The 56,500-nt window shown below is 64.4% G+C and carries 52 protein-coding genes and 1 pseudogene; 26 read left to right on the top strand and 27 right to left on the bottom strand.

The window, feature by feature from the left end:
- From IL54_RS08875 to IL54_RS08855, 5 genes are all read left to right on the top strand, one after another.
- A partial coding sequence (locus tag IL54_RS08875; protein WP_037478190.1) for an NADH-quinone oxidoreductase subunit K occupies positions 1–206 on the top strand: 206 nt, incomplete at its 5' end.
- Positions 203–1,714: a monovalent cation/H+ antiporter subunit D gene (locus IL54_RS08870; RefSeq protein ID WP_037474911.1), complete on the top strand. Its 1,512-nt coding sequence runs from the start codon at positions 203–205 to the stop codon at positions 1,712–1,714. The genes IL54_RS08875 and IL54_RS08870, both read left to right, overlap by 4 nt.
- Positions 1,711–2,199, top strand: a complete 489-nt coding sequence (locus IL54_RS08865; protein ID WP_037474909.1) for a Na+/H+ antiporter subunit E — start codon at positions 1,711–1,713, stop codon at positions 2,197–2,199. The genes IL54_RS08870 and IL54_RS08865 overlap by 4 nt, the downstream gene beginning before the upstream one ends.
- Positions 2,196–2,465 (top strand): K+/H+ antiporter subunit F, encoded by a 270-nt coding sequence (locus IL54_RS08860; RefSeq protein ID WP_037474906.1) that lies wholly within the window; start codon positions 2,196–2,198, stop codon positions 2,463–2,465. Before IL54_RS08865 ends, IL54_RS08860 begins: the two co-directional genes overlap by 4 nt.
- Before the next feature lie 15 nt (positions 2,466–2,480).
- Entirely contained in the window at positions 2,481–2,909 is a 429-nt protein-coding gene (locus IL54_RS08855) for a Na+/H+ antiporter subunit G (RefSeq protein WP_037474900.1), read from the top strand.
- Here IL54_RS08855 and IL54_RS08850 read toward each other — a convergent pair.
- The 5 genes from IL54_RS08850 to ruvA form a co-directional block, all read right to left on the bottom strand.
- The gene (locus IL54_RS08850) at positions 2,897–4,639 is read right to left on the bottom strand and encodes an AMP-dependent synthetase/ligase (protein ID WP_052027614.1); all 1,743 of its coding nucleotides are present in this window, start codon (positions 4,637–4,639) and stop codon (positions 2,897–2,899) included. The genes IL54_RS08855 and IL54_RS08850 overlap by 13 nt on opposite strands.
- Positions 4,640–4,772: 133 nt before the next feature.
- Positions 4,773–5,795, bottom strand: coding sequence for a Holliday junction branch migration DNA helicase RuvB (gene ruvB, locus IL54_RS08845; RefSeq protein WP_037474893.1), 1,023 nt, complete (start codon positions 5,793–5,795; stop codon positions 4,773–4,775).
- Entirely contained in the window at positions 5,792–6,094 is a 303-nt protein-coding gene (locus IL54_RS08840; RefSeq protein ID WP_037474890.1) for a type II toxin-antitoxin system RelE/ParE family toxin, read from the bottom strand. The genes ruvB and IL54_RS08840 overlap by 4 nt, the downstream gene beginning before the upstream one ends.
- Positions 6,087–6,338, bottom strand: coding sequence for a ribbon-helix-helix domain-containing protein (locus IL54_RS08835; RefSeq protein WP_156106181.1), 252 nt, complete (start codon positions 6,336–6,338; stop codon positions 6,087–6,089). Before IL54_RS08835 ends, IL54_RS08840 begins: the two co-directional genes overlap by 8 nt.
- A gap of 37 nt (positions 6,339–6,375) precedes the next feature.
- Positions 6,376–6,984, bottom strand: a complete 609-nt coding sequence (gene ruvA, locus IL54_RS08830; RefSeq protein ID WP_037474886.1) for a Holliday junction branch migration protein RuvA — start codon at positions 6,982–6,984, stop codon at positions 6,376–6,378.
- A 139-nt stretch (positions 6,985–7,123) separates the two neighbouring features.
- Between ruvA and IL54_RS08825 the strand changes: the two genes are divergently transcribed.
- On the top strand, positions 7,124–7,699 hold the full coding sequence (locus IL54_RS08825; RefSeq protein WP_037478187.1) for a hypothetical protein: 576 nt from the start codon (positions 7,124–7,126) through the stop codon (positions 7,697–7,699).
- 42 nt (positions 7,700–7,741) lie between these two features.
- Positions 7,742–8,377 (top strand): DUF1345 domain-containing protein, encoded by a 636-nt coding sequence (locus tag IL54_RS08820; RefSeq protein ID WP_037474883.1) that lies wholly within the window; start codon positions 7,742–7,744, stop codon positions 8,375–8,377.
- Between the two features lie 4 nt (positions 8,378–8,381).
- Here IL54_RS08820 and IL54_RS08815 read toward each other — a convergent pair whose 3' ends face one another.
- The gene (locus IL54_RS08815; RefSeq protein WP_052027613.1) at positions 8,382–8,711 is read right to left on the bottom strand and encodes a hypothetical protein; all 330 of its coding nucleotides are present in this window, start codon (positions 8,709–8,711) and stop codon (positions 8,382–8,384) included.
- A 153-nt stretch (positions 8,712–8,864) separates the two neighbouring features.
- Between IL54_RS08815 and IL54_RS08810 the strand changes: the two genes are divergently transcribed.
- Positions 8,865–10,178, top strand: a complete 1,314-nt coding sequence (locus tag IL54_RS08810; protein ID WP_037474881.1) for a methyltransferase family protein — start codon at positions 8,865–8,867, stop codon at positions 10,176–10,178.
- Here the strand turns inward: IL54_RS08810 and IL54_RS08805 are convergent.
- Positions 10,175–11,548, bottom strand: coding sequence for a glutamate--cysteine ligase (locus tag IL54_RS08805; protein ID WP_037474880.1), 1,374 nt, complete (start codon positions 11,546–11,548; stop codon positions 10,175–10,177). The two genes, IL54_RS08810 and IL54_RS08805, sit on opposite strands and share 4 nt — an antisense overlap.
- Before the next feature lie 99 nt (positions 11,549–11,647).
- Positions 11,648–12,394 carry a 16S rRNA (uracil(1498)-N(3))-methyltransferase gene (locus IL54_RS08800; RefSeq protein WP_037474877.1) on the bottom strand — a complete coding sequence of 249 codons (747 nt, stop codon included), beginning with the start codon at positions 12,392–12,394 and terminating at the stop codon, positions 11,648–11,650.
- A 94-nt stretch (positions 12,395–12,488) separates the two neighbouring features.
- On the opposite strand from IL54_RS08800, the gene ubiA reads away from it, so the two are divergent.
- Both ubiA and IL54_RS08790 read left to right on the top strand, forming a co-directional pair.
- Entirely contained in the window at positions 12,489–13,391 is a 903-nt protein-coding gene (gene ubiA / locus IL54_RS08795) for a 4-hydroxybenzoate octaprenyltransferase (RefSeq protein WP_037474875.1), read from the top strand.
- A complete protein-coding gene (locus IL54_RS08790; RefSeq protein ID WP_037474873.1) occupies positions 13,388–14,857 on the top strand; it encodes a phospholipase D-like domain-containing protein in 1,470 nt (489 codons plus the stop codon). The genes ubiA and IL54_RS08790 overlap by 4 nt, the downstream gene beginning before the upstream one ends.
- A gap of 2 nt (positions 14,858–14,859) precedes the next feature.
- Here the strand turns inward: IL54_RS08790 and IL54_RS08785 are convergent, their stop codons facing one another.
- The 4 genes from IL54_RS08785 to IL54_RS08770 form a co-directional block, all read right to left on the bottom strand.
- Positions 14,860–18,303 carry a chromosome segregation SMC family protein gene (locus IL54_RS08785; RefSeq protein WP_037474871.1) on the bottom strand — a complete coding sequence of 1,148 codons (3,444 nt, stop codon included), beginning with the start codon at positions 18,301–18,303 and terminating at the stop codon, positions 14,860–14,862.
- A gap of 68 nt (positions 18,304–18,371) precedes the next feature.
- Positions 18,372–19,106: a thioredoxin domain-containing protein gene (locus tag IL54_RS08780; protein ID WP_037478184.1), complete on the bottom strand. Its 735-nt coding sequence runs from the start codon at positions 19,104–19,106 to the stop codon at positions 18,372–18,374.
- 45 nt (positions 19,107–19,151) lie between these two features.
- Entirely contained in the window at positions 19,152–19,823 is a 672-nt protein-coding gene (locus IL54_RS08775; protein WP_037474868.1) for a thioredoxin domain-containing protein, read from the bottom strand.
- A gap of 47 nt (positions 19,824–19,870) precedes the next feature.
- Positions 19,871–20,413, bottom strand: coding sequence for a DUF721 domain-containing protein (locus IL54_RS08770; protein WP_037478182.1), 543 nt, complete (start codon positions 20,411–20,413; stop codon positions 19,871–19,873).
- Between the two features lie 26 nt (positions 20,414–20,439).
- On the opposite strand from IL54_RS08770, the gene IL54_RS08765 reads away from it, so the two are divergent.
- From IL54_RS08765 to IL54_RS08750, 4 genes are read left to right on the top strand one after another with little or no spacing between them, the layout of a single operon-like run.
- A complete protein-coding gene (locus IL54_RS08765) occupies positions 20,440–21,513 on the top strand; it encodes an A/G-specific adenine glycosylase (protein ID WP_037474866.1) in 1,074 nt (357 codons plus the stop codon).
- Complete coding sequence (nudC, locus tag IL54_RS08760; protein ID WP_037474864.1) at positions 21,500–22,417, top strand: NAD(+) diphosphatase; 918 nt, start codon at positions 21,500–21,502, stop codon at positions 22,415–22,417. Before IL54_RS08765 ends, nudC begins: the two co-directional genes overlap by 14 nt.
- Positions 22,418–22,459: 42 nt before the next feature.
- Entirely contained in the window at positions 22,460–23,806 is a 1,347-nt protein-coding gene (locus IL54_RS08755; protein WP_037474863.1) for a TldD/PmbA family protein, read from the top strand.
- Positions 23,793–24,596, top strand: coding sequence for a 3'(2'),5'-bisphosphate nucleotidase CysQ (locus IL54_RS08750; RefSeq protein ID WP_037474862.1), 804 nt, complete (start codon positions 23,793–23,795; stop codon positions 24,594–24,596). Before IL54_RS08755 ends, IL54_RS08750 begins: the two co-directional genes overlap by 14 nt.
- Positions 24,597–24,606: 10 nt before the next feature.
- Here IL54_RS08750 and IL54_RS08745 read toward each other — a convergent pair whose 3' ends face one another.
- Both IL54_RS08745 and purD read right to left on the bottom strand, forming a co-directional pair.
- Positions 24,607–25,131 carry a hypothetical protein gene (locus IL54_RS08745; RefSeq protein ID WP_037474861.1) on the bottom strand — a complete coding sequence of 175 codons (525 nt, stop codon included), beginning with the start codon at positions 25,129–25,131 and terminating at the stop codon, positions 24,607–24,609.
- 61 nt (positions 25,132–25,192) lie between these two features.
- On the bottom strand, positions 25,193–26,470 hold the full coding sequence (gene purD / locus IL54_RS08740; RefSeq protein WP_037478180.1) for a phosphoribosylamine--glycine ligase: 1,278 nt from the start codon (positions 26,468–26,470) through the stop codon (positions 25,193–25,195).
- Positions 26,471–26,477: 7 nt separating this feature from the next.
- Here purD and xseA point away from each other — a divergent pair, with 7 nt between their 5' ends.
- Genes xseA through IL54_RS08725 form a run of 3 tightly spaced genes read left to right on the top strand, consistent with a single transcriptional unit; the run spans position 26,478 to position 29,043 of the window.
- The gene (gene xseA, locus IL54_RS08735) at positions 26,478–27,974 is read left to right on the top strand and encodes an exodeoxyribonuclease VII large subunit (protein ID WP_037478178.1); all 1,497 of its coding nucleotides are present in this window, start codon (positions 26,478–26,480) and stop codon (positions 27,972–27,974) included.
- 20 nt (positions 27,975–27,994) lie between these two features.
- Positions 27,995–28,207: a DUF2093 domain-containing protein gene (locus tag IL54_RS08730; protein WP_037474859.1), complete on the top strand. Its 213-nt coding sequence runs from the start codon at positions 27,995–27,997 to the stop codon at positions 28,205–28,207.
- Positions 28,204–29,043, top strand: a complete 840-nt coding sequence (locus IL54_RS08725) for a M23 family metallopeptidase (RefSeq protein WP_037474857.1) — start codon at positions 28,204–28,206, stop codon at positions 29,041–29,043. Before IL54_RS08730 ends, IL54_RS08725 begins: the two co-directional genes overlap by 4 nt.
- 19 nt (positions 29,044–29,062) lie before the next feature.
- Here the strand turns inward: IL54_RS08725 and IL54_RS08720 are convergent, their stop codons facing one another.
- Positions 29,063–29,611: a hypothetical protein gene (locus IL54_RS08720; protein WP_037474854.1), complete on the bottom strand. Its 549-nt coding sequence runs from the start codon at positions 29,609–29,611 to the stop codon at positions 29,063–29,065.
- Between the two features lie 393 nt (positions 29,612–30,004).
- Here IL54_RS08720 and IL54_RS08715 point away from each other — a divergent pair, with 393 nt between their 5' ends.
- On the top strand, positions 30,005–32,947 hold the full coding sequence (locus IL54_RS08715) for a TonB-dependent receptor domain-containing protein (RefSeq protein ID WP_037474851.1): 2,943 nt from the start codon (positions 30,005–30,007) through the stop codon (positions 32,945–32,947).
- Between the two features lie 100 nt (positions 32,948–33,047).
- Here the strand turns inward: IL54_RS08715 and IL54_RS08710 are convergent, their stop codons facing one another.
- Positions 33,048–34,049, bottom strand: a complete 1,002-nt coding sequence (locus IL54_RS08710; protein ID WP_237748825.1) for a hypothetical protein — start codon at positions 34,047–34,049, stop codon at positions 33,048–33,050.
- Between the two features lie 327 nt (positions 34,050–34,376).
- Between IL54_RS08710 and IL54_RS08705 the strand changes: the two genes are divergently transcribed.
- The gene (locus tag IL54_RS08705) at positions 34,377–34,595 is read left to right on the top strand and encodes a hypothetical protein (RefSeq protein WP_409593673.1); all 219 of its coding nucleotides are present in this window, start codon (positions 34,377–34,379) and stop codon (positions 34,593–34,595) included.
- 43 nt (positions 34,596–34,638) lie between these two features.
- Here IL54_RS08705 and clpB read toward each other — a convergent pair whose 3' ends face one another.
- Positions 34,639–37,218: an ATP-dependent chaperone ClpB gene (clpB, locus tag IL54_RS08700; RefSeq protein WP_037474842.1), complete on the bottom strand. Its 2,580-nt coding sequence runs from the start codon at positions 37,216–37,218 to the stop codon at positions 34,639–34,641.
- Between the two features lie 86 nt (positions 37,219–37,304).
- Positions 37,305–38,927, bottom strand: a complete 1,623-nt coding sequence (locus tag IL54_RS08695) for a M28 family metallopeptidase (RefSeq protein ID WP_037474840.1) — start codon at positions 38,925–38,927, stop codon at positions 37,305–37,307.
- Between the two features lie 153 nt (positions 38,928–39,080).
- Here IL54_RS08695 and IL54_RS08690 point away from each other — a divergent pair, with 153 nt between their 5' ends.
- From IL54_RS08690 to IL54_RS25890, 4 genes and pseudogenes are all read left to right on the top strand, one after another.
- Positions 39,081–41,948, top strand: coding sequence for a M16 family metallopeptidase (locus IL54_RS08690; protein ID WP_037474838.1), 2,868 nt, complete (start codon positions 39,081–39,083; stop codon positions 41,946–41,948).
- A 25-nt stretch (positions 41,949–41,973) separates the two neighbouring features.
- Complete coding sequence (locus IL54_RS08685) at positions 41,974–42,276, top strand: hypothetical protein (protein WP_037474835.1); 303 nt, start codon at positions 41,974–41,976, stop codon at positions 42,274–42,276.
- Between the two features lie 101 nt (positions 42,277–42,377).
- Complete coding sequence (locus tag IL54_RS08680; RefSeq protein WP_037474833.1) at positions 42,378–42,830, top strand: MarR family winged helix-turn-helix transcriptional regulator; 453 nt, start codon at positions 42,378–42,380, stop codon at positions 42,828–42,830.
- Positions 42,831–43,005: 175 nt separating this feature from the next.
- A pseudogene (locus IL54_RS25890) lies at positions 43,006–43,839 on the top strand (DDE-type integrase/transposase/recombinase); the annotation flags it as partial.
- Positions 43,840–44,028: 189 nt separating this feature from the next.
- On the opposite strand, the gene IL54_RS08665 reads toward IL54_RS25890, so the two are convergent.
- Positions 44,029–45,279 (bottom strand): dicarboxylate/amino acid:cation symporter, encoded by a 1,251-nt coding sequence (locus IL54_RS08665; RefSeq protein ID WP_052027768.1) that lies wholly within the window; start codon positions 45,277–45,279, stop codon positions 44,029–44,031.
- Positions 45,280–45,495: 216 nt separating this feature from the next.
- On the opposite strand from IL54_RS08665, the gene IL54_RS08660 reads away from it, so the two are divergent.
- Positions 45,496–46,380 carry a bestrophin family protein gene (locus IL54_RS08660; RefSeq protein WP_037474822.1) on the top strand — a complete coding sequence of 295 codons (885 nt, stop codon included), beginning with the start codon at positions 45,496–45,498 and terminating at the stop codon, positions 46,378–46,380.
- 53 nt (positions 46,381–46,433) lie between these two features.
- On the opposite strand, the gene IL54_RS08655 is transcribed toward IL54_RS08660, so the two are convergent.
- Both IL54_RS08655 and IL54_RS08650 read right to left on the bottom strand, forming a co-directional pair.
- Positions 46,434–48,011 carry a peptide chain release factor 3 gene (locus IL54_RS08655; protein WP_037474817.1) on the bottom strand — a complete coding sequence of 526 codons (1,578 nt, stop codon included), beginning with the start codon at positions 48,009–48,011 and terminating at the stop codon, positions 46,434–46,436.
- A 143-nt stretch (positions 48,012–48,154) separates the two neighbouring features.
- Positions 48,155–49,039 (bottom strand): aldose 1-epimerase family protein, encoded by an 885-nt coding sequence (locus IL54_RS08650; RefSeq protein WP_037478176.1) that lies wholly within the window; start codon positions 49,037–49,039, stop codon positions 48,155–48,157.
- Positions 49,040–49,160: 121 nt separating this feature from the next.
- On the opposite strand from IL54_RS08650, the gene IL54_RS08645 reads away from it, so the two are divergent.
- Entirely contained in the window at positions 49,161–49,700 is a 540-nt protein-coding gene (locus tag IL54_RS08645; RefSeq protein WP_037474814.1) for a hypothetical protein, read from the top strand.
- A gap of 91 nt (positions 49,701–49,791) precedes the next feature.
- Here the strand turns inward: IL54_RS08645 and pheT are convergent, their stop codons facing one another.
- The 6 genes from pheT to rpmI form a co-directional block, all read right to left on the bottom strand.
- Complete coding sequence (gene pheT / locus IL54_RS08640; RefSeq protein WP_037474812.1) at positions 49,792–52,209, bottom strand: phenylalanine--tRNA ligase subunit beta; 2,418 nt, start codon at positions 52,207–52,209, stop codon at positions 49,792–49,794.
- The gene (gene pheS / locus IL54_RS08635) at positions 52,206–53,297 is read right to left on the bottom strand and encodes a phenylalanine--tRNA ligase subunit alpha (RefSeq protein ID WP_037474810.1); all 1,092 of its coding nucleotides are present in this window, start codon (positions 53,295–53,297) and stop codon (positions 52,206–52,208) included. The genes pheT and pheS overlap by 4 nt, the downstream gene beginning before the upstream one ends.
- A gap of 51 nt (positions 53,298–53,348) precedes the next feature.
- On the bottom strand, positions 53,349–53,684 hold the full coding sequence (locus tag IL54_RS08630) for a GIY-YIG nuclease family protein (protein ID WP_037474808.1): 336 nt from the start codon (positions 53,682–53,684) through the stop codon (positions 53,349–53,351).
- A gap of 123 nt (positions 53,685–53,807) precedes the next feature.
- Positions 53,808–54,422, bottom strand: a complete 615-nt coding sequence (locus tag IL54_RS08625) for a LysE family translocator (protein WP_037474807.1) — start codon at positions 54,420–54,422, stop codon at positions 53,808–53,810.
- A gap of 215 nt (positions 54,423–54,637) precedes the next feature.
- Positions 54,638–55,000 carry a 50S ribosomal protein L20 gene (gene rplT / locus IL54_RS08620; RefSeq protein ID WP_037474806.1) on the bottom strand — a complete coding sequence of 121 codons (363 nt, stop codon included), beginning with the start codon at positions 54,998–55,000 and terminating at the stop codon, positions 54,638–54,640.
- A 13-nt stretch (positions 55,001–55,013) separates the two neighbouring features.
- Positions 55,014–55,217: a 50S ribosomal protein L35 gene (gene rpmI, locus IL54_RS08615; RefSeq protein WP_004208916.1), complete on the bottom strand. Its 204-nt coding sequence runs from the start codon at positions 55,215–55,217 to the stop codon at positions 55,014–55,016.
- 177 nt (positions 55,218–55,394) lie between these two features.
- Here rpmI and IL54_RS08610 point away from each other — a divergent pair.
- Positions 55,395–56,500, top strand: a 1,106-nt coding sequence (locus IL54_RS08610; protein ID WP_443211295.1) for an AsmA family protein, incomplete at its 3' end; no start/stop codon positions are given.

The raw sequence follows: 56,500 nt of genomic DNA, 5'->3' as shown, positions 1-56,500 counted from the left end.
GCCCGCCGCTCTATGAAAAGGGCGTGACCGACTATGCCGACCCCCTGCCGCAAGCTCTGGTGCTGACCGCCATCGTCATTTCCTTCGCCATGACCGCGCTCGCCGTCGTGCTGTCGCTGCGCAGCTTCCTGGAAACCGGCACGGATCAGGTCGACGGCATTGTCGAGGCCGATCCGCCCCAGCCCGATCGGGAGGCGGCGCCATGATCGACGCGCTGATCGCTGCGCCCTTGCTGCTCCCTGCCTTTGCCGGAACCGCGACTTTGCTGTTCCGCCGTCGGCGGCGCTGGATCGGTGCGGCCATCTCGGTCGGGTCGGCGGCTGGACTCGTTCTGCTGGCAATGATCCTTATGGGGCAGGCCATCGCAGGCGGACCGACCGCCTATGCGCTGGGTAACTGGCCCGCCCCCTTCGGCATCGTGCTGGTGCTGGATCGGCTGGCGGCACTGATGCTGCTGCTGACCGCCGTCCTCGGCTTGGCGGTGGCGGCTCACGCGACCTTGACCGGCCTCGATCGCAAGGGCTGGCACTTTCACCCGCTCTTCCAGTTCCAGCTGCTCGGCATCAATGGCGCATTCCTGACCGGCGATCTGTTCAACCTCTTCGTCTTCTTCGAAGTGCTGCTGATCGCCTCCTATGGCCTGATGCTGCACGGACAGGGCGCGCAGCGGCTGACGGCGGGCGTGCAATATGTGATCGTCAACCTTATCGGTTCCACCCTGTTCCTGATTGCCCTCGGCCTGCTCTACGGGATCACCGGTACGCTCAACATGGCCGATATGGCCGTGCGCGCTGCTGCCCTACCGCCGGGGGATATGGGGCTGTTGCGCGCGGGCGGGTTGCTGCTGGTCACGGTGTTCGCGCTCAAGGCGGCGCTTGCGCCGCTACACCTCTGGCTCCCGCGCACCTATGGATCGACAGCCCCCGCCGTCGCCGCGCTGTTCGCGATCATGACCAAGGTCGGGGCCTATGCCATCATCCGCACCGCACCGCTGATCTTCGGCGACTGGGTCGGGCAGTTGCTGCTGCCCGCAGCACTGATCGCGATGTTGCTCGGATTTGTCGGCTTGCTCGCCGCGCGCGGCTTGCGCGATATGGCGGCGTTCGGCCTGATTGGCTCGACCGCCACCTTGCTCGTCGCCGTTGCCCAGTTCGATCAGCGCGCCATGGCTGCCGCACTTTTCTATCTGCCCCATACCACTCTGGCCGCGGCGTTGCTGTTCTTGACGATCGATCTCATCATCCGCTGGCGTCCGGCCGAGGGTGACTCGATCGTGCCGACCTCGGCTTTCGCCGGGCAGGGCAGGCTGGCCTTGCTGTTCCTGGCGGCAGCCGTCGCCCTGGCAGGCCTGCCGCCGCTGTCGGGTTTCATCGGCAAATTGCTCATCCTTCAGGCATCGCTGACATCGCCCTATGTCATCGGCATCTGGGCGCTCGTGCTGGGGACCAGCCTGCTGGCGGTGGTCGGCATGGCACGGGCCGGAACCACCGTGTTCTGGAAACAAGGCAGCGGCCCACCCACGTCCAAGAACCGCACCGCCTTTCGCGCGATCGAAGCGCTGCCGGCCTTTTTCCTGCTGGTCATGCTGGGCGTGCTGACCGTGGCCGCTGGCCCGGCGACCGCCTATGCTGACGCCACCAGCCGCCAACTGTTCGACGTGCCCGCTTATGTCGGCGCCGTGCTGGGGCCAGATGCACCGGGAGCCGTCCGATGAAACGCCTGCTGCCCCATCCCGGCCTCACGCTCCTGCTGGTCACCATGTGGATGCTGGTGCTCAACAGCCTCAGCATGGGCGGTTTCCTGCTCGGCCTCTTCTTCGCAATCGTCGTGCCGCTCTTCACTGCGCCCTTCTGGCCGGACCGGCCGCAAATGCGCCTCGGCCTGCCTTTGCTCGGCTATGCTTTTCTGGTGCTATGGGACATCGTCGTTGCGAATTTTGAGGTTGCGCGGCTGATCCTGTTCCGGCGCAACCGCGATTTCCGCTCCTGCTGGCTTAGCATACCGCTCGAATTGCGCTCGGCCGAGGCCATCACCCTGCTCGCGGGCACGATCAGCCTGACGCCTGGCACCGTCTCCACCGATATTTCGACCGACGGCCGCCATCTGCTGGTCCATGCGTTGGATACCGGCGATCCGGCAGGGGAAATCACGCGCATCAAGGCGCGCTATGAACGCCGCCTGCTGGAGATTTTCCGATGATAGAGACCGCTCTGTCGATCGCGATGGGCTGCGTGGCGCTGGCGATGCTGCTCAACCTCTATCGCCTGCTGCGGGGGCCAACCGCGCCGGATCGCATCCTGGCGCTCGATACGATGGTCATCAATGCCATCGCGCTCATCATCCTGTTCGGCATATTGGAAGAAAGCGGCACATATTTCGAAGCGGCGCTGTTGCTGGCGATGGTCGGCTTCGTCGGCACGGTCGCCTATACCAAATTCCTGCTGCGCGGCGACATTGTGGAATAGGATGGACCAGCCGGAATGACCGCCTTGATCGACATCTTCATCGCCTTCCTCATCCTGCTCGGGGGTGCCTTCGCGCTGATCGGCAGTTGGGGACTGGCGCGCCTGCCATCGCTGATGACCCGTCTGCACGGCCCGACCAAGGCGACCACGCTGGGCGTTGGCGGCTGCCTGATGGCGTCGATGCTCTATTTCCCGACCCATGGCCTCAGCTGGTCGGCGCATGAACTGCTGATCACGCTCTTCCTGTTCATCACCGCGCCGATTTCGGCCAATATGATCGCCAAAGCCTATATCCATCGGCGGCACAGCGAAACCCGGATGACGGTCGAAACGGCCAAGATGCTACCCGAATCGCCTGCCGGTGCTGCGGAATGGGCGACATTCGGCGTCGCCGATGCCGACCGGCCGAACCAGCCTTCAGGCGAACCCGCTCAGCCCTTGTAAAGCGCGTCCAACCGGTCGGCATAGCGTTTGCGGATCACATGGCGGCGGATCTTGATTGACGGGGTCATTTCCTCATTCTCGATCGTGAACGGTTCGTCGGCCAGGATGAAGCGACGAACCCGCTCGGTCACCGACAGGTCGCTATTCACCCGGTCCACCGCCGCACGTAGCGCCGCCATATAGGCCGTATCGGCGCGCGCCTCCGCCAGCGCCAAACCCTTGGCCTGCGCCCATTCCAGCGTCCATTCGGCATCCGGCACGATCAGCCCGACCAGATAGGGCCGCCGGTCGCCATGGACCATCGCCTGCCCGATCTCGGCCTGCAGCGTCAGCATCCCCTCGACCTTCTGGGGCGCGACATTGTCGCCCTTGTCGTTGACGATCAGGTCTTTCTTGCGGTCGGTGATGCGGATGCGCCCCTTGGCATCGAATTCGCCGATGTCGCCGGTGTGGAGCCAACCATCCTTCAACACCTTTTCCGTTTCCGCCGGATTGCGCCAATAGCCGTGCATGACCAATTCGCCCCGGACCAGAATTTCGCCATCCTCGGCGATCCGCACTTCCACGCCATCAAGCGGCGGGCCAACCGTGTCCATGGCAATGCCCGCGCGCGGGCGATTGCAGCTCACCACCGGCCCTGCCTCAGTCTGGCCATAGCCCTGAAGCAACGTTAGGCCCATCGCGTCGAAGAACAGGCCGACATCGGGATTGAGCGGCGCACCGCCCGACACCAGCGCCTTCAACCGGCCGCCGAAACGGGCGCGGATCTTGGGGATCAGGGTCCGCGCGAGCAGCGCCTTCATCGGCCGGTCGAGCAGGGACTTGCGTCCATGCTGCTCTTTCGCCGCAATGCGCAACGCCTGGGCCATCAGATAATTGGGAAATTTGCCCTGCTTTTCGATCGACTTCATGATCCGCGCGCGCAGCACTTCGAACAGGCGGGGCACGACCACCATGATGGTCGGCCGCGTTTCCTCGATATTGCTGGCGAGCTTTTCCAGCCCTTCCGAATAATAGATCTGCCCGCCCAGCAGCATCGGCAGAAATTGCCCGCCACTATGTTCATAGGCATGGGACAGCGGCAGGAAGGACAGGAAGACCTCCTCCCCCCAACCGAAATCCTCCGCTACGACCGCGCCTGCCCCCTCGGCATTGAGCAGTATCGCGCCATGATGCTGCATCACGCCGCGCGGCGCGCCGCCGGTGCCGCTGGTATAGATGATGCAGGCCTGGTCCTGGCGCGTCGCGGTCTGGGCGGCGGCACAGGTGGCGACATCGACCGGGTGGGCCGCGATCAGCTCATCCCACATATGGCAGGCGATCTGCCCCTGCGTTCCGCGCAACGGCTCCATCCCGATGATGAAATCGGCCTGCGATCGGACGACGGCGGGCATCAGCACCTGCGCCAGCTTTGCGGTCGAGACGATGACCGCGCGCGCGCCGCTATCGGTCAATATATGTTGATGATCGCGCGTCGTATTGGTGGTGTAGGTCGGCACGGTGATGCATCCCGCCGCCATGATGGCGAGGTCCGCGATGCAAAATTCCGGGCGGTTTTCGCTAACCAACATCACCGGATCGCCCGGCTTCAGCCCCTGCGCCTTGAGCGCGGCGGACAGGGCTGCCACCTGCTGCGCCACCGCGTTCCAGCTTAGCGACTGCCAGGCGCCGTCCGTCTTGCGCCACAGGAAGGGCGCGTCGCCCTTTTCGCCTGCGCGGGCGAAGAACATGGTGACCAGATTGGGGAATTTTTCGATGGCCCTCAAGGCGCTGCTCCTACGGTTCCGGCGCGTCTGCTGCGCGCCTGCTCATCGTCAGGCTATAGCTCCGCCTTGCCGTAACGGCCATCGACTTTATGAGGTTTCATCCATCGAAAAGCCCGTTCTGCACATCCTGCGGCGGATTGAGGCCCAAGTGCTTCCACCCCGGGCCGTTGAGGCATCGGCCGCGCGCCGTGCGGGCGATGAGGCCAAGCTGGATGAGGTAAGGCTCGATCACTTCCTCGATCGTATCGCGCGCTTCGGACAGGCCTGCCGCCAGCGTTTCGACCCCCACCGGCCCACCGCGATAAATATCCGCGATCATCATCAGATAGCGCCGGTCCATCAGGTCGAGGCCCAGTTCATCGACCTCCAGCCGCCGCAGTGAAGCATCGGCAACCTTAGCGTCCACGGCCGCAACGCCCGCGACATTGGCGAAATCGCGCACCCGGCGCAGCAACCGCCCGGCAATGCGCGGCGTCCCCCGCGATCGCCGCGCAATCTCCATCGCCCCATCGGGCGTAATGGCAAGGTCGAGCAACCGCGCCGCGCGCCGCACCACCAGCTCCAGTTCGTCCACCGTGTAGAATTGCAGCCGCACCGGAATGCCGAACCGGTCGCGCAGCGGCGTCGTTAGCAAGCCCTGCCGCGTCGTGGCCCCCACCAGCGTAAAGGGCGGCAGGTCGATGCGCACCGATCGCGCCGACGGCCCCTCGCCGATCATCAGGTCGAGCGCGCGGTCCTCCATCGCCGGGTAGAGTACTTCCTCGACCGCCGGATTGAGCCGATGGATTTCATCGACGAACAGCACGTCGCCCTCATCCAGATTGGTGAGCAAAGCCGCCAGATCGCCTGACTTGGCGATGACCGGCCCGGACGTGGCGCGAAAGCCCACGCCCATTTCCTTGGCGACGATCTGCGCGAGCGTCGTCTTGCCAAGGCCGGGCGGGCCGAAAAACAGCACATGATCCAGCGCCTCGCCACGCGCCTTCGCCGCCTCGATAAACACGCGCAAATTCCCGCGCGCCGCTTCCTGCCCGATAAATTCGTCGAGCGACTTGGGACGCAGCGCCGCGTCGACATCCTCGACGCGACGGGCAGAGGTTAGGAGGCGGTCGTCGGTCATGGACGACGTCCCAAGGCCGACGGTGCGTCCATCGCGGAATGCAGTATACGCAGGATCAAAATGGTTTGCTCGCCGACATGATATAACACTCGATGGGGTCGATGCGAAAAAGCTCTTATGCCGTCGCCATAATCGGGTCTCGCCTCGCCCGCCGCCGGATGGGTGCGCAACAAGGCGAAGATGCGCTCGAAACCCTGCATGTGCACCCGAACAGCCTCCAGGCCGAAATATTCAAGACCATGATCCTGAATGGCGATCAGATCCTGTCGGGCGGCGACCGTCAGCCTGATCTTAGGCATCCGGCAAGCGCGCCATAATCTCTTTCAGGACATCTTCCGGTTCTGCATCGACAATGCCTGACACGAAGCCCTCTTCAAGGCGGGCGCGAACCCATTGTCGATCATATTCGGACGCCTCTTGATCGCGGCGAACCAAGTCGCGCAGATAATCGGCGGCATCGACATAGCGCCCCTGCGCCAGACGGGCGTCGACCCATTGTTCAAGGGCGGGCGGCATGGAGATGTTGAGGTCGGCCATGGTCACGTCATAAGCCTTTTATCCATGCAATCCAATGCACCCATCACTTCGCCGCCTTCCGCAGCGCCAGCCGCACCAGCGCGTCCAGGCTGGCGTCGTCACCCAGTTCCGCCTCGGCGGATGCGACGGCGGTGCTGGCTTCATAGGGTTTGAAGCCCAGATTCTGCAGCGCGGACAAGGCGTCGGCGGCGAAGCTGCCGGTCGGCAGCACGGCTACGCCGCCCGCGCCGATCGGACTGCCGACCGGGGCAGCGCCGATCTTGTCCTTCAATTCATTGACGATGCGCTGGGCGAGCTTGGGACCAACGCCATTGGCGCGGGCGATCATCGCCTTGTCCCCCATGGCGACGGCCCGGTGCAGTTCCAGCGGTTCGAGCGCCGACAATATCGCCAGCGCCACGCGCGATCCGACGCCCTGCACATGGGTCAGCAGCCGATACCAGTCGCGCTCCTCCGCGCGGGCGAATCCGACCAGGCGGATCGAATCCGCCGCCACCAGCATTTCTGTGTGGATCGTCACCGCTTCCCCCACCGGACCCAAAGCCGCCAGCGTGCGCGACGATGCGCCGACCAGATAGCCGACGCCGCCCACATCGATGATGGCATGGTCGATGCCCGTGCTGTCCAGCAACCCCTTGAGTTTCGCGATCATGCCCGCTGCCTTTTGGTCATGATCTGTTCTTTACAGCCTGTCGCGCCGCGCGCCAGTCAAAAGAATAGGCGCATGAGGCAGCTTTTCCGCGCGCCATGCGTAATGCTGCCCAAACCCATTCCATATCAAGGCGATTATGATGCAGATGACCGCGCCGATGCTCGGCCCCAAGGATTTCGAATATCCCGCGATCATGCTTTCGGGCGTGGTTGACCATGGCATGTATCTTCATTTCAAGAATTGCCTGTCCACCGCGCCGCAGCAGGGTCTGGTGGTGGTCGAAATCTCCACCTTGGGCGGCGACCCCGAAATCGCGCGTCTGATGGGTGAGGATATACGTTTCCATTCCGATCTTTACCCTGAACGGCGTCTGGTGTTTCTCGGCCGCACGGCGGTTTATTCGGCGGGCGCGACCTTCATGAGCTTCTTCGCAACCGAAAACCGCTATGTCACGCGGGGTACGCGCCTCATGATCCACGAGCGGCTGATCACCAAGACGATCCAGCTCGCGGGGCCACTGTCCACCTGCATCGCTACGCTCAAGGGAACGCTCAACGAAATCCAGTCGTCGATCGCGATTCAGAATGAAGGCTTTCACAATCTGATCTTGGGATCGGATATCACCATGGAAGAGCTGCTCGAAAAAGCGCCAGAAAACTGGTATCTTGAAGCCAATGAAGCGCGCGCACGGGGGCTGATCGCCGCGGTGCTGTGATCAGGTCTTGCGCGACCCGCTGATTGCGCGTTGGTATCCGGCATGAACCGCATTCGATCAGGATCGCCGATCTTTCCCTGGCGCTATGGCATGTTCCTGGCGTTTCTGGCGACGATCGCGCCTTTGGCTTTGGTTCTGCCTTGGCATCAGGCGGTGATGGCGGGATTCGATATGGCCGCAATCGCCTTCATGCTGTCGGTAACGTCGCTCATCCGGGCCGATGCCGCCGCGATGCGGCGCAAGGCGGCGGCGAATGATGCCAATCGCGAACTGATGCTGCTGATAACCGCCATCGTCAGCTTGGTCGTCCTGGTCGCTGTCGGCGTGGCCGTTGGGGAGCAGGGCGGGCATAAGGCGGCAACAGTTGTGCTGTTGCTAGTAACGCTGCTGGTGGCTTGGCTGTTTTCCAACCTCGTCTACGCCATGCATTATGCGCATATCTTCTATCGCGCCGGACCGCAGGGAGAGGATAGCGGTGGCCTCGACTTCCCGGATACGCACGAGCCGGGCTATTGGGACTTCCTCTATTTCGCCTTCACGCTCGGCATGACGTTCCAGACATCCGACGTATCTGTTACGAGCAGCATCATGCGCCGCACGGCGCTGTTTCAGAGCCTCGCCGCATTCCTGTTCAACCTTGGCATATTGGCGTTCACGATCAACGTATTGGGTGGGTAGTGCCTCAAGCGGCGTTGCCCCAGCCGGATCGCTGGCGCTGCCGTTGGCCACGCGCTGTCTTGGCCGGACCAACGGCTTTTCCGGCGTCATCCTCCATATGGGCCACCGACCGCCACCATTCCGCTACGGCCGGGCGTAGCGCGGACAGGCTGCCGGACCGCGGCATCGCGTACCAATTTTGGCCATGTCGATGAAAGGTCCAGTTGGAATCGCAATTGAGCGGGACGCGCTCGAAACGCGGAGAGGTTGTGGAGCCGGGTGAATCGCTGATTTCCCGCAATTGGGCAGGCACATTCTGGATGCTGCCATCGGGAAACCGCACCGCGATCGTCATCTCCTGCCTCCATCATTATCGGTTGATGAGGGCATAACGCATTGAGATAAAATGGGTTCACGACCTTGCTGCAGGTTAAGCAGTTTGTCTGCAACGGTCCAGCCACCAAAGCCTTCACCGCTTGCTTACCAAATTTTGCTAGGGCTTGCCGCCATGCGCGACTCTGACGACCCCTGCCCCAAATCCGCCGTCAGCCATGGCGTCGGCATCGCTGGTTTGGTGGGCCTTGGCCTCTGGACCCTGGTCGCGCGCCATTATGGCATGAACGGTCCCCATGCCGGACTGGTCGCCGTCGTGGCCTGCGGCGTGCCGATGGTGCTGTGGTCGCTGCTGATCGACAAAGTGCATCGCAATGCTTCGACCGGCATAGACTGGCACGCGCCCGCCCGTCCGGTCCGCAGCGTGCTGGACATCAGCATCGTCAAGATCGCCGGGCTATGGGCGATCTGGCTCGCCATCGCCATCTTCTATTGCGTCGCGCGCTGGTATTGGAGCGGCAATTACCGTTTCTCGATGGACCTGTTCACCAGCGCCGCGCCATGGCTGCTGGCACTTTCCATCCCCTATGTGATCTGGATCGACCGGCGGATGGTCGATCCAAAGGATGCCTCCTACAGCTTTGGCCAATGGGTGATCGGCGGCGCGGCGGGCGCGCCCGACATGGTACAGGTCGCGCATAACGCTCGCGCTTGGGCGGTCAAGGGCTTCTTCCTGGCCTTCATGGTGTCGATCGTACCGGGTAATTTTTCAAGCGTGGTCGAATGGCGGATCGCCGATGCGCTGGCCAATCCGATCGCGCTCGCTGGGTTCCTGATCGCGGTCATGTTCATGATCGACGTCTGTCTGGCGACGGTCGGTTATATCCTGACCTTCAAGCCGCTCGATTCGCATATCCGCACCGCCAATCCCTATCTTGCTGGCTGGCTGGCTGCCCTGATCTGCTACCCGCCTTTCGTCCTGATGGGCGGCGGCGGGCCGCTCGATTATCATGCGGGCGGCGCGGAATGGGATTATTGGACGCAAGGATCGACGACGCTGCAATGGCTGCTGGGCGGGTGGCTGGTGCTGCTGACCGCCATCTATGCCTGGGCGACGATGGCGTTCGGCCTGCGCTTTTCCAACCTTACCCATCGCGGCATACTGACCCATGGTCCTTATCGCTGGACCCGGCACCCGGCCTATCTGTCGAAAAACCTCTTCTGGTGGTTTTCAGCGCTACCTTTCCTCAGCGTTAGCGGATCGATCACCGACATCGTGCGCAATTGCGCGATGTTGGGCCTCACCAACGCCGTCTATTATTGGCGCGCCCGGACGGAGGAGCAGCATCTGTCCGCCGACCCCGACTATCGCGCCTATAGCGACTGGATGGAACGCAACGCCACGGTGCCCCGCTTCTTCGCCTGGGTCACCGGGCGCAAGCGGGAAGCGACTGCAGTGGCACCGACGGCGGAGCAGCCTGCGGCCTAGAAGCTTTCCTCGGCATAGACTTTACTGACATCGCCGCCCCATTCGCCATGATAGCGATCGAGCAGCCGTTCAGCATGCGTCGTGCCGGAAGACACGACCTCTTCCAGATCGGACAGATAGCCCGTCTCATTGTCGCCCGCGGCATTCAGCCGACCCCGTGCGGCAAGCCCCGACCGCGCAATATCCAGCGCTGGCTTGGCAATATCGCGCAGCGTGCGACCGCCACCGATCGGCGCGTCCAGGCCGAGCTTGGGCACGGAATCGCGCAAAATCTGTCGATCCTCCATACTCCAATCCTTGACCAGATCCCACGCCGCATCGAGCGCGCCCTGGTCATAGAGCAGGCCGACCCACAAGGCGGGCAGCGCACAGATGCGGCCCCACGGACCGCCATCGGAGCCGCGCATTTCCAGAAAGCTCTTCAGCCGCACTTCGGGGAAGGCGGTGGAGAGATGGTCCTCCCAATCCTTCTCGGTCGGCTTTTCACCGGGCAGGACGGACAATTTGCCGTCGAGGAAATCGCGGAAGCTGAGGCCCGACGCATCGATATATTTGCCGTCGCGAAAGACGAAATACATCGGCACGTCGAGCGCATAGTCGGCATAGCGTTCGTAACCAAAGCCATCCTCGAACACGAAGGGTAGCATGCCCGTGCGCTTGGGGTCGGTGTCCGACCAGATATGGCTGCGATAGGACAGGAAGCCATTGGGCTTGCCCTCGGTAAAGGGCGAATTGGCGAATAAAGCCGTGCCAAGCGGCTGCAGCGCCAGCGAGACGCGGAACTTCTTGGCCATGTCGGCCTCGCTGCCATAATCCAGGTTGGTCTGGATGGTGCAGGTGCGCAACATCATGTCGAGGCCCATCGACCCCACGCGGGGCATGTGCCGCAGCATGATCTCGTAACGGCCCTTGGGCATGATCGGCAATTCGGCGCGCGTCTTGTCGGGCCACATGCCAAGACCCAGGAAACCCAAGCCCAGCATGTCGCCGACATGCTTCACCTGTTCCAGATGCCGCCCGGTTTCGGCGCAGGTCTGGTGCAGATTGTCGAGCGGCGCGCCCGACAGTTCGAGTTGCCCGGCCGGTTCCAGGCTGATCGTGCCATCGTCCCCCGACAAAGCGATGATATTCTCGCCCTCGAACACCGGCTTCCAGCCATAACGGGTCAGGCCGATCAACAGCGTGTGGATGCCGCCCTTTTCCTCGTAGGATGGGGCGTGATGATCCTTGCGGCTATAGACGAATTTCTCATGCTCGGTGCCGATGCGCCAGCGGTCCTTGGGTTTTTCGCCCTTGGCAAAGGCCGCGATCAGCTGGTCGCGGCTTTCGATGACGGGATCTTGGCCCGCTGAGTCGGTTCTTGTGCTCATGCCCCGCCCTTACTGCTTCCCCTCTGCCCGTCAAACAGCAGCGGGCATCGGTCAAATAGGCTGTGTTGCTATCCGGTTCAATCCAATAGCGAAATGAAACTATTTCCAGTCGCCATTGATCGTCATCCAGGCCGCCGTAGCGGCGATGGCGGCGGTTTCCGCGCGCAGGATGCGGGGGCCAAGAGAGACGGGTACGGCTTGAGGATGCGCGCGGATCGCCTCCCGCTCGGCAGGGTCGAATCCGCCCTCCGGCCCGATCAGGAAAGCCGCCGCGCCGGGATGGGTGGCAAAGGCCTCGGTCATCGGTGCGCCGCCGGTTTCGTCAGCGAAAAACAGATGCCGCGCCTGCGGCCAATCGCGCAACAGCCCATCCAGCTTCACCATGGCGGAAAGTTCGGGTAGCGCGGTGCGCCCGCATTGCTCGGCGGCCTCGACCAGATGCGCGTGCAGCCGGTCGAGGTTGAGCTTGTCCACCACCGCGCGGCGAGTCAGCACGGGCTGCAACTTCGCCACCCCCAATTCGCACGCCTTTTCCGCGATCAGATCGATGCGTCCCTTCTTGATCGGCGCGCAACACAGCCAGAAATCGGCGACCGTCTCCGGCCCCTTGGTCTGCGCCACGCATTCCAGCACCAGATCACGCTTGCGGATGTCGCGCGCGCGCGCGGCCCACTCGCCCGACCGCCCATCGAACAGCAGCACGATGTCATCGGGCTTCACCCGCATGACGGCGATCAGATAATGGGCCGGATTGCCGTCGATCGACACGACCACGCCCTCGCCCAACTGGGTCTCGACATGCAGGCGCGGGGCGCTTTGCGGCGGCCAGGCGGGGGTAGCGGTCATTTCGGTCTTTCCGTATGGCGATGCGACCCCTAATGCCGTTCCTGTCGAAGCAAGTCGAGACGCGCCCCGCGATCAGCGGCGAAACGGAGATAGTGTGAGCAGTAGCATCGTCCCCGACACCCAAGCGCGCGGCCTGCTGTCGCGCCTGCCGGACACGCCGCGCGGCCTTGCGCTGCTGGCCCGGTTCGACCGGCCGATCGGCTGGTGGCTGCTTTTCTGGCCGGGGGCCTGGGCCGTGGCGCTGGCCGGGGGCGGCTTTGTCCGCTGGCCGCTCATCCTATGGTTTCTGCTGGGCAGCATCGCGATGCGCGGCGCGGGCTGCGTGTTCAACGATATCGTCGATCGCGATCTCGACGCGAAGGTCGCACGCACGGCTTCGCGCCCGCTTGCCAGCGGCGCGATTTCGCTCAGAACCGCTTGGCTCTGGCTGCTGGTCCTTTGCGCGGTCGGGCTTGTCGTACTGCTGCAATTGCGGCCCTATGCGCAGGTCGTGGCGCTTGCGTCGCTGGCGCTGGTCGCGGCCTATCCTTTCATGAAGCGGATCACCGGCTGGCCGCAAATCTGGCTGGGCCTCGTCTTTTCCTGGGCGGCCTTGGTCGGTTGGAGCGAAGTGGTGGGCACGCTCACTGTGGGAGGTCTGTTGCTCTACGCCGGAACCATTTTCTGGGTCGTGGGCTATGACACCATATACGCGCTGCAGGATCGGGAGGATGACGCGCTGATCGGTATCGGTTCGAGCGCCTTGTCCATGGGGCGGCATGTGCGCGCGGGCGTTTCGCTATGCTATGCGCTGGCGCTTGCCCTCTGGGCGACGGCCATCTGGCAGGTGCGGCCAGATGGCCTGGCGCTTGTCGCTCTTCTGCCGATGGCCGGGCATCTGCTGTGGCAGGTTGCGACCTTGCGCGAAGACGGCGTAGACCCGCTCACCAAGTTTCGCGCCAATCGTTTTGCGGGGTTGTTGATGTTCCTGGCTTGTCTGGTAGTAGGCAGCGCATGAGCGCGCATCCCATAGGTCCAGTGCCCGGCGACGATTGCTGGCGCATCGAGACAGCCACACGCGCCAGCGTCATCATCGACGCGGACACCTATTTCCGCCACGGCCGCGCGGCGATGCTCAAGGCACGCAAGCGGATCATGCTGATCGGCTGGGATTTCGATGCCGCGATCAGCCTGGTGCGCGACGATGAGGTCGGAGACGGCGCACCCGCCGTCATTGGCGATTTCATCAGCTGGCTCGTCAACCGCTCGCCCGACCTCGAAATCTTCCTGCTGCGCTGGGATATCGGCGCGATGAAGTCGATGGTCAGCCCCGTCAACCTCTTCACCACACTCAAATGGATGGCACATCCGCGCGTCACGGTGAAGCTGGACGGGCATCACCCCCCCGCGGCCTCCCACCATCAGAAGATCGTGGTGATCGACGATTGTTTCGCCTTTTGCGGCGGTATCGATATGACCGGCGATCGCTGGGACACGCGCCATCATCGCGACGACGAAGCCGGACGTCATCATCCCGACGGCTCGCCCTATGGGCCTTGGCATGATGCGACCACGGCACTGGCCGGACCTGTCGCCGCCGCGCTCGGTGCCCATGCGCGTATGCGTTGGAAGATGGCGGGTGGTGATGATCTGGAGCCGGTGGAAGGCGGCGAGGATTGCTGGCCCGATCGTCTCCCTGTGCAATTTGAAGGGGTGGATGTCGCCATTTCCCGATCCGCGCCGCAAATGGACGATCAGGATGGCGTCACGGAGATTGAAAATCTCTATTGCCACCAGATCGCGGCCGCAAAACGCTGCATCTATGCCGAAAGCCAATATTTCGCCTCCCGCCGCATCGCCGAGGCGATCGCCAAGCGGCTGGCCGAACCCGATGGCCCGGATATCGTCATCGTCAACCCGGAACAGGCCGATGGCTGGCTGGAACAGCAGGCGATGGATACGGCGCGCGCCCGTCTCTACGAAGCGCTCAAGGCGCGCGATACCCATGGCCGCTTCCGCATCTATCACGCCTTCACCACGCGGGGCGTGCCCATCTACATCCATGCCAAGATCTTGATCGTGGATGACCGGCTGATTCGGGTCGGCTCCTCCAACATGAACAACCGGTCGATGCGGCTCGACACCGAATGCGACGTGACGATCGACACGATCCTGCCCGCCAACGGGAGGCGGCAGGACCGTATATTGGCCATTCGCAACGATCTGATCGCCGAACATCTCGACATGCCGGTCGAGCGCGTCGCCGCCGTGATCGCGGAGCGCGGACTGGTGGCGGGTATCGAGGAAATGCGCCAGAAGCCGGGGCGGACGCTACGCCCCTATGTCACCCCGGATTTGAACGACGTCCAGACCTGGCTCGCCGATCATGAAGTGCTCGACCCCGAAGGCCCCGAAGAAATGTTCGAATCGATCAGCGAACGCGGCCTGTTCCGCCGGATGAAGGGCTGGTTCGGCAGGAGCTAGGTCTACTCCGCCGCCAGCAATGCCTCGGCGCTCTGGAGGTTGACTGAGACCAGGCGACTGACGCCCTGTTCGACCATGGTGACGCCGAACAGACGGTGCATCCGCGCCATGCTGACGGCATTATGGGTCACGATCAGATAACGGGTCTGGGTCTGCGCCACCATCGCATCGAGCAGGTCGCAAAAGCGCTCGACATTGGCATCATCCAGCGGCGCATCGACTTCGTCCAGCACACAGATTGGCGCGGGGTTGGTCAGGAACAGGCCGAAGATCAGCGCCACCGCCGTCAAAGCCTGTTCGCCGCCCGATAGCAAAGTCAGCGCGGCCAGCTTCTTGCCCGGCGGCTGCGCCATGATTTCCAACCCCGCCTCCAGCGGATCGTCGCTGTCGATCAGTTCCAGATGCGCCTGCCCGCCGTTGAACAGCGTGGTGAAAAGGCGACGGAAATGGCCGTCGACTGCCTCGAACGCGGCGAGCAGCCGTTGCCGTCCTTCGCGATTGAGGCTGCCGATCGATCCGCGCAGCCTGTGGATGGCCTGCGTCAGTTCCTCGCTCTCCGCGCGGCTGGCGGCCTGGCTGGCTTCCAGTTCGCCCAGTTCCTGTGCCGCAACCAGATTGACCGGACCAATCCGTTCGCGCTCGGCGACGAAGCGGTCATGCTCGGCCTGTTCGGTCTGGGCGATGCGGATGTCGGCGCTGGCAAAGCCCAGCTTCTCCGGCAGCAATGGCGGCGGACATTCGAACCGTTCGCCCGAAAGCCGATTGGTTTCGATGCGCTTTTCATCTGCGGCTTCCGCGCGGGCGACGGCCGTGGCGCGCGCCTCGCGCGCTGCGGCCAGCATTTCGCCCGTCTGCGCTGCACGATGTTCGGCGGTGCGCAGCGTCGCTTCCGCCTCATATTCCGCCCGCCTGGCGGTTTCGGCCGCCTCCGCCAGTGCGGCGCCCTGATCATCCAATGCGGCGATGGCCTGCGCCAAGGAGTCGGGCTGATCCTCGATCGTCGTGCGTTCGGTAGCGATCGCCTCGCCGCGCGCGACCATCGCCCCAATACGCTTGGCCGCTTCGCCCGCCCGTCCGCGCCAGCTCTTGATCTCCGCCTCGGCCGCCGCCTGCCGTTCGCGGTCGCTCGACAGCGCGCGGTCAGCCAAGGCCTTGTCGGCCTGCAACTGGCTGACGGCGGCGCGCGTCTTCTCACTCGCCTGCGTCAGCGCAGCAACCAGCGCCCGCGTGTCCGCCCCGTCGGGCATCGCCGTGCGCGCGGCCTGCGCCATATCCAGCTCGGCTCGCGCGGAGTCGCAATCACGCCGGGCTTCGATCAGCCGCTCCTCTACCCCTTCGCGCCGCCCGGACAAGCGCTCCAACGCGGTCGTCGCCTCGTCCGCCGCACGCAGAGCGGCGCGCTGCTGCTGCTCCGCCTGCGTCAGTCGGGTACGTCCCGCCGCCATTGCATCGCTCGCGGCCTGTTCGGATGCCCGCGCGGCCTGTTCTGCGTCCTGCGCCGCATCGACCTCGGTCGCGAGGGCCGGCCGGGCGGCGACGATCGCCTCCAGCCTGTTGAGCCGGATCAAGCGTTCGGCTGCCGCCGCGCCGCCTTCGATCGCGACATAGCCGTCCCACCGCCGCATCTGCCCATCGCGGGTGACGAGACGCTGGCCGACGCGCAGCATCTGCCCCGCATCCTGCTCCGCAAAACCAATCTGGGCCAGACGGCGCACGAGTTCGGGTGGCGCGCTGATATGATCGGCGAGCGACTCGCAGCCCTCAGGCAGCGCCGGGTCATCGGACTGCGCCTGCGCCCCCGCCCAGCGACGCTTGCCTTCCGGGGCAATAGGGCTTTCCAGATCATCGCCCAAGGCCGCCGCCAAGGCGCGTTCATAACCGGGCGCAGCCTTCACTTGGTCCAGCGCCCGCGCCCGCCCGCCCGAACCACTATCGACGGCACGACGCAACGCTACCGCTTCACTGTCCAGCGCCGCCAGTGCCGCGCGCGCGGATGACAGCGCCGCTTGCGCTAACGCCCGCGCCTCGCTTGCAGACTGACGCGCGGCTTCCGCTTCGCGGATCATCGCCTCGGCCGCATCCCGATCCAGGCTGGCCTGCTGTTGCCGCGCGACCGCCTCGGCGCGCTGCGCCTCCAACGGTGCCGCATCGGGCAGCGCCGCCGCTTCGGCGGCCAGGCGAGACGCCTCGCGCTCCGCCCGCTCCAACCGCGTGCGCGCGGCCACCAGCGCGGCTTCCGCCACCCGCAGTTCAGCCTGCTCGCCCGCCTGCTTCGCCATCGCCTTGGCCAGATCCAACTCGGCATCGCGTGCGCCACTCTCGGCAGCGGCGATCCGTGCCGCAAAATCGGGCCGCAATGTCTCGGTCTCGGCGATCCGCGCCTTCAGCCCGCTAATCTCCGCCGTCAGTCGCGCAATCGCCTCGGCCGCGTCATTGGCGAGCGTCCCTTCCCGCGCCCGATCCTCTTCCAGTCGTACGCTTTGTTGTACGAGATCCTGCAAGCGTCGCACGACAGCATCGCGCTGCGTCCGCAATGTCTGAAGCCTATGCCCCGCTTCGCTGGCATTTTCGCGCGCCTGCTGGGCGGCGGCGCGCTTGTCCGCCAATAGGGTGACGGCCTCCTGCGCTTGGGCCACGGCTGCGACTTGCGCCTGCTGCGCGATATGTACGTTATGATCGGCCTGTTTCGCGTCGGCGCGGGCGGCTTCCGCGCTGGCATTGGCCTCGCGCCAGCGTGCGAACAAAACGCGCGCCTCGGCCACCCGGATCTGGTCGGACAGGCGGATATAGCGTTCCGCTGCCCGCGCCTGCCGCCGCAGGTTGTTGGCGCGCGCATCCATGTCGATCAATATTTCGTCGAGCCGCGCCAGATTGGCTTCGGCAGCGCGCAACTTCTGCTCGGCGTCCTTGCGCCGTACATGCAGGCCCGCAATCCCGGCCGCTTCCTCCAGCATCGCACGCCGCTCCTGCGGCCGCGCGGCGATGACGGCGGCAATCCGACCCTGGCTGACCAGCGCCGGACTATGCGGTCCCGTGGCGGCATCGGCGAAGATCAGCGCGACGTCACGCGCGCGGACATCCTTGCCATTGGCGCGATAGGCGCTGCCTGCACCGCGCTCAATCCGGCGCGTGACTTCCAGTTCGCCATCCGCACCGACATCGACGGCGCTGAACAATTCGCCCTGTTCCTGCACCGTAAGCAGCGAGACTTGCGCGAAATCGCGCTGCGGCCGGGTCGCGGTGCCCGCGAAGATCACATCTTCCATGCCGCCGCCGCGCATCGACCGGGCGCTCGATTCGCCCATCACCCATCGGATGGCTTCCAGCAGGTTGGATTTGCCACAGCCATTGGGGCCGACGATGCCCGTCAGGCCTGGTTCGATCCGCAATTCGGTCGCATCGACGAAGCTTTTGAAGCCGGAGAGTTTGAGCCGCTTTATCTGCACGGGATCGGACCGGGGCGATGCCTTGCCCCGGTTCCTTCAAGCGCCGATGTCAGCCCCCCGGCCGACAATCAGAGTCCCGCTGCCTTGAGCTTGGGCTGGAGCGAGGCCCAGTTCGCAGCATTGTCGACCAGCACGCCGTTGATCAGGAAGCTGGGCGTCCCGGTGATCTGATACTGGCTGTTGGCCGTCTCGACGCCCTTGGCCAGCTTTTCCGCCGCGGCCGTGTCGGCCAGGCACTGCTTGGCCTGATCCGCCGAAATGCCGCGCTGCTGGGCGAATTCGACGAGGCCCAAAGCATTCGCCAACTGTCCGAAACGCTCTACGGGCGGCGCGCTCATAACCGCTTGATAGCGTTCATCGCCCATCGCCTGCGCCTTGTCGAACATGGCGGTCTGGTTGGCAAAGAACTGCTCCGACAGCGGATAATAGATATCCTTGCCGCCGCAACGCGCCAGCAGCGCCGTCGAAATGTCGATCGGGTCACGCACATAGGGGCGGAATTCGAAGCTCATCTTGCCCGTATCGACCAGCTTGTTGATTTCTTCCGACGCTTCGGCGGTGAAATCCTTGCAATGGCTGCACGTATAGGAACCGAACTCGACCAGCTTCACCTTCGCGGCGGGATTGCCCATCAGAAAATAGCCATCCGGCGTTTCGGCGACCGTCTGCGACCAGCTGGTACCGGCAGGCGGCGCAACGGCGGCGACCGATTCGCCGGTGGGCGTGGCGCCTTCCTCGCTCTTGCCGCACGCGGCGAGGGTCAGGCTGAGGGCGACAAGGGCAAGACCGGAAAAGGCTTTCACGACGGGCAAGGCTCCGATGATGGATGATTGGGGGACAAGTCTAGATCAGCGCGCGGCTGGCGGCAATGCGGCCTGAAGGATGGTCCAGGTCGATCCTTCGACCCGCGTGCCGTTGACGGTAAAACCGGGAGTGCCGGTGATCTTCACCTTTTTCCACGCATCGTCGGTCATCGCCATCACCTGCTTCATGCCCATGGGGCTGGCGATGCAGGCGTCGAGCTGTGCGGGCTTGTAGCCGCGCTTGCCCATCAGCGTATAAAGTCCAGTCTTCTGGCCGATGTCGCGCAGCGCGGCGATCTGGTCGGTCGGCTTGGTCGCGTCGCGATCATAGGTCTCGATCTGTGCCATCCATGCATCCTGATTGGCGAACAGCGCTTCATGATTGCCCATGAAGCGGGCCGGGCCGCCGCAGCGCGCCAGCAGCGCGGCGGTCAGGTCATATTTGTCGCGCACCGCATTGCGCACCTCGACGCTGACCTTGCCGCCCTTCACATAGCCGGTCTTGAGCGGCCCACTCGCTTGCCCCACGAATTGGGCGCAATGGTTGCAGGTATAGCTCACATATTCGACCAGCTTGGTGGTGGCGGACGGATTGCCCATCACATGCCCGCCGACCGGCGAGATGACGACGCGGTTCACCCAGTTGGTGGCAGGCGCGGCAACCAAGGCAGTGGGCAGGGCGATGAGGGCGAGGGGCAGGAAGCGGGCGATGGTCATGGGGACGGGTTCCTGGCAGATATCGGCTGAACGAAAGCGTAACGGCATCAGCCGATCTTGGGCGGGCCGCTGCTATTGGCAAGCCCCTGTGCCAGTGATTCCAGTACGGTGCGCAATTCGGGATCGCCAATGCCCCGCAACGAATCGCCCAACTCGACCGGGATCGGCCGCAAATTGCGCGGCGGCGGACGGCGTTCGGCGGTTGCTGGCAGAATCTCGCCTTGCCGCATCGCCACCTTGGCGACGGCGGCATAGCCAAAGAAGCGGTTCACCCGCTCGATCATGTCGGGCAGCATATGCTGCACCATCGGTCCATGGCCGCTCATCACCGTCAGCTGCAATGTCCCGCCCGCCTTCTTGCCGACCGGGAAACGAATCGATTCGGGCGCGGTGATCGCGGCATAATGGCTGCCGACAATCTCGGTCCAGCGGGTGACGATGCTGGACTGAACGAAGCCGAACTTGCGGAACGCCGCGCGGCCGATGTCGGGCATCAGGTCGGCAATCTGGCGGCTCGCACCGATCCGGGGCCGCTCCACGGGCAAGGCGGCGCGGCTTTTCACTTTCGGTACTGGGGGGCGTTCCGTCATCGCCCGCACCATGGCATAGGGCCGCCATGCGCGTCGAGGGTAGAGAGTCAAAAATCGCGAGCGACCTGCTTGCCCATTATGATGTCCACGCCCGTCGCCTGCCCTGGCGCGCGCCGCCGGGGAGCAATGCGACCGATCCCTATCGCGTCTGGTTGTCCGAAGTGATGCTGCAACAGACCACGGTGGCGGCAGTCGGCCCCTATTTCGCTAAGTTCACCGAACGCTGGCCGAGCGTGGAGGCGCTGGCGGCTACGCCGGACGCCGATCTGATGGCCGCCTGGGCCGGGCTTGGCTATTATGCCCGTGCCCGCAACCTGCTTGCCTGCGCGCGCGCAGTGGCGAGCGAGCATGGCGGCGCGTTTCCCGATACGGAAGAAGGCCTGCGCGCGCTGCCGGGCGTCGGCACCTATACCGCCGCTGCGGTTGCCGCCATCGCCTTTGGTCGCCGCGCCGTGGTGGTGGATGCCAATGTCGAGCGGGTCGTCGCCCGGCTGTTCGCAATCAGGACCCCGCTGCCTGCTGCCCGTCCGGCGATCCGCGAAGCGGCGGATAGTATCACGCCTGATGCCCGCGCCGGGGATTTTGCCCAGGCGATGATGGATCTGGGCGCGACCATCTGCACCTCGCGCAATCCCGCCTGCAGCATCTGCCCCTTGCGCGCCGATTGCGCTGCCGTCCTGACCGCCGATCCGGCCGCTTTTCCGGTCAAGGCCGCGAAAAAGGCCAAGCCGCATCGGCTGGGCCACGCCTTCTGGATCGAGCGGGCAGACGGCCATGTTTGGCTGGTGCGCCGCCCGGACAAGGGATTGCTGGGCGGGATGCGCGGCTTGCTCGGATCAGGGTGGGGCGACGCGCCCGATCCGACCCCGCCCTTCGCCGGGCCATGGCGAAGGCTGGAGCCGCCGGTCGCCCATGTATTCACCCATTTCTCGCTGGCATTGACGGTCCATGCGATCCAGGTGAATCAGGATCATGTACCGTCGGGTGCGGGCGAATGGTGGCCGATCAATCAACTGGCGGAGGCGGGATTGCCGACGCTGTTCGTGCGCGCGGCTGAAACGGCCATGAAGAAAGAGGATGTCAGCGATGCACGGCACTAATCCGGTCATAGAGAAACTGCCCGGCTTCGCTGGCGGCACGATCGATCGGGTGGATCATATCCGCTCCAATCCGGCCAAGCTGGCGGACGCCTTCGTTGATCCCGCAGCGCGGCTACTCGTGCTTGACGGGCTGGAGCCAGTCGAGGTGAATGGCCATCTGCTGCTGGAGCCGCTGGCCGCGGACGCCCATGTCGCGGATCATGTGCTACTTGGCATCGATCCCGCCGGACAACCGATCTTTGCGCGATTGGTCGCCGATCTCGGTCCCAACCTCATCCCTACCCCGCGCAGCCGTGCCATCGCCGGGCTGGTGCCAGCAGCGGAGGTCGCGCTCTACGGCACCGCGCGCAGCCTGGTTCACTGGCATGCACGCCACCGTTTCTGCTCCGTCTGCGGCGGGCCGACCCAGCCGGTGAAGGCAGGCTGGTCGCGGCGTTGCGATCTTTGCGCCGCCGAACATTTCCCGCGCACCGATCCGGTCGTCATCATGCTGGCGGAACATCAAGGCCGGGTGCTGGTCGGGCGGCAACATGCCTGGCCGCAGGGGCGCTATTCGGCGCTGGCGGGCTTTGTCGAACCCGGCGAGACGATCGAGGAAGCCGTGGCGCGCGAACTGTTCGAGGAAGCAGGCATCCGTGTCCGCGACGTGCGCTATGTCATGAGCCAGCCCTGGCCCTTTCCCTCTTCGCTGATGATCGCCTGCATCGCGCAGGCGGAGGACGACGCGCTGACGCTTGACCCGACCGAGATCGAGGATGCTTTCTGGTGCGATGCCGACGCCGTTCGCGCGGCGATAGCGGAGGAGCCCGGCGCGCCCTTCCTCGCGCCGCCGCAGATGGCGGTCGCCTGGCACCTGTTTGACCGCTGGCTGGCGGGCGTTGCTCCCATGGGCGCAAGCGCGTAAGGCCACAGGCTCCTCTTATCGTTTCGGGACACCCACGCCTCCATGCTCAGCCTAGAAGAAGCCCAGTCGCGCGCGCAGGATCTGGTCAGCGCCGCGCGCAAGGCAGGGGCGGATGCGGCCGACGCCATCTATGCCTGCAACGCCTCGACCAATGTGTCGGTGCGGCTCGGCCTGCTGGAGGATGTCGAACGGTCGGAGGGCGAAGAGATCGGCCTGCGTGTCTTCATTGGCAGCCGGTCGGCCAGCATCTCCGCCTCGGACATGAATCCGGCAACGCTCGCCACGCTGGTCGATCGCGCCGTCGCGATGGCCCGCGAAGCCCCGGAAGACCCTTATGCGGGTCTCGCACCCGAAGATCGCCTTATGAAGAAGCGCCCGCCTGCGCTCGACCTGACCGACGAGCGAGAGCCCGAACCCGCCGCGCTGCGCGAACGCGCGCTGCTGGCGGAGGAAGCAGCGCGATCGGTGCCCGGCATTACCAACAGCGAAGGCGGCGGCGCATCGAACGGCCGCAGCCAGGTGGCACTGGCGACCAGCCATGGTTTTGCCGGTGCCTATGCGGGCACCAATCACTCGACCTGGGCCAGCGTGCTGGCGGGCGCTGGGTCGGACATGCAGCGCGACCATGCCAGCCATAGCGTGCGCCATCTGGAGGATCTGGACAATGCCGAGGCAATCGGTGTGCGCGCAGGCCAGCGCGCGGTCGCCCGCCTCAATCCGGTGAAGGTCGAAAGCGGCGTCATGCCCGTGATCTTCGATCCGCGCATCGGCTCCAGCCTGCTTGGCCATCTGATCGGCGGCATGGTCGGCCCGGCGATCGCGCGCCGGTCGAGCTTCCTGCTCGAATCCTTGGGCGAAGCGCTGTTCGACGCGGGCGTCACTATCATCGACAATCCGCAGGTGCCACGCGGGCTGCGCTCGCGCCCCTTTGATGGCGAAGGGTTGCCGGTTGCACCGCGTGCGCTGATCGACCGGGGCGTGCTGACCGGCTGGCTGATGGACAGTGCTTCGGCCCGGCAACTGGGCCTGGAACCCACCGGCCATGCGAGCCGGGGCGGCAGCGGCGCGCCGGGCGTCAGCATCACCAACGTCCATATGGAGGCGGGCACGGTGTCGCCGGGCGATCTGATGGCGGACGTAAAACGCGGCCTCTATGTCACCGAACTGATCGGCATGGGCGTCAATGGCGTCACCGGCGATTATAGCCGGGGCGCGGCGGGCTTCCTGATCGAAAATGGTGCGGTCGCCCATGCGGTGTCGGAAATCACTATTGCCAGCAATTTGAAGGCGATGTTCCGCGCGCTCATCCCCGCCAACGACCTGCATTTTCGCTATGCCATGAACGTGCCGACGCTGCGCGTGGATGGAATGACCGTTGCCGGGGGCTGAGATAGATCTGCGCGCGATCGTGTCAGCGGTCGCCGATGCGGCCGATCATGCGCTGACCCTCTGGGCGGGCGGCGATACCCGCGTGCGCCAGTGGGAAAAAGTGCCCGGCCATCCGGTGTGTGAGGCCGATCTGGAAGTCGATGCGCTGTTGCGCGAGCGGCTGGGCCAGATCGACCCGGAAGCGGGCTGGCTGTCGGAAGAGACGGCGGACACGGTGCATCGCCTAGGCGTGCCGCGCGTCTGGGTGGTCGATCCGATCGACGGCACCCGCGATTATCTGCGCGGACGGCCTGGCTGGGCGGTGTCGGTGGCGCTGATCGAGGATGGCGCGGTTCGGCTTGGCATATTGGCCGCGCCTGCCCGCAATGAATTGTGGATCGCGCAGGCGGATGGCTCGGCGACACGCAATGGGCAGACGCTGCGCGCAGGCGACCGCACGACGCTGCCCGGTGCCCGCGTCCCCGCCGATCAATTGCCGCGCATCGACCGGGATCTGGTGACGGTCGAAAAACCCAACAGCATCGCGCTGCGCATGGCGATGGTGGCCGCCGACGAGGCCGATCTGGTCGCCACGGTGCGCTGGGGCAATGAGTGGGATGTCGCCGCCGCCGCGCTGATCTGCCAGCGGGCCGGGGCGACGGTCACCGACGCCTTGGGTGCGCCGATGCGCTTCAACCGCCCCAAACCGACCGCTTTCGGCCTGCTTTGCGCTGCGCCCGGCATTCATGCTGCCGCCACGGATCGGCTGGCGCCCCGCGCCCGCGAAATATTGGGCGGTGCGCCGGGCTGACGGTCAGGCTTTACAGCTTGCCATATTGGGCTTCGAACCCGGCAATATCGCCCGCTGCCAGATATTTCGCCTGATCGACCCACTGATCGCGGATCGGACGGCCCTTGAAATTGCCCAGCCTTGCGTCGATCGCGGCGATGTCCGTGTCGGTCCAGGCAGCGATCTGCGCAAAGCGGGTGATGCCAAGGTCGTGCAGCAACGCCTTGAGCTTGGGGCCGACCCCTTTCATGCGCAACAGGTCATCCTCGCCTGCTTCCGGTGTCCCGGCAGCCACGGGCGCAGGCGCTTCCGCTTCGACCACCGCCACAGGCTCTACCGCAATCGGCTCTACCGCCACGGGTTCGACGGCCACCGGCTCAATCACCACGGGCGGGACGACCGGCACGGCTGCAACTGGGATTGTTTCCGCTTCAACCGCAGTAGGCGGCGCAATCTCCTTCGTCTTACCCTTGCCCGACAACAGGAAGACAAGACCAATGATCACCAGCAGCCCGACCAGCAGCCACAGCCCATAGTCCATGAAGAATTCCTGCATCACGCGCCTCCCTGAATATCGTGCGGCTATGTAGGGACGCTTTGTCCCGAACGGCAAGCCTTCACCCCTGTTCGCGTGCGACCTCGCGCCAGCCGATATCGCGACGACAAAAGCCCGTCGGGAAATCGATCGCATCAACCGCGGCATAGGCGGCCGCCTGCGCTGCGCCGACACTCTCGCCCGTCGCGGTCACATTGAGAACGCGTCCGCCATTGGCGACCAGCGCGCCACCCTGTTGCGCCGTCCCTGCATGGAACACCATCGCCCCCTGCGCCTGCGCCGCATCAATCCCCTGTATCGCGCCGCCCTTTTCCGGCGTGCCCGGATAGCCATTGGCCGCCATCACGACGGTCAGCGCCGTGCGGTCCGCCAGTTGCACCGGCCCCTGCTCGGCCAACGTCCCCTGCGCCACGCTCAGCAACAAATCGACCAAATCGCCATCGAAGCGCATCATCAACACCTGGCATTCGGGGTCGCCGAAACGGGCATTATATTCGATCAGCTTTGGCCCCTGATCGGTCAGCATCAGCCCGGCATAGAGGACGCCCGAATAGGGCATCCCCTCCGCAGCCATCGTCGCCACCGTCGGTTTGATGATCGTCTCAATCACCTGCCGCTCCAGTTCGGGCGTGAGCACGCGCGCCGGGCTATAGGCGCCCATGCCCCCGGTATTGGGGCCGGTGTCGCCATCGCCGACGCGCTTATGATCCTGCGCCGATCCGAAGGGCAGGATGGCACTGCCATCGGTTAGCGCGAAGAAACTGGCTTCCTCGCCGGTCATATATTCTTCCAGCACCACTTCCTCACCGGCCGCGCCGAACACGCCGGAGAACATGGTGTCGAGCGCATCGAGCGCCTCTTGCCGCGTCTCCGCGATGATGACGCCCTTGCCTGCCGCCAGCCCATCGGCCTTGATCACCACCGGCAGCGTGAAATCGTCGAGCGCGGCGATGGCGCCGTCCTTGCTGGTGACGCGCTGATAGGCGGCGGTCGGGATATGGGCGCGCTGGCACAGATCCTTGGTGAACCCCTTGGACCCCTCCAATTGTGCAGCCTTCTTGTCGGGGCCGAACACCGGAACGCCCATGGTGCGCAGATTATCGGCCAGCCCGTCCACCAGCGGCGCTTCGGGACCGATCACCACCAGCCCGATCGAATGGCGGGTGCAGAAATCCAGCACGGCGCGATGATCCGTCGCGTCGAGGTCGACCAACGTCGCTTGCTCGGCTATGCCGGGGTTGCCCGGCGCGGCGTAGAGCGTATCGAGCCGGGGCGATTGCGCCAGCTTCCACGCCAGCGCATGTTCGCGGCCACCGCCGCCAAGCAAAAGGATATTCATGTCGCCCATGTCCCCGGATTTCGATGCCTATGACAGTATGGGCCGCCTGTTAGCGGAGGAACGCGCAGGGGACAACGCGCCGCCGCTCTCGGTCAGTGAATTGTCGGGCATGCTCAAGCGCACGGTCGAGGACCGCTTTGGCCATGTCCGCCTGCGTGGCGAGATTTCCGGTTTCAAGCGCGCGGCGTCAGGGCATCTCTATCTGGCGCTCAAGGACGATAATGCCGTGCTGGATGGCGTGATGTGGAAGGGCGGGGCGCAACGCCTCGCCTTTTCTCCGCAGGACGGGGTCGAGGTGATCGCCACTGGCAAGCTCACCACTTATCCCGGCCGTTCCAAATATCAGATCGTGATCGAGCGGATGGAATTGGCGGGCGAAGGCGCGCTGATGGCGCTGCTCGAAAAGCTCAAGGCGAAACTTGCTGCCGAAGGCCTGTTCGCAGTCGAGCGCAAACAGCCTCTGCCCTTCCTGCCCCGCACCATCGGCGTCGTGACGTCGCCCACCGGCGCGGTGATCCGCGACATTCTCCATCGCCTTGCCGATCGCTGCCCCACCAACGTCCTGGTCTGGCCGGTATTGGTGCAGGGCAATGGTGCCGCCGAGCAGATCGCGCGCGCCGTGCGCGGCTTTTCCGCCATGGACGGCAACGGCCCAGTGCCCCGGCCCGACCTCGTCATCGTCGCGCGCGGCGGCGGGTCGATCGAGGATTTGTGGAGTTTCAACGAGGAAATCGTCGTCCGCGCCGTCGCCGATTGCACCATCCCGATCATCTCGGCGGTCGGGCATGAGACTGACACGACCCTGTGCGATCATGCCGCCGATCGCCGCGCGCCCACCCCCACCGCAGCGGCGGAGATGGCGGTGCCAGTGCGCGCCGACCTGCTCGCCACCCTCGCTGAAATGGGCCTGCGGGCCGGACGCGCGGTCCGTCGCAATGCGGCGCAGGCGAAAGAGCGCCTCGACATGCAGGCGCGGCTCATGCCCACCCCCGACATGCTGCTCGCGCCGCAGCGTCAGCGGCTCGATCAATTGTCCGAGGCCCTGGCCAGTGGCCTGCGCCATCGCATTGCCGACGCCCGCGCGCAATTGGGGCAGGCGGGCGGCGCGTTGCGACCGGCGCTGCTCCAGCAGCAACTCGCCCGTGCAAGCGAGCGGCTCGACCGGTTGCGGCCGCGTCCCGATTATCTGGCGCGGGTTTTGACCGATCGCGCGACCGCCTTCGACCGGGTGTCGCGTCATTTCACCTCGCTCGATCCCGACCGGCCGCTGGCGCGCGGCTATGCCCGCGTGATGGCGGGGGGGCGGCTCGTCCAATCCGTCGCCGCCGCGCAGGCTGCAGGCGCGGTGACGCTGCATTTCAAGGACGGGACGGTCGATGCGACGGTCGGGCAGGGCGCAGCCTTGCTTGAGAAGCCAGACCCTGCCGCTATATCGTCCACATCCCGCCAGTCCCGCAAACCGCGCAGCGCCGACGCACCGCCGCAACAGGATCTTTTCTCCTGACCGTCTGAAAGGCCCGACCGATGCTCATGTCCAACCGCGACCGGATCGCCCGGCTTCATTATATGCCCTACAGCTTCCGCGTGTTGCAGGCGGGCGACCATGTGCTGTGCGCGGTCACGGGGCGGAAGATCGCGCTGGAAGATCTGCGCTATTGGAGCATCGCCAGGCAGGAACCTTATGCCAGCGCGGAAGCCTCGGTGCAGGCGGAACGCGCGGCGAAGCGCATTCCATGAATCGTCTCGCCTTCCTGCTGTTGCCTGCCGTCTTGGGAACAACGATAGCGGCGGCACCGCCCCTATCCGACGACCTCCGCCTTACCGGCACGATGACGCAGGGCGGCGTAGTGGCTGGCACCGCGCCTGCCGATATAGTCTCGCTTCGGCTGGGTGAGGAGGTCGTGTCAGTCGATGCCGATGGCCGCTTCCTGATCGCCTTCGACCGGGACGCCGCGCCCACCACCCGACTGACGGCGCAACGCGCCGACGGGCGAACGATCGAAAAAAGCCTGACCATCGCGCCCCGCGCCTGGCGGATCGAGCGCATCAACGCACCGATGCGCCCCACCAAAAGCACGGAAGCCTTCCTGGCGCTGCGTCGGCCCGAACTGGCGCAGATCGCTGCCGCCCGTAGGCTCAAAACCGATGCCAAGGGCTGGCGGCAACGCTTCATCTGGCCAACCATGGGGCGCATTTCCGGCCTGTTCGGATCACAGCGTGTCTATCAGGGGCAGCCGGGCGCCTATCATGGCGGCGTCGATGTCGCGGGCGCGACCGGCACGCCGGTTGTCGCCCCCGCCGATGGGGTGGTGATCCTGGCGGCAGCGACCAAGCCCTTTACGCTGGAAGGACATTTGCTGATGATCGACCATGGCCATGGCCTCAACAGCGCCTTCCTGCATCTGTCGCGAATCGATGTAAAGCCGGGCGACACTGTGACCCAGGGGCAACGCATCGGCGCGATCGGGGCGACCGGCCGCGCGACCGGCCCGCATCTTCATTGGGGCATGAAGTGGAACGACGCGCGCATCGACCCGCTGCTGGTCGCGGGGCCGATGCCGCACGGACGGTGAATAGGGGCGATGAAGCGGTTTAGCTGACCCGCCTCATCCGCACCGCGCGGCCGCCTTCGACCTTGCCCATGAAACTGCCCATGGCGGCGCGCTTGAGTTCGATCTTCTGCCCGACCTTGGGGTCGCGCGCGCTGATCGCTTCGGTGGTGGCCCACACAGCGCCATCTTCCAGCCCGATCTGCCACTTGCCATAGCCCAGGCTGCGGACCGACGTGATCACCGCCTCGATCTGATCGACGCCGTCCACCTTCGCGTCGCCACTGTCATCCTCTTCGCCGCCGCCCAGAAATGGCAGCTTGGGGAAGGAAAAACCGAATAGCGTCTTGCGCGTCTTGTTAAGTTCGCTCTTGTCCAACACCACCACTTCGTCGCGCTGCGCAGCGGCGTCGATCGCGCCGACCTGACGGTCGAAGCAGGCTAGTCGCTCTGCATCCTGCGCGATGGACCGGCATTGCAGCAGGTCCGTGAAAATCTCCGGCCGGGGCTGCTGACGCTGCGGCGCGGCGCTCGCGCTGGCCGTAGTGAGGCACAAAAACACGCCTATCAGTCCGGTGTTCAAGCGCTTCATGCCGTCTCTCCTCTTCAATCGACCCGTCCACGCCCTAGCATGCATCGGCTGAAAACAAGGTCAATATATCGCAGGATCGCCACGGCCAGTCGCGTCTGCGCCATTTTCAGTCGAGCTGGATCGACGCGCAGACATCAATGGATCGCAAGAGGGCGCATTCGCGAAATTATGTTACTAATCAGCCGTAAAACAGCTCTAGCACGCGCTTGTTGCATTTATGATACAGCCCCATTCAAAAGCGGTGAATGCCCTTTTCCCGCGCTTTACAGCGCCCTGCTCCCCGCGCAGTTTCGCGGCCATGCATATGGGGGGATCGCTGTCGGGCACCTTATCCCTCCGTAGGTACATAGAGTGGCAGGTCATCTGCCAACCTCCAGAGCAAGGGACTGGACCGTGAAGACATTTTCAAAGAGGGCACTTCTGCGTGCCAGCGCCGCACCGGCGATCCTGGGCGCGTCGCTGATCGCAACCGCCGCATTCGCACAGGAAGCGCCACAGGCCGCTGGTGCAGAAGCGGGCGACACCATCATCGTTACTGGTTCGTTGATCCGCAATCCGAACCTGGAGCGCTCCAGCCCGGTCACGACGACCAGCGCTGACACCATCGAACTGAAGCAGAACAACACCGCCGAAGAAATTCTGCGTGAAATTCCGGGTATTGTTCCCAGCATCGGTTCGGCCGTCAACAACGGCAATGGCGGCGCTTCGTTCGTCGATTTGCGCGGCATGGGTTCCAACCGTAACATCGTCCTGCTCGACGGTACGCGCCTGGTTCCTGCCGAACTGAACGGCCGCTTCGATCTCAACAACATTCCGCTCGCTCTGGTGGAGCGCGTTGACGTTCTGACCGGTGGCGCATCGACCACCTATGGCGCCGACGCCATTTCGGGTGTTGTCAACTTCGTCACCAAGTCCGATTTTTCGGGTCTGGAAGCGAATTTCTCGAACCAGATCACGGAAGAAGGCGACGGCCACACGCTGCGCGCAGACGTGACGCTGGGCGCCAATTTCGATGATGGTCGCGGTAATGCGGTCTTCTCGATCGGCTATCAGCAGACCGACCCGATCTATCAGGGTGGTCGTCCCTTCTCGGTCAACAATGTTGATTCCTACAGCGGCGCGATCGGTGGTTCGGGCACTTCGACCCCGGTTCGCATCAGCGTTCCCGGCGGCGGCACGCAGCAGATCAATGCTACCACCGGCGAACTGGTTCCGACCTACTCGTTGTTCAACTTTAACCCCTACAACATCTTCCAGACGCCATTCGAACGTTTCAACATGTTCGGATCGGCGCATTATGAAGTCAGCGACGCGGTTGAAGTCTATACCCGTGGTATCTTCTCGAAGAACACGGTCAAGACCATCATCGCGCCGTCGGGTGCTTTCGGCATCCCCATTACGGTGCCTTACAGCAACCCCTATCTGCCAACGGCCGCTCGCAATGAACTGTGCGCTGCCAACGGCTTGACCATCGGCCAATGTACAGCGGCAGCCGGTGCGACCGATCCCAACGATCCCAACTACCGCACCTTCACCTCCAACTTCGCCCGCCGCGCCGTGGAAAATGGTCCCCGCGTTTCGGAGTTCACCACCACATTCTTCGATTATAAGCTCGGTGCGCGTGGCGGTATCACCGACACGATCGACTGGGATGTGTTCGGCGCCTATGGCGAGAGCGAGAATGTCCAGACCCAGCAGGGCTATTGGCTGAACTCGCGCGTGCGTCAGGCTTTGAATGCCACCAGCACGACCGAGTGCCTCAATGCGGCCAATGGTTGCGTTCCGCTCAACATCTTCGGTCCTGAAGGGTCGATCACTGATGAGATGAACGACTTCCTGACTGCCGAAAGCCAGATCATCACCAAATTCTCGCTGGCGCAGGCACGTGCCACGATCAGCGGTGACATTGGCGTGACCTCGCCTTGGGCAGCCAACCCGGTTGCCTTCGCAATCGGCGGTGAATATCGTAAATATCAGGCGTCGCAGGTTTCCGACCTGTTGTCGCAGTCGGGTGATCTGGGCGGTGCCGGCGGCGCTGCACCGAACATCGACGGTGGTTATGATGTCTATGAAGCGGTCGGCGAAGTCATCCTTCCGCTGATCTCCGACAAGCCCTTCTTCCAGGATCTCACGATCGAAGGCGGCGTGCGCTATTCCAAATATAGCATCGATGCTGCAGGCAGCCCCGGTTATGAAACCTGGACCTATAACGCAGGCGGTAGCTGGACTCCGGCAGATGGCTTCAAGGTTCGCGGCAAATATGCCCGCGCCGTGCGTGCGCCTAACATCGCCGAGCTGTTCTCGCCGGTCACCACCGGCCTGACCAATCTTGCGGTTGATCCTTGCGCGGGTTCGGCTCCCGTTACCGACGCTGCCTTGCGCGCCGTCTGTATCGCTCAGGGTGCTCCTGCATCGACGATCGGCTTCATCGAGCAGCCAAGCGCTGGTCAGGCCCGTTCGACCGGTGGTGGTAACCTCGCCCTCGGTCCGGAAAAGTCGGACAGCTACACCATCGGCGCTGTCATCCAGCCGGCGTTTCTGTCGGGCTTCTCCGCAACGATCGATTATTACAACATCAAGGTTAAGGGTGCAGTTTCGTCCCCGACGCCTGGTGATGCGATCGCTGCCTGCTTCGACAATTTGGATGCCACCAGCGAAGCATGCACGATCATCGGTCGCGACCCGCTCACCGGCGGACTTGACGGCGATACGGCCACTGGCTTGTTCCAGGGACTGTCGAACCTCGGCACGATTTCGACGGATGGTATCGATCTGACGATGAACTATGCGAAGGATGTTGGCTTTGCGAAGCTGGCTCTGTCGTTCGTCGGTAACTGGACCAACAGTTCGAAGTTCCAGGCATCGCCAACCTCGGTCAATCGCGATTGCGTGGGCTACTACAGCGTGAACTGCCCCTCCATTCAGCCGGAGTTCCAGTTCTCGCAGCGTTCGACGCTGTCGTTCGACAATTTCGACATCTCGCTGCTGTGGCGCTTCATCAACGCTGTGGAATATGAACCCGCAGCACTGGCCGACGATCTGGCTGCTGCCATCGGCTTTGAATGCGCCGATCCAGAAGGGACTGATCCCGACGGCTGCATGGTCGAACCAGAGTTCCGCAAGATTCCTTCGGAACATTATTTCGACTTGTCGGGCCGTTTCCACATCACCGACAATCTGACGGTGACGCTGACGGCACAGAACCTGCTGAACAACAAGCCCAAGGTTGTCGGTTCGACCATCGGTTCGACCGCCTACAACAGCGGCAACGTCTATCCGTCGACCTACGACGCGCTGGGTCGTCGCTACGCTGCTGCGGTGAAGTTCCGCTTCTGATCCGTTCGGACATGCTTTGAGAAAAAGGGCCGGTGGAAACACCGGCCCTTTTTTCATGTTGTGCTGCTTCTGACGCCAGGTCGCCGTTATGGCCCAGTATCTAGCCCAGCAATGGCAGCGGCAATGTCAGCGGGATGTCGGCGTTGTTTGCAAGCAACACAGCCCATTGGCTGACTTTTTCGACTTCCTCGCGATGCATGTCCAACCCCAGCCGCGCTTCCTGCGCGCGCTGACCGGGCGCGAAATCACGTCCCATTTTGGCGTCGCGCGCAAAGACCGGTCCTTCAACGATGGACTTGATCCGTTCCGCCGTGATGTTCAGGCCGAACAATCTGGCCAAAGCCGCCAGGCTGTCCGACGGACGCGCCACCAATGTCTCGCTGTCCAGCGTCGCCACGCGCTGGCCCAAATGCTGGGTCACCATCTGGAACTGCTGCTGCTGCGCGAGCCATCCGGCTGCTGCGACCTGGATGTCCGTCAGCCCCAGATAGTCGGCAGGCGCGATGCCCAGCCCCCCCAGCATCCCTTCACGCGCCAGCTTGCCGAAGAGGTCGCGCACCCACAGCCGTCCCCACATCCCCTTGCGCGCGATCGAACCAAGATAAGCGTCGAGCGGCGCGTGGAGCAGCAAGGCACGGGCCTCCGGGCGCAGGCTCATGATCGCGGGCATCAGGGGATTGACGATATTGGAAGGCTTGATGATGACGGCTTCGCCGGGACCAAATGGGCGGGCGAGCAGACGCAACGCATCATCCAATATGCGCGCGACGTCCGGCCCCTTCGCGCCGCGGTATCGCCAGCCCACCAAGTCGTTGAGCAGGACGGGTTCCTTCACGCCCATGGCTGTACCGGGCATGTCGCAGGCGGCGGCTAGCAACGTTGAGCAGCAATAGGCCGAATGAAAGATGAAGTGGATGGGTGCTGGCGGCGCGGCGCGTTCCATGGCGTCAGCTCGGCGCAACACCATAGGCGCTTGTGTCGGCACGAGATATTCGTCGGTCAGGAACGGAACGGCAGCATGGCGCGCCCGCGCAACCGGCAGCATGTGAAAGGCGTCATGCCCCGGATCATAACGGTGCGCGAGCCACTCCGCGCTGGTCATGACGTCATCTATAGAGGGGAGGGCAGCAGTCATGACCCGGATTGTAGGCATGACCGCCTATGCGGCACAAGCTGCGCCACAGGATCGGCCAAATCTTCGCGGTTGGATCCATAGATCGCGCATCATCATCCCATTTCGCACTTGCGCCACCGCTGCTCTTGCCGCAATTCTATGTCTCAGCCGACGCCAGCAGGATAATCCATCCCCGCTTTGGCGACTAAGCGGTCGGCCAAGGCGTAGCCCGCAGAAGAGACGGGGCGGATGGCCGATCTTTTGGGAGAATTGACCATGCATGTTTTGAAGACCGTAATTGCATCGACCCTGTTCATGATCGCCCTGCCTGCCGTTGCACAGGAAAAGCCGAAATTGGACCGGAATCACCCCGACGCTGTGCGCTGCAAGCGCTTTGCCGTCACCGGGTCGCTGGTTCAGAAGGAGCGGGTCTGCAAGACCAATGCGGAATGGCGCGCGAGTGCAGAACAGCAGAACCGCGACGCCGATGACATGATCACCCGCAGCCGGGCAGGCATGAACCCAAACGGCTGACCCGAATCGGGAAGGGCGTTGCCGATCGCAACGCCCTCGTCCTTTAGCTGACCCCCAGCACCAGCGCGCCATCACCATCTTCGACCCGCACCGTCGATCCGTCGGGCACTTGGCCGCGCAGGATCATGTCGGCCAGGGGGTCTTGGAGATAGCGTTGCACCGCCCGCTTCAAGGGGCGCGCGCCATAGACCGGATCATAGCCGACGCGGCCGAGCCAGGCGCGGGCGCCGTCGGTCAGGTCGAGGATGATCTTGCGGTCCTTGAGCAGCTTGCCGACCCGTGCGACCTGAATGTCGACGATCGGGGCCATATGCGCGGCCCCTAAGCGGTGGAACAGGATGACCTCATCCAGCCGGTTGAGGAATTCAGGCCGGAAATGGCCGCGCACGACCTCCATCACCTGATCCTCGACCTTTTCGACCGCTTCATCATCGGCGAGGCCCGCAATATATTGGCTGCCCAGATTCGATGTCAGCACGATGATCGTGTTGGTGAAATCGACCGTGCGGCCCTGCCCATCGGTCAGGCGGCCATCGTCCAGCACCTGGAGCAGGATGTTGAACACGTCGCCATGGGCTTTCTCGACCTCATCGAACAGAACGACCTGATAGGGGCGACGGCGCACGGCTTCGGTCAAAACGCCGCCTTCCTCATAGCCGACATAGCCCGGAGGCGCGCCGATCAGCCGGGCGACGCTGTGCTTCTCCATGAACTCGCTCATGTCGATGCGGACCATGGCGTTGTCGTCATCGAACAGGAAACCGGCCAGCGCCTTGGTCAGTTCGGTCTTGCCGACGCCCGTCGGCCCCAAGAACAGGAAGCTGCCAAGCGGCCGGTTGGGGTCTTGCAGACCCGCGCGGGCGCGGCGCACGGCGGTCGATACGGCGCGGACGGCATGAGCCTGGCCAATGACGCGCTTGCCCAGCGTGTCTTCCATGGCGAGCAATTTCTCGCGCTCGCCGGTCAGCATCCGTTCGACCGGGATGCCGGTCCAGCGGGCGACGACGCCAGCGATGTCTTCGGCGGTCACTTCCTCGCGCAGCATCGCGCCTTCCGACGCGGTAGCCGCTTCGGCCAGCCGCTTTTCCAGCGCCGGGATGGTGCCGTAGGACAGCTCGCTCATCTTCGCGAGGTCGCCCGCGCGTTGCGCCTGTTCCAGTTCGAGCCGGGCGGCGTCGAGCTGTTCCTTGATCTTGGCCTCGCCTGCGATCTTGTCCTTTTCCGCCTGCCAGCGGCTGGTCAGTTCGCTCGATTGCTGCTCCAGATTGGCAAGGTCGGCCTCCAGCGCGGACAGCCGGTCCTTGGATGGCTGGTCGCTTTCCTTCTTGAGCGCTTCCCGCTCGATCTTGAGCTGGATGATGCGGCGATCAAGATTTTCGATTTCTTCGGGCTTGGACTCCACCTCCATGCGCAGGCGCGAGGCGGCCTCGTCCATCAGGTCGATCGCCTTGTCGGGCAGGAAGCGGTCGGTGATGTAGCGGTTGGAGAGCGTCGCCGCCGACACGATCGCGCCGTCGGTGATCCGCACGCCATGGTGCAGTTCATATTTTTCCTTGAGGCCGCGCAGGATCGAGATGGTGTCCTCGACCGTCGGTTCGCCGACGAATACGGGCTGGAACCGCCGCTGGAGCGCAGGGTCTTTCTCGACATATTTGCGATATTCATCGAGCGTGGTCGCGCCGATGCAGTGCAACTCACCGCGCGCGAGGGCGGGCTTCAAGAGATTGCCCGCGTCCATCGCGCCTTCGGATTTTCCCGCGCCGATCAACTGGTGCATTTCGTCGATGAAGAGGACGACATGGCCCTCGGCGGCCTTCACTTCGTCCAGCACGCCCTTTAGCCGTTCCTCGAACTCGCCGCGATATTTGGCGCCCGCGATCAACGCGCCCATGTCGAGCGCCATCAGCGTGCGGTCCTTGAGCGTGTCGGGCACGTCGCCATTGGCGATGCGCAGCGCCAGCCCTTCGGCGATGGCGGTCTTGCCGACACCCGGTTCGCCGATCAGGACGGGGTTGTTCTTGGTCCGGCGGGCGAGAATCTGGACAGTGCGGCGGATTTCTTCGTCGCGGCCGATAACGGGATCGAGCTTGCCGTCACGCGCGGCTTGCGTCAGGTCGCGGGCGAATTTCTTGAGCGCGTCATAGCGATCCTCCGCGCCCGCCGTGTCGGCGGTGCGGCCCTGGCGCAGGCTGTTGATCGCGGCGTTGAGCGCTTCGGGCTTCACGCCGGCAGCCGCCAACGCCTTGCCCGCCGCCGTGGTGGTGGCCAGCGTGAGCGCGAGGAGCAGCCGCTCGACCGTGACGAAGCTGTCGCCCGCCTTGGCTGCGACTTGTTCGGCCGAGTCCAGCACGCGCACTATGTCATTGTCGAGGCCCGGCGTCTGTTGCGCGCCGCTGCCCGACACGGCGGGGATTTTCGCCAGCGCCGCGTCGGTTTCGCGCAGCGCCGTGGGCGCGTCGCCGCCAGCGGCCTTGATGAGGCCCGATGCCATGCCCTGCTCATCCTCCAGCAGCGCCTTCAACAGATGGTCCGGGCTGATCCGCTGATGGTTCATGCGGATCGCGACAGTCTGCGCCGATTGCAGGAAACCTTTGGCGCGGTCGGTGAATTTTTCGAGGTTCATAACATGCCCTTCGTGGTGCTGCCCCTCATGTGGTGTTGCCCAAAAACCACACAAGGGGCGATACGCAATTTCCGCAGGCGCGTGACTTATTTGGGCATCGGGGCCTTGGGCTGCTCAGCGGCAAAGGCGTCGCCGAAGAAATCCTGCGCATACCAGCATGGTGCTTCCGGCGCGTCGGCGATCTGGCGGGCGATGGCATAGTTGACGCGGGCGAATTTCGCGGCGGCATCCCAGTTGAAGGGCAGGTCGATCTGGTCGGATGGCTGGTGATATTGGGTCTTGAGGAAATGTTCGAACGCGGCTTTGCCTGGCCCGGCGAAACCGGTCATCAGGAACACGGCGGGCACGCCTTCCTGCACGAAGCGATAATGGTCGGAACGGGTGAAGAGGCCTTCGGCAGGCAGCGGATCGGGCGAGAGGGCGACGCCGACCGATTGGGCGGCGCGGTCGACGATCGGGCCGAGCGTCGAATGTTCCGCGCCAAAGGCCACGACATCCTGAAAATCATAGGTCAGGATCGGCATGTCGAGATTGACGACGCCGACCAGCTTGCCGCCTGCGGGCAGGACCGGATGTTTGGCGAGATATTGCGAGCCGAGCAGGCCGTCCTCTTCCGCGGTGACGGCAGCGAACAGGATCGAGCGTTTGGGCCGTGCGCCGCCTTGCGCAAAGGCCTTCGCCACCGCCAGCATGGTGGCGGTGCCCGACGCATTGTCCATCGCGCCATTATAGATTTTGTCGTCGCCCTTCGCGCTCTGCTTGACGCCATTATGGTCGAGATGGGCCATCAGCAGCACATATTCATGGGCGAGCGCCGGATCGGAGCCGGGCAGTACTGCCAGCACATTGGCCGAAGGGGCCGTGCTGACGGAACTGGCGCGCTCCAGCGTGACGAGCGGCTTGAGGGCAAAGCCCTTGGGGCGCCCGCCCTTCTTGGCCGCTTGCTTCATGATGGCGGCGAGATTGCCGCGCGATCCGGCGAAGAGCGCGTCTGCGGCCGGGCCGTGGACCGTGGCCGTGGCGCGGATGGCGGGGGTGCGGACATAAGGCTGGCCCTGGCCATCGATCCAGCTGACGACCGGATCGTTGCTGCGCTCGCGCAGCTTGTCCCAGGGCATGCGGGCGAGCAGGCTGGGGCTGGGCAGAGTGATGAGGCCGATGGCCCCGGCCTTCTGCGCCGCCAGCGCCTTTTCAGCGGCAAGATGCGCGCCGACTTCGCTGGGCATGCCGACGGGCGAGCCGGACAGGGCGACCGCGAATTTGCCCTTGAGGTCCAGCCCGGCATAATCGTCGATCTTTTCGCGATCCGATTGCAGGCCATAGCCGACGAACACGGCCCCGGCAGCGATGCTCTGCCTGGCTTCGCGACCAAAGCCGCCGATCGCGACATCGGTGCCATTGGCGAAACGCTGGCCGCCGATGGAGAGCGCGGCGGGCGCGCTCTTGTCGAGATCAGCCAATGCCAGCGTGACCGGCTGATACCAGCTATCCTTGACCGCCTGAGTCAGGCCGAGCGCCGCAAATCGGGCGGCGACGTAGCGGGCGGCGATGTCATAGCCGCGCGTGCCCGCGTCGCGTCCTTCGAGCAGGTCGTCGGCGAGGAATGCCACGTCGGCGCGGATCGCATCGGGGGAGAAGGTCGGTTCCTGCGCGATGGCGGGCGCGGCGAGGGCGATCAGGGAGACGAGGACGGGGAGGCGAAGGCGCATGGGTTACTCTTTTAACGTCGATGATGGAGCGGAACCTATCGTCGCGGTTCGCGCTGTCCAGCCGTATGCGTATTGCGCTGCTAAAACGCCCCGCTATTCTAGCGCCATCCTGCGGGCGGTTTCACCCCGCTGCTTTTGTCAGAAGGCTCCTTCATGATCCTGTCTTCCCTGCCGCGCCGCCTGCCCCTGCTGATCGGCCTGTCCATGCTGGCGATGACGCCCGTGACGGAGGCGCTGGCGCAGGGTGCGGCCGCCGTCGCCGCGCCTGCGCCGCTTTCCAGCCTAGTGTCGGCGGTCGATATTCCCTATGAAGAGTTCACGCTGAAGAACGGGCTGCGCGTCATCGTCCATACCGACCGCAAGGCGCCGGTGGTGGCGGTGTCGGTCTGGTATCATGTCGGGTCGCGCTTCGAGCCTGCGGGCAAGACCGGCTTTGCGCATTTGTTCGAGCATCTGATGTTCTATGGCTCGGAAAATGCCGATGGGCCGTTCTTCGGGCGTTTGGAGGATATCGGCGCGACCGATTGGAACGGGACGACCTGGTTCGATCGCACCAATTATTTCGAGACGGTGCCAACCGGCGCGCTCGACCGGGCGCTGTTCCTGGAATCGGACCGGATGGGGCATTTGCTGGGCGCGGTGACGCAGGCGAAGCTGGATACCCAGCGTGGCGTCGTCCAGAATGAAAAGCGGATGGGCGAGAACCAGCCCTATGGCCTGGTCGAATATGCGCAGCTCGCCGCTTTGCTGCCCGAAGGCCATCCCTATCGCCACTCCACCATCGGGTCGATGGCGGATCTGAATGCCGCGAGCCTCGCTGATGTGCAGATGTGGTTCAAGACGCATTATGGCCCGAACAATGCGGTGCTGGTGCTGGCGGGCGATATCGACATGGCGACCGCGAAGAAGAAGGTGGAACGCTGGTTCGGCAATATCCCGGCTGGCCCGCCGCCCCAGGATGTGGACGCGACCGTGCCGACGCTCGACAAGGATGTCGAGAAGTTGATGAAGGATAATGTCGCGGCGACGCGGCTCTATCGCAACTGGGTGGTGCCGGGTGTCAATAGCGCGGACCTGCCTGCGCTTGACCTCGCGCTATCGGTTTTTGGCGGGCTGGGATCGTCGCGGCTCTATACGACGCTGGTGCGCGACGAGAAGGTGGCGGTGGGCGTCAAGGCCAATGTCCAGCCGTTCGAGAAGCTGAGCATCGCCGAGATCACGGTGGACGTGAAGCCGGGTGAAGATGCGGTGGCGGTGGGCAAGCGGCTCGACCAACTGCTGGCCGATTATCTGGCCAAGGGGCCAAGCGCCGACGAGGTGCAGCGCGCCGCGACCCAGCGGGTGGCGGGGACGATTTCGGGCCTGGAGCAAGTCGGCGGCTTTTCCGGCAAGGCGGTGACGCTGGCCGAGGGGGCGGTCTATTCGGATGACCCGGCGACCTACAAGAAGGATCTGGCCGCGTATGCCGCTGCGACCCCGGCACAGGTGACGGAAGCCGCGCGCAAATGGCTGGGACGGCCCGTGTTCCGCCTGACGGTGGCACCGGGCGAGCGGACGGCGGCGGATAATGCGCTGGCGGGCAATGCGACGATGCAACCCGCTTATTTCCGCGATCCCGATGCGCCTGCGCCCACGGCCGCAACGCCGCCCAAGCCGACCAAGATTGCCGAGCCGCCAATCGAGCCGGTCGCTGACCTCGACTTTCCGCCGTTCGAACATGCCAAGCTCAGCAACGGCATTCCGGTCGTCTTCGCGCGCCGCGCCACGGTGCCGACGGTGCGGGTGTCGGTGGCGTTCGATGCGGGCAATGCCGCCGATGACCGGACGAAGCTGGGCACGGCGGCGCTGACCACGGCGTTGCTGGACGAAGGGACCAAGACCCGCAGTTCGCTCACCATCGCGCAGGAACAGGAGCGGCTGGGCGCGGCGGTGAGCGCGGGCAACAGCATGGATCGCACCACGGTCGGCCTGTTCGCGCTCAAGCCCAATCTGGATGCCTCGCTTGGCTTGCTGGCCGATGTGGTGCGCAATCCGGCCTTTGCCCCGGCGGAGGTCGAGCGGCTGCGTGGTCAGATGCTGACCCGGATCGCGGCGGAGAAGACCGAGCCGATGGCGATTGCCCAGCGGATGCTGCCGCCTCTGCTCTATGGCACGGCGCATCCCTATGGCATTCCCTTCACCGGGTCGGGCACCGAGAGCGGGGTCAAGGCGGTGACGCGGGCCGATCTGGTCGCCTTCCATGACGGCTGGCTGCGGCCCGACAATGCCAAGATTTTCGTGACCGGCGACACGACCCTGGCTGAATTGCTGCCCCTGCTGGAAAAGCGCTTTGGCGACTGGAAGGCCCCGGTGGCGGCGAAGGGGACCAAGCTGTTCCGCATGGACCGGATGGCGCGCCCGGCGCGGATCATCCTGATCGACAAGCCGCAAAGCCCGCAGTCGATGATCCTGGCCGGGGTGCTGACCGCCAAGAAGGGCACCGACAATCCGGTGACGCTCCAGTCCGCCAACGAGGTGCTGGGCGGCAGCACGACGTCGCGGCTGACCATGGACCTGCGCGAGACCAAGGGTTGGGCCTATGGCGCGGGGACGGCACTGCCCGGCGTCAAGGACACGATCCCGCTGCTGGTCTATGCGCCGGTGCAGAGCGACAAGACGGGCGAGTCGATCATCGCGGCGCGGCAGGACATCAAGGATTTCCTGACGACCAAGGGCACGACCCAGGCGGAGCGCGACCAGACGATCAACGGACAAATCCTGTCCTTGCCGGGCAGTTTCGAAACCTCGTCCGACCTGCTGGGGGCGATGATGCGCAACGACCTGATCGGCCGGGCGGATGATTTCTACGAGACGCTGCCCAAAATCTACCGGGCGATGACGGCGGCCGATTTCGACAAGGCAGCGCGCGAGGCGATCAACGCCGACGGGCTGATCTGGGTCGTGGTGGGCGACGCGAAACTGGTGCGGCCACAGCTTGACGCGGTGGGCTTGCCGGTCGAAACCGGCACATTGGCTGATTGAGAAAAAGCCTAAAGGAGTGAATGAGATGGCAACTGTCGATGGCGCTTATGATTGCGTGGCCAAGACGCCGATGGGCGACCAGAATGGCGTCTTCACCGTCATCAGCAATGGTGATCGGTTCAATGGCACCTTTGCCGGAATGATGGGATCGCTGGACGTGGTCGATGGCAAGGTCGCGGGCGACGTGCTGACCTGGAAGATGGAGATGACCATGCCGATGCCGATGACGCTGGAATGCGAAGCGACGGTCAGCGGTGACGCGATTACGGGCACGATGCAGCTGGGCGCGTTCGGGGCTTCGGCCTTTACGGGGACGCGGCGGGCCTGACCGGTTGGGGGTTCGGGCGAGGCCCGGACCCCTAAAGCGGACAGCGATGCGGACATAGGTTGCGACTTGTGCCAAATTGATTAGTTAGCTATCTAATCATTATGGCGGACGCGGAACAGGAATTGGCTTTGCTGCATCTGCTGGCTCCGGTCGCGCGCGGCTGGCGGCAGATGGGGGATGCGGCGCTGGCGCAGTTCGGCGTGTCGAGCAGCGCGGGATGGTGCCTGATGCATCTCGATCAGCTTGAGGAGCCGCCGCGACAGGCGGAGCTGGCATTGTTGCTGGATATCAGCCCGCCCTCGCTGGTGCGGACCCTGGACCAGTTGCAGATCGCCGGGTGGATCGAGCGGATCGCCGACCCTGATGACAAACGATCCAATCGGCTGGCGCTGACAGAGGCGGGCAAGGCGCTGGCGGAGAAGATCGCGGCGCGGCTGGCGGAGGTGCGCGAGGGATTGCTGGGTGGGTTGCCCGATGGTGCGGTCGAGGTGGGGGTCGAGTTGCTGGGCTTGCTGAGTTTGCGGATGGCGGAGCAGCGGGCTGGGGTGGAGTAAGTTGCGCGACGTGATGGCGCAGCTTTTGGCGGCACGGATAGAGTTCCCCGGCGGAGGCCGGGGTCCAGTCCAGGGCGTGGAACTGGACCCCGGCCTCCGTGTTTTATCCCGTCTGTTTGTATAGAGTTGTTTGGAGTGGCTGCTGGATTGCGCCATCTTGCCAAGCGAGGATATCATGCAGATCCACTTGCACGCTAATGCCCGAACCACGCCCAAGACGCGGGCTTTGATCCAGTCGAGCGCGCTGTCGGTGGCGCAATTGGCCCGCCAGCTCGGTGTCAGCGAAACCACCGTGCGGCGCTGGAAAGCCAGAGATCGCGTCACCGACGGATCGCACACCCGGCATAGGCTGGGACAAAGCACCTCGCCGACCGACGAAGCGCTCATTCGCGAACTGCGGCAGGATATCGGCCTGAGCCTCGACGACATCGTCCAGGTCATGCAGCGGTGCGTCAATCCCACCCTCTCGCGCAGCGCCATCCACCGCTGCATGAAGCGTATCGGCGTGGCCCAAAGACCCCAGCCCGCAGCCCAGCCTAGCCCCAGCCGCCGCTTCCCCGATGACACACCCTGCGGCTTCATCCATATCGACCTCAAGCATCTCACCCGCCTGCAAGCCCAGCGCGCTTATGTGTTCGTCGCCATCGACCGCGCCACCCGCTTCGTCCATATCGAGATTGTCCGGCAACGCGATGCCCATAGCATCGCCGCCTGCCTCGAACGATTCCTCGCAGTCTTCCCCCATCAGGTCCACACCATCCTCACCGACAATGGGTCCGAGTTCACGGATCGCTTCGCCGTCGATATGAAGGACAAGCCCCAGGGCAAACCTTCAGGACGACATCCCTTCGATCGCATCTGCCAGGACCGCGCCATCGAGCATCGCCTCACAAAGCCCTTCCACCCCCAGACCAACGGCATGGTCGAACGTTTCAACCGGCGTCTTGCCGAAGCCCTGCGACACCATCCCAGCGCCGGTACCAATCGCGGCAAAAACCACTTCCTGTCTCACGACCAAAGAAATGCCTTCCTCCATCAAACCGTCCAGAACTATAACCGTACAAGGCTGCGATGCCTCAAATACCAGTCCCCAAACGACGCCCTCGCTAATCAGACGGAACTCAACACGAAGGCCGGGGTCCAGTCCCACGGTCATAATTGGGCTCCGGCCTTCGCTAGGGAACCGCCTCCCGCAAGGCTACGAGGCAACGGGGGGCGTTTCCTCCTCACCTGCCGCGATCACCGTCGCCGCGACCAGATCGCCGGTGACGTTGAGCGCGGTGCGGCACATGTCGAGCAATCGGTCGACGCCCAGCACCAGCCCGATGCCTTCGGGCGGTATGCCGACCATCCCCAGGATCATCGCCACGACCGGCAGCGATCCGGCCGGCACGCCCGCCGTGCCGACGCCGCCCAATATGCACATCATCATCACCATGACCTGCTGCGGGATGCTTAGTTCAATGCTGAAAAACTGGGCGAGGAAGATCACGGTGATCCCCTCGAACATCGCCGTGCCATTCTGGTTGGCGGTCGCGCCGATGGTGAGGACGAAGCGGGCGATCCGGCGCGGCAGGCGCAGATTATCCTCCGCCACGCGCAGCGCCGTCGGCAAGGTCGCATTGGAGGAGGCAGTGGCAAAGGCCATGACCGTCGCCTCCTGCACGTCAGCGAAGAAGCGCAGCGGTGACCGTTTGGCGATGAAGGCGATCAGCAGCGAATAGACGCCAAACATCTGGATCGCGAGCGCGAGCAGCACCACACCGACATAGGCCGACAACCGGATCAGCAAATCCCAGCCAAATTGCGACGCCAGATTGAACATGAAACAGGCGATGGCGATCGGCGCGAGGCGGATGACCAGCCCCATCAGCCGCATCGTCACCGCCAGCACGCCCTCCATCGCGGTCAGCAGCATCTGCGTCTGTGGCGTCCGCACCAGCACCAGGCCGATGCCGAAGAAGAGCGAAAAGACCATCACCGCCAATATGTCATTGCCCGCCATGGCCGCGATGATGTTGTCGGGCACGATCGCGATGAAGGCATTGATCCCCTGCGGTGCGTCGCTGCCCCGGCTCAATATAGCCTGCGCTCCCGGTTCCGCATCACTCAGCATCGCGCGCGCAGTGACAGGATCGATGCCCGCGCCTGGCCGCAACAGGTCGACCACCAACAGACTGACCGCCACCGCGATGGCCGACACAATGAGCGTATAGACGAGCGTGCGAAGCCCGACGCGCCGCAACGCCCGAATCTCGCCCATTTCCGCAATCCCGACGATTAGTGCCGATACCAGCAATGGGATAACCAGCATGAACAACAGCCGCAGGAAAATCTGGCCGATCGGCCCGGTGACATAGGTGGTGACGCCCATGACCCAAGGGGCATCGGGTGCGGCCATATAGACAGCGAGGCCCGATAGCAGGCCGATGCCGAACCCCGCGAGCATCTGCCATTGCAGCGATAGCGCTGCGCTTTTCCGGCCGGTTTCGGTGCCTGTCGTGGGTGTCGTGCCGGTCAATGGTTCATCCTTTTGGGCTACCGTTCCGGGTCAACCACTCGGTCGGGGTGCCGGTTGCACGACTTTCCAGTCATTGCGCTATGGTATCGAGGGAGCTTTTACGCGCCTCTCGCGTTGGCGCGGTCCATTCTCCCGGAGACCCCCATGATTGTCGATCCCGTTCCTTCCATGCGGCGCATGGCCTCCGAAGTCTGGAAACCGCTGACGATATTGTTCGTCTGGGACTGCGTCGTCACTCTCACTTATTATGTACTGCCCTTCAATGCACCCTCGCTGCCGCTCACCATCTTCGGCTCGGCGCTGGCCCTGTTCCTCGGCTTTCGCTCGAACTCGGCCTATCAACGCTGGTGGGAAGGGCGGATGCTGTGGGGCGCGATGATCAACGCCTCGCGCAGCCTTGCGCGCGCGACCCGCAATTTCCTGCCTGACCCCGATGGCCGCGACATGAAGCGGGAGATCGTCAAGCGCCAGATCGCCTATGTGAACGCGCTGCGCTGCCAGTTGCGGCGGCAACCTCTCGATGAGGATGTTACGCGCTTTCTGGAGGAAAAGGACAAGGGGCTCGCGCTCGCGCGGACCAATGCCGCCAACGGCCTGCTCGACAGCACCGGCCGCCGTATCGACATGGCCCGGCGCGCAGGCTGGATCGACACGATCCAGCAGACACAGATGGAAGCGGTGCTGGTCGACATCGCCAATGCCCAGGGCGGGATGGAGCGGCTCAAGAACACACCGTTGCCCGTGCAATATCGCTACCTACCGACGATATTCACGCATCTTTTCTGTATCTTCCTGCCGATCGGCCTGGTCGAAACGCTGGGCCTCGCCACCCCGCTCGGCTCGACCGTGGCGGGCCTCATGTTCCTCGCGGTCCTGCGCATCGGCGACGATCTGGTCGATCCCTTCGCCAACACCGTCCACGACGTATCGATGAGCGCCATGTGCCGCACGATCGAGATCGACCTGCTTCAATCCATCGGCACCCCCGCCCCGGAACCGCTCAAACCGGTCCGCGGCTGTCTATGGTGATGGCGGTCGGCAATGGTGCCACCTTGCAGTCACGCGGGTAGCCGCAAGCCGCCCTACCGCTCGCGTGTGGCGCTGAACGTGACTTTGGGGTGGCGTTCCTGTTGGTAGCCGATGTCCCAGGCGCTTCTGGCCATGAAGACGAGATTATCGTCGCGGTCCTTGGCCATATTGGCATTGTTGTAGGAGACCATCTCCTTGATCGCCGCGTCGTCGCCGCCGATCCAGCGGGCGGTGTCGAAGGGTGAGGCTTCCAGCACGGCCGCAACCTTATATTCGGCATCGAGGCGCGAGATCAGCACTTCGAGCTGCAACTGGCCGACCACGCCGACGATCCATTGGCTGCCGATTTCGGGGTAGAAGACCTGGATCACCCCCTCTTCGGACAGGTCGTCCAGCGCCTTGCGCAACTGCTTGGTCTTGGTCGGGTCTTTCAACTGCACACGGCGCAGGATTTCTGGCGCGAAATTGGGCAGGCCGGTGAAGCGCAGGCCGGGCTTCTCCGACAGCGTATCGCCGACGCGCAGCGCGCCATGATTGGGAATGCCGATAATGTCGCCGGGGAAAGCCTCATCCGCCAGCTCGCGATCCTGCGCGAAGAAAAGGATCGGCGAATGGACGGCGAGCGGTTTGCCGGAGCCTGACGGCGTCAGCTTCATGCCGCGTTTGAACTTGCCTGAGACGAGGCGCATGAAGGCGATGCGGTCGCGATGCTGCGGGTCCATATTGGCCTGCACCTTGAAGATGAAGCCGGTGACTTCGCTGGCGTCGGGTTCGACCGCGGCGGGTTCGGCCGGTTGCGCGCGCGGCGGCGGCGCATGGGCGGCGAGCGCGTCGATCAATTCGGTGACGCCGAACAATTTGAGCGCCGAGCCGAAATAAACGGGGGTCAGGTCGCCCTGCCGATAGCGGTCGAGGTCGAAGCTGGCATAGCCCCCCTGCGACAGCTCCGCTTCCTCGCGCAGCCGTTCGAGCGCGCGGGGGGAGAGGAAGTCGCCGAGTTTGGGATCATCGAGGCCGGTAAACTGATGGCGGGTGCCGTCAAATTCCTTGGACGGGCCGGTCGGCTGCATCAGCCGGTTGGTGGCGAAGTCGTAAATGCCTTCAAATTCGCCGCCCATGCCGACCGGCCAGCTCATCGGGCAGACGTCGAGCTGCAGCTGGTCGGCGACCTCATCGAGCAGGCCGAAGGTTTCGCGGCCTTCGCGATCGACCTTGTTGACGAAGGTGATGATGGGCAGGTTGCGCAGGCGGCAAACCTCGAACAATTTGCGCGTCTGCGGCTCGATGCCCTTGGCCGCGTCGATCACCATAACGGCGCTGTCGACGGCGGTCAGGGTGCGATAAGTGTCTTCGGAGAAATCCTCATGCCCCGGCGTGTCGAGCAGGTTGAAGGTGATGGTTTCGCCATCGCGCGTTCGCTCGAACGTCATGACCGAGGAGGTGACGGAAATGCCGCGCTGCTGTTCGATCTTCATCCAGTCCGACCGGGCGCGGCGGTTCTGCCCGCGCGCCTTGACCTCGCCCGCCAGATGGATCGCGCCGCCTTCCAGCAGCAGCTTTTCGGTCAGCGTGGTCTTACCGGCGTCAGGGTGGGAAATGATCGCGAAGGTGCGGCGGGATGGGATGGTCATGATGATTTTCTGGGTCGGGAGTAACTAAACCCGTTCACCCTGAGCGAAGTAGAAGGGCCATGCCGAGCGGAGGCGAGGCACTTCACTGCGTTCAGTGGAAGGCTTCGACTTCGCTCAGCCCGAACGGAAACTGAGTTGCGCCGTTACACGTCCACAAGGCTGACGTCCATGCGGAAGCTGCGGGCGTTGCCGGGGGGGAGGGCCATGATGCCCTGCTTGGCCCAGACGTCGCCGTCGAACCCGACCAGATCCGCCATCCCGGCCCAGGGTTCGACGCACAGATAATGCGCGCCGGGCTTTTGCCACAGACCAAGCCAGGGGGTATCGGGGAAGTCGATCCGCAGCCGGGGCTGGCCGGGCACGCCCCAGAGGAGCGATCGGCTGGCGAGGTCATCCCAGATCAGCGCGTCGCCCGCGAATAGCGCGTGGGTGGGGGCGAGGCTGTCGCCCTCTACCGGCGAGGGCGCGTGTTCGTGGGCGATGAGGCCGGGTTCGTCGCCGACTTTGCGGATGGGGGCGGGTTCGGGATGTTCAAAGACGATGCGATGCTCCTCGACGCTGCCGCCATAGGGGAGCGGCCAAGCGAAGGCGGGGTGATAGCCAAAGGAGAAGGGCATGACCGTCTCGCCCCGATTGGCGACGGTGGCGGTCATGTGCAGCGTGGCGTCGGTCAGCGCGAAACCCATGTCGAAGCGGAAATCGAAGGGATAGATGGCGCGGCTGGCATCGTCCGCCTCCAGCCGGAACAGCGCGCTGTCGTCGCCCTGCTCCACGACCGCGAAGGCGCTGCGGCGGGCGAAGCCATGTTGCGGCATGGGATAGTCCTGGCCGTCCAGCCGATAGACATCGCCGCGCGACCGGCCGACGAAGGGGAAGAGCAGGGGCGCGTGGCCCGTCCACCAGCGCGGATCGGCATCGGTCATCAGGTCGCGGCCATCGGCGTCCCGAAGCGACCAGAGTTCGGCTCCCAAGGGGTTGATGGCGGCGGACAAGGCGGGCGAGGTGATGGCGATAAGGGCGTCGGACAAAGGCGGCTCCTGGGCTGTCCCGCCCCCCATAGCGGTGCGGCATGGGCCTGTCTGCCCCGGCAATCGTTTCGTCTGGGAACTGAAACCCCTGGTCGCTGGTTTTGCGATCGGGAGAAATATCATGAAATCATTTATCGCTGCTGCCACCCTGTCCCTGCTGTTGTCGGGGACCGCGCTGGCGCAGGACAAGGACAAGCCAAGGGACGATACGCTGGACCGGGCGGGCGAGATTGCCAGTCAGCCGGTGCGCGACATCGGGCTTGAGAAGGACGAAATTCCGCCGGTGCTGCTCAAGGCGGTCGAGAATCCCTATGCGTCGCCGCCGTCGCGCACCTGCACCGGGTTGAACCGGGGGCTGGGCGAGTTGAACGCGGTGCTGGGCGATGATTTCGTCGCGGGCAAGGATGCGAACGAAAATCGCACCGGCAAGATCGCGTCGGCGGTCGGCAAGACGGTGGTCAATTCGCTGATCCCGTTCCGCGGGCTGGTGCGCGAGATCAGCGGCGCGGCCCCGGCCGAGCGGCGCTTGCAGGCGGCGGTGACGGCGGGAATCGCGCGGCGCGGCTATCTGCGCGGGCTGGCTTCGGCCAAGGGCTGCAAGATCGCCCCGATCGCGCCGCCGGTGGTGGCGAAGCCCAAGAAGGACGACGATAAGAAGTAAGCCGTTTCGAGCCTGTTCCCCGACGAAGGTCGGGGTCCAGTTCAGAGCGTGGAACTGGACCCCGGCCTCCGCCGGGGAACAGGCTGGCTATTTACCCCCGCAGGACGCCGCCCAGCTTCTGGGCAGCTTTCACGATCGCGGCGCTGATCGCGTCGAGATCATCCTGGGTGAAGCTCTTGTCGCCGGGCTGCAGCGTGACTTCGATGGCGAGGCTCTTATGGCCCTCCTCGACGCCCGGTCCGGTGAAGACGTCGAACAGGCGGGCATCGACGATCGCCTTCTTGTCCGCGCCCTTGACTGCGCGGACCAGCGCGTCGGCTTCCTGCTGCTCCGGCACGACGAAGGCGAAGTCGCGCTTCACCGCCTGGAGCGCGGGCGGCGCGTAGGGCGCGCGCATGAAGCCCGATTTGCGCTTGCCCGGGATGGCATCCAGGAAGATTTCGCCAGCCACCACCGTGCCGGTCAGGCCGAACTGCTTGGCGAGGGCGGGGTGCAGCACGCCATATTCGGCGAGGATCACCTTGGGGCCAAGGCGCAGTGTGCCCGACTGGCCGGGATGATAAGCGCCGGAAGCCTCCCCGAAATTCTGCAGATTGGCGACCGGCGCGCCCGCCGCCGCGAGCAGGGCGACGACTTCGCCCTTGGCATCGAAGGCAGAGAAAGGCTGCGCCTTGCCGGTCTGCCAGCCGCGCGGGGACTGATCGCCGGCCAGCACGAAGCCCACGGTCGCGCGCTCGCCCTGTTTGAAATAGCGGCGGCCAAGCTCGAACAAGCGCACCGAAGAGGCACCACGATCCATGTTGCGGCGGGTCGCCGAGAGCAGGCCGGGCAGCAGTGAGGGGCGCATGACCTTGAGGTCTTCGGAGATCGGGTTGGCCAGCACCCAGTCGCCGCCGCCGACCGATGCGGCTTCCTTTTCGGAGAGGAAGGACCAGTTGATCGCTTCGGACAGGCCGCGCGCAGCCGCCGTGCGGCGCACGCGCCGTTCGACCAGTTGTTCGGGCGTGGCGGTGGGGCGGGCGACGCCCGGCACACGCGGCAATGGGGTGGAGGGCACATGGTCCAGCCCGACGATCCGCACCACTTCCTCGACCAGGTCCGGCCAGCCATCGACGTCGCGCCGCCAGCTGGGCACGGTGACGGCCCAATAGCCGGGCAGGCTGACGGGCATACCGTCCTGATAGTCGAAGCTGGCCGCTTCGCCGGTGACGGTGAAGCCGAGATTGGTCAGGATGCGCTTCTGTTCGTCGGCGGGGACATCGACACCGGCCAGCGCCAGGCACTGGTCGGGATCATAGTCGATGACCTTGGGGGTGAGCGGGGGGCTGCCCGCGCGGGTCGGTTCGCTGGGCGTGCCGCCGCAAAGATGGATGACCAAGCTGGTGGCGATCGACAGGCCGTCGTCGAGGAAGGCGGGGTCGACCCCGCGTTCGAAGCGGCCGCGCGCGTCGGAGGTGAGGCTCAGCTTCTGCCCCGTCATCGCGATCCGTTCGGGCGTGAAATAGGCGCATTCGATCAGCACGTCGGTCGTGCCATCCTGCGCACCCGAATGTTCGCCGCCCATGATGCCGCCAATGTCGTGGACGGCGGTATCGTCGGCGATCACGGTCATCGTGTCATCGACGGTGTAGGTCTTGCCGTTGAGCGCCAATATCTGCTCGCCGGGCTTGCCCTTGCGCGCGACCAGGCCGCCCTTGAGGCTCGCCATGTCGTAGACGTGCAGCGGGCGGCCAAGGTCGATCATGATATAGTTGGTGATGTCGACCAACGTGCTGATCGGCTTCTGGCCGATGGCCTTGAGCCGCCGCGCCATCCATTCGGGCGACGCGCCATTGGTCACGCCGCGCACGGTGCGCGCGTAGAAAGCGGGGCAGCCTTCGGCATCGTCGGTGCGCACGTCCGGGCCGGGGCCGACGCCGGCGATCGGCGGCACGATCAGCGCGTTGAGCGTGCCAAGACCAGCAGCGGCGAGATCGCGCGCGATGCCGCGCACGCCCATGCAATCCTGGCGATTGGGGGTGATCGACACGTCGATGACCGGGTCGTTGAGGCCCGCCCAATCGGCATAGACCTGCCCCACCGGTGCGTCGCCGGGCAGTTCGATGATGCCGTCATGATCGTCGCCCAGTTCCAGCTCGCGCGAGGAACACATCATGCCGTTGGAATCGACGCCGCGAATCGCGGTCTTTTTCAGCACCATGCCATTGGACGGCACGACCGCGCCTTCCGTCCCGAACACGCCGATCAGCCCTGCGCGCGCATTGGGCGCGCCGCAGACGACCTGCAGCGGGGTGCCGTCGCCCTGATTGACCGTCAGCACTTGCAGCTTGTCCGCCTGCGGATGGGGATCGGCGGTCAGCACGCGCGCGATTTTGAACGCGGCGAGCTTTTCGGCGGGGTTTTCGACGCCCTCGACCTCCAGGCCGATGGCGTTGAGCTTCTTGAGGATCGTCGCCAGGTCGGCATCGGTGGCGAGATGCGTTTTGAGCCAGCTGAGCGTGAACTTCATGCGCCTACTCCTCCGCTGAGCGTGGGCACGTCGAGCGCGGAGAAGCCATAATGTTTGAGCCAGCGCAGGTCGCCGTCGAAGAAGGCACGCAAGTCGTTCATCCCATATTTGAGCATGGCAAGCCGGTCGACCCCGGTACCAAAGGCAAAGCCCTGCCACTCGTCGGGGTCGAGGCCACAGCTTTCGATCACGCGGCGATTGACCATGCCGCTGCCCAGCACTTCGAGCCAGCCGCCATCGGGCGCATCGCCGTCGCCGCCGATGACGCGCTGGCCGTTGGTCAGCGTATAGCCGACATCGACCTCGACCGAGGGTTCAGTGAAGGGGAAGTAGCTGGGGCGCAGGCGCAGGACGATATCCTCGCGTTCGAAAAAGGCCTTCAAAAAGGTTTCCAGCGTCCATTTGAGATGGCCGAGCGTGATGCCCTTGTCGATGACGAGGCCTTCGATCTGGTGGAACATCGGTGTATGGGTCGCGTCGCTATCGCTGCGATAGACGCGGCCGGGCGCGATGATGCGGATCGGCGGGGGCGTCGTCATCATCGTGCGGATCTGAACCGGCGAGGTGTGGGTGCGCAGCAGCATCCGCTTCTGCCCCTCCTCGTCGGGGAAGTAAAAGGTGTCGTGCATCGCGCGCGCGGGATGGGTTTCGGGGATGTTGAGCGCGGTGAAATTATGCCAGTCGTCCTCAATCTCCGGCCCGGTCGCGACGGAGAAGCCCAGATCGGCGAAGATTTCGGCCAGTTCATCCATGACCTGACTGACCGGGTGGACGCTGCCTTGCGGCCCCAGATCGGCGGGCAGGGTCATGTCGATCTTTTCCGACGCCAGGCGCGCGTCGAGCGCGGCGCTTTCGAGCGCGGCCTTGCGCGCGGCAATGGCGGCGGTGACGGATTCGCGCAGATCCTGGATCGGCGGGCCTTGTTCCAGCCGTTCTTGCGGCGACATCGGCCCCAGCGTCTTGAGCAGGCCAGTGATGACCCCATTCTTGCCCAAGGCCCCCACCCGCAACGCTTCCACCGCGTCCGGCGTGTCGGCGGCGTCGATGTCGGCGATCAGCCCGGCTTTCAATGCGCTAATGTCTGTCATCTACTGTCATTCCCGCGAAGGCGGGAATCCATCTCCCCGCCTGTCCAAATGTCATGGCGCTCCATTGATGCGCCGACTTTCCAAGGGATCAAATCCCAGATCGACCGCCAAATCTCTCCAGTCGGGATTGGCTTGTTCGATCAGGTTGATTTTCCATGGCCTGTTCCACTTCTTGATCTGCTTTTCACGTCGGATCGCCTCTTCCATCGATCCACCGCTTTGAAACCAGACCAGTCGCTGGATGCCGTAGTCTTTTGCGAAGCCATCGATCAAGCCCGAACGATGCTGATAGAGGCGTTGGAGCAGGTTTGAGGTGACGCCGACGTACAAAGTGCCGTTTTTGTGGCTTGCCAATATGTAGACGGTGGGATCGAAGTCGCGCTGCATCGGCTAGGCCCGGAGATGGATTCCCGCCTTCGCGGGAATGACAAAGTGAGAGGCGGGGATGACGGAAATAGAGAGCGGGAATGACTAAATAAGAGGCGGGGGTGACGGACTGAGAAGTTTAACCTACGCCCGCGCGCCCAGCAACGCGCCGCCGAAGCCGATGAACATGACGCCGGTTGCGCGATTGAAGAGTCGCTGGCGGCTGGCGGGCGCGAGCCAGCGGGCGAGGCGCACGCCGCCGAGTGCATAGACGCTGTACCAGAAACTCTCGATCACCACGAAGGTCAGCACCAGGATGGTGAGCTGAACGCCGAAGGGGCGGTCGGTGTCGATGAACTGGGGGAAGAGCGCGGCGGCGAAGATGATGAGCTTGGGGTTGGAGAGGCCCGTGAGCAGGCCCGTGGCGAAGAGGGCGTGGTGCGAACGGGCGGGAGCGGCGACGGCGGCGTCGCCGACCGGGGCGCGCCAGGCCTTGATCCCCAGCCAGACGAGATAGGCGACACCTGCATAGCGCAGTATGTCGAACAGGCGCGGCGAGGTTTTGAACAGCGCGCCAAGGCCCAGCGCCGAGGCGGCGAGACACAGCAGCACCGCGCTCATCAGCCCCGCCATCGTCGCCATCGCCTTGCGCGGTCCGTGCTGGATGCTCTGCGTCATCACATGCAGCATGTTCGGCCCCGGCGTGGCGGAGATGAGGAAGACGGCGGTGACATAGAGCCACCAGAGATGCAGCGACATGGGGTGGTCCTCAGAGCGACTCCCTCTTCCGTTCGCTTCGAGCGAAGTCGAGAAGCCGATAGCATAGGGCAGGTATGACTTTGCCGAGGTCGGTTCTACCCGTTTCTCGACTTCGCTCGAAACGAACGGATGTACTGCCGTCCGCCAGCCAAACAAAAAGGGCGCCGGAAGCATCTGCCCCGGCGCCCTTTTGACGATCTTGCGATCGATCGACCTTAGGCTGCGGGCAGGGCAGCCTTGGCTTGGGCGATGATGGCGCTGAACGCCTCGCCTTCGTGCATCGCGATGTCGGCCAGAACCTTGCGGTCCAGCTGCACACCGGCGAGCTTCAAGCCATGCATGAACTGCGAATAGGTCAGGCCTTCAGCGCGGACACCCGCGTTGATGCGCTGAATCCACAGGCCACGGAAGCTGCGCTTCTTGACCTTGCGATCGCGGTAAGCGTACTGGCCGGCCTTTTCGACGGCCTGACGGGCGATACGGATGGTATTTTTGCGACGGCCATAATAGCCCTTCGCCTGTACCAGAAGCCGCTTATGCTTGGCGCGGGTGGTTACACCCCGTTTTACGCGTGCCATTGTCCCTTACTCCTTACTTGAGGCCGTAGGGCGCCCAGAGGCGGACGTGAGCCACGTCGGCATCGGACAGCACGGAAGTACCACGGTTCTGGCGAATATATTTGGCGTTGTGGCTGATCAGACGGTGACGCTTGCCAGCGACGCCGTGCTTGACCTTGCCGGAAGCGGTGAACTTGAAGCGCTTCTTCACACCGCTCTTGGTCTTGAGCTTGGGCATTTTCGTCTCCTTTGCGTAGCGCGACGATTACAGACAGCCCCGGCAGCCCTAGTTAGCCGGGCGGTCCCACTGAATATCGCGAAGGGCGCGCCATAAGGGGCGGCCGGGGAAAAGGCAAGCGATTCGCGTTTTGGGGGTCGCGGGAGCCATTTGACGCGCTGGCGCGTTGAGCGCGCGATGGTCGATGCTGAGCCCGAAATGACAGAGCGGCCGACGGCCGGGCGCGGTGCCGCCGTGCGTCATCATGTGACCCGCGCGCGCGAACGGTGGCGCAAATTGCCGCTGCCGGTGAAGATCCTGCTTGGCATCCTGGGCTTTCTCTTTGCGATCTGGCTGATCCTGTTCATCACCAAAGGACGCTTCCTCAAACGGCCGTTCGAGCAGATCGTCGGCAGCCAGTTGGAGCGCGACGTGCGCGTGGGCGGCGATTTCCAGCTCTATTTCGCGCCCTTCTCCATCAAGCTGCTGGCGGAAAAGGCGCGCATCGCCAACCTGCCCTGGGCGAGCCAGCCCGACCTGTTCCGCGCCGACCTGATCGACGCGCGGATCGCGCCGTTCAGCCTGCTCTTCGGCGACCGGGCGCGCCTGTCGTGGCTGGAACTGCGCAATGGCGCGGTGGACCTGGAATGGTCGCGCGACCACAAGCAGAATACATGGACGCTTGGCGACCCGAACTCGGATGGCGAGCCGATGACATGGCCGCTGATCCGGCAGGCGCGGCTGGCGGGGACGACGCTGCGCTATCGCGATCCGCAGATGCAGTTGAACGCCGATATCGGGTTCGAGACGGTGCAGGCGAAGGACACCCGCTTTGCGAGCGACGTGCGGCTGTCGGGCACGGGCAGCATGCGGGGCAAGCCGTTCGACCTCAAGGGCAGCTTGTTGTCCCCCAACGCCACGGTATCGGGCGGCAAGAACAGCTTGGTGCTGCGCGCGGAAGCGGGCGCGACGGTGGTCGATGTCACCGGCACGCTGCGCGGCGCGACCGAATTGGAAGGCAGCGACCTGCAACTGGTGACGCGCGGGCCGAACCTCAGCTTGCTCTTCGATTTCCTGGGCGCGGCGATTCCCGACACGCGCCGCTATCGCTTTACCTCGGCCTTGACCAAGGTGGGCGACGAATGGCGCTTCACCCGGTTGAAGGGGCGTTTTGGCGATAGCGACCTGACCGGGCGCTTTACCGCGTCGCTGCCCAATGGGCGCTTGCTGCTGACGGCGGACCTGGCGACCCAGACGCTCGACATCATCGATGTCGCGCCCTTCTTCGGCTATGATCCGGCCAA

The sequence above is a fragment of the Sphingobium sp. ba1 genome, assembly GCF_000743655.1.
Classification (GTDB): Bacteria; Pseudomonadota; Alphaproteobacteria; order Sphingomonadales; family Sphingomonadaceae; genus Sphingobium.
Note: the sequence above shows the minus strand (reverse complement) of the source record. Positions and strands in the feature narration are given on the sequence as shown.

What these genes read in the sequence shown, in the direction of transcription:
- IL54_RS08870 (WP_037474911.1), top strand. Translation starts at nt 203, where the DNA reads ATGATCGACGCGCTGATCGCTGCGCCCTTGCTGCTCCCTGCCTTTGCC.
- IL54_RS08865 (WP_037474909.1), top strand. Translation starts at nt 1,711, where the DNA reads ATGAAACGCCTGCTGCCCCATCCCGGCCTCACGCTCCTGCTGGTCACC.
- IL54_RS08860 (WP_037474906.1), top strand. Translation starts at nt 2,196, where the DNA reads ATGATAGAGACCGCTCTGTCGATCGCGATGGGCTGCGTGGCGCTGGCG.
- IL54_RS08855 (WP_037474900.1), top strand. Translation starts at nt 2,481, where the DNA reads ATGACCGCCTTGATCGACATCTTCATCGCCTTCCTCATCCTGCTCGGG.
- IL54_RS08850 (WP_052027614.1), bottom strand. Translation starts at nt 4,639, where the DNA reads ATGTTCTTCGCCCGCGCAGGCGAAAAGGGCGACGCGCCCTTCCTGTGG.
- ruvB (WP_037474893.1), bottom strand. Translation starts at nt 5,795, where the DNA reads ATGACCGACGACCGCCTCCTAACCTCTGCCCGTCGCGTCGAGGATGTC.
- IL54_RS08840 (WP_037474890.1), bottom strand. Translation starts at nt 6,094, where the DNA reads ATGCCTAAGATCAGGCTGACGGTCGCCGCCCGACAGGATCTGATCGCC.
- ruvA (WP_037474886.1), bottom strand. Translation starts at nt 6,984, where the DNA reads ATGATCGCGAAACTCAAGGGGTTGCTGGACAGCACGGGCATCGACCAT.
- IL54_RS08825 (WP_037478187.1), top strand. Translation starts at nt 7,124, where the DNA reads ATGCAGATGACCGCGCCGATGCTCGGCCCCAAGGATTTCGAATATCCC.
- IL54_RS08820 (WP_037474883.1), top strand. Translation starts at nt 7,742, where the DNA reads ATGAACCGCATTCGATCAGGATCGCCGATCTTTCCCTGGCGCTATGGC.
- IL54_RS08815 (WP_052027613.1), bottom strand. Translation starts at nt 8,711, where the DNA reads ATGACGATCGCGGTGCGGTTTCCCGATGGCAGCATCCAGAATGTGCCT.
- IL54_RS08810 (WP_037474881.1), top strand. Translation starts at nt 8,865, where the DNA reads ATGCGCGACTCTGACGACCCCTGCCCCAAATCCGCCGTCAGCCATGGC.
- IL54_RS08805 (WP_037474880.1), bottom strand. Translation starts at nt 11,548, where the DNA reads ATGAGCACAAGAACCGACTCAGCGGGCCAAGATCCCGTCATCGAAAGC.
- IL54_RS08800 (WP_037474877.1), bottom strand. Translation starts at nt 12,394, where the DNA reads ATGACCGCTACCCCCGCCTGGCCGCCGCAAAGCGCCCCGCGCCTGCAT.
- IL54_RS08790 (WP_037474873.1), top strand. Translation starts at nt 13,388, where the DNA reads ATGAGCGCGCATCCCATAGGTCCAGTGCCCGGCGACGATTGCTGGCGC.
- IL54_RS08775 (WP_037474868.1), bottom strand. Translation starts at nt 19,823, where the DNA reads ATGACCATCGCCCGCTTCCTGCCCCTCGCCCTCATCGCCCTGCCCACT.
- IL54_RS08770 (WP_037478182.1), bottom strand. Translation starts at nt 20,413, where the DNA reads ATGACGGAACGCCCCCCAGTACCGAAAGTGAAAAGCCGCGCCGCCTTG.
- IL54_RS08765 (WP_037474866.1), top strand. Translation starts at nt 20,440, where the DNA reads ATGCGCGTCGAGGGTAGAGAGTCAAAAATCGCGAGCGACCTGCTTGCC.
- nudC (WP_037474864.1), top strand. Translation starts at nt 21,500, where the DNA reads ATGCACGGCACTAATCCGGTCATAGAGAAACTGCCCGGCTTCGCTGGC.
- IL54_RS08755 (WP_037474863.1), top strand. Translation starts at nt 22,460, where the DNA reads ATGCTCAGCCTAGAAGAAGCCCAGTCGCGCGCGCAGGATCTGGTCAGC.
- IL54_RS08745 (WP_037474861.1), bottom strand. Translation starts at nt 25,131, where the DNA reads ATGCAGGAATTCTTCATGGACTATGGGCTGTGGCTGCTGGTCGGGCTG.
- purD (WP_037478180.1), bottom strand. Translation starts at nt 26,470, where the DNA reads ATGAATATCCTTTTGCTTGGCGGCGGTGGCCGCGAACATGCGCTGGCG.
- xseA (WP_037478178.1), top strand. Translation starts at nt 26,478, where the DNA reads ATGTCCCCGGATTTCGATGCCTATGACAGTATGGGCCGCCTGTTAGCG.
- IL54_RS08730 (WP_037474859.1), top strand. Translation starts at nt 27,995, where the DNA reads ATGCTCATGTCCAACCGCGACCGGATCGCCCGGCTTCATTATATGCCC.
- IL54_RS08725 (WP_037474857.1), top strand. Translation starts at nt 28,204, where the DNA reads ATGAATCGTCTCGCCTTCCTGCTGTTGCCTGCCGTCTTGGGAACAACG.
- IL54_RS08720 (WP_037474854.1), bottom strand. Translation starts at nt 29,611, where the DNA reads ATGAAGCGCTTGAACACCGGACTGATAGGCGTGTTTTTGTGCCTCACT.
- IL54_RS08710 (WP_237748825.1), bottom strand. Translation starts at nt 34,049, where the DNA reads ATGACCAGCGCGGAGTGGCTCGCGCACCGTTATGATCCGGGGCATGAC.
- IL54_RS08705 (WP_409593673.1), top strand. Translation starts at nt 34,377, where the DNA reads ATGATCGCCCTGCCTGCCGTTGCACAGGAAAAGCCGAAATTGGACCGG.
- clpB (WP_037474842.1), bottom strand. Translation starts at nt 37,218, where the DNA reads ATGAACCTCGAAAAATTCACCGACCGCGCCAAAGGTTTCCTGCAATCG.
- IL54_RS08695 (WP_037474840.1), bottom strand. Translation starts at nt 38,927, where the DNA reads ATGCGCCTTCGCCTCCCCGTCCTCGTCTCCCTGATCGCCCTCGCCGCG.
- IL54_RS08690 (WP_037474838.1), top strand. Translation starts at nt 39,081, where the DNA reads ATGATCCTGTCTTCCCTGCCGCGCCGCCTGCCCCTGCTGATCGGCCTG.
- IL54_RS08685 (WP_037474835.1), top strand. Translation starts at nt 41,974, where the DNA reads ATGGCAACTGTCGATGGCGCTTATGATTGCGTGGCCAAGACGCCGATG.
- IL54_RS08680 (WP_037474833.1), top strand. Translation starts at nt 42,378, where the DNA reads ATGGCGGACGCGGAACAGGAATTGGCTTTGCTGCATCTGCTGGCTCCG.
- IL54_RS08665 (WP_052027768.1), bottom strand. Translation starts at nt 45,279, where the DNA reads ATGCTCGCGGGGTTCGGCATCGGCCTGCTATCGGGCCTCGCTGTCTAT.
- IL54_RS08660 (WP_037474822.1), top strand. Translation starts at nt 45,496, where the DNA reads ATGATTGTCGATCCCGTTCCTTCCATGCGGCGCATGGCCTCCGAAGTC.
- IL54_RS08655 (WP_037474817.1), bottom strand. Translation starts at nt 48,011, where the DNA reads ATGACCATCCCATCCCGCCGCACCTTCGCGATCATTTCCCACCCTGAC.
- IL54_RS08645 (WP_037474814.1), top strand. Translation starts at nt 49,161, where the DNA reads ATGAAATCATTTATCGCTGCTGCCACCCTGTCCCTGCTGTTGTCGGGG.
- pheT (WP_037474812.1), bottom strand. Translation starts at nt 52,209, where the DNA reads ATGAAGTTCACGCTCAGCTGGCTCAAAACGCATCTCGCCACCGATGCC.
- pheS (WP_037474810.1), bottom strand. Translation starts at nt 53,297, where the DNA reads ATGACAGACATTAGCGCATTGAAAGCCGGGCTGATCGCCGACATCGAC.
- IL54_RS08630 (WP_037474808.1), bottom strand. Translation starts at nt 53,684, where the DNA reads ATGCAGCGCGACTTCGATCCCACCGTCTACATATTGGCAAGCCACAAA.
- IL54_RS08625 (WP_037474807.1), bottom strand. Translation starts at nt 54,422, where the DNA reads ATGTCGCTGCATCTCTGGTGGCTCTATGTCACCGCCGTCTTCCTCATC.
- rplT (WP_037474806.1), bottom strand. Translation starts at nt 55,000, where the DNA reads ATGGCACGCGTAAAACGGGGTGTAACCACCCGCGCCAAGCATAAGCGG.
- rpmI (WP_004208916.1), bottom strand. Translation starts at nt 55,217, where the DNA reads ATGCCCAAGCTCAAGACCAAGAGCGGTGTGAAGAAGCGCTTCAAGTTC.